This window comes from Gilliamella sp. X-60, from assembly GCF_057063585.1.
Genome location: NZ_JBXSQJ010000003.1, coordinates 115,343 through 173,013 on the forward strand (window position 1 = coordinate 115,343; position 57,671 = coordinate 173,013).

The 57,671-nt window shown below is 36.5% G+C and carries 45 protein-coding genes, 4 tRNA genes and 3 pseudogenes (2 of these 52 running past the window's edge); 25 read left to right on the forward strand and 27 right to left on the reverse strand.

All coding sequences use genetic code 11. The annotated features are described in order from the left end of the window. From ACYIAM_RS02710 to citG, 4 genes and pseudogenes are all read left to right on the forward strand, one after another. On the forward strand, nt 1-419 hold the 3' portion of the coding sequence (locus ACYIAM_RS02710) for a gamma carbonic anhydrase family protein (RefSeq protein WP_483747152.1). The gene continues 106 nt to the left of window position 1, outside the view; only the last 419 of its 525 coding nucleotides appear in the window; the start codon falls outside the window, past its left edge; its stop codon occupies nt 417-419. 102 nt (nt 420-521) lie between these two features. Further along, nucleotides 522-1,058, forward strand: a pseudogene (locus ACYIAM_RS02715) (DNA translocase FtsK 4TM domain-containing protein); the annotation flags it as partial. 909 nt (nt 1,059-1,967) lie between these two features. After that, a pseudogene (locus ACYIAM_RS02720) lies at nt 1,968-3,512 on the forward strand (DNA translocase FtsK); the annotation flags it as partial. Nucleotides 3,513-3,613: 101 nt separating this feature from the next. Further along, nucleotides 3,614-4,507, forward strand: a complete 894-nt coding sequence (gene citG / locus ACYIAM_RS02725; RefSeq protein ID WP_483747153.1) for a triphosphoribosyl-dephospho-CoA synthase CitG — start codon at nt 3,614-3,616, stop codon at nt 4,505-4,507. 141 nt (nt 4,508-4,648) lie between these two features. On the opposite strand, the gene ACYIAM_RS02730 is transcribed toward citG, so the two are convergent. The 8 genes from ACYIAM_RS02730 to ACYIAM_RS02765 form a co-directional block, all read right to left on the reverse strand. Next, on the reverse strand, nt 4,649-5,791 hold the full coding sequence (locus ACYIAM_RS02730) for an AAA family ATPase (RefSeq protein ID WP_483747154.1): 1,143 nt from the start codon (nt 5,789-5,791) through the stop codon (nt 4,649-4,651). After that, nucleotides 5,788-6,651: an RNA ligase family protein gene (locus tag ACYIAM_RS02735; protein WP_483747155.1), complete on the reverse strand. Its 864-nt coding sequence runs from the start codon at nt 6,649-6,651 to the stop codon at nt 5,788-5,790. Before ACYIAM_RS02735 ends, ACYIAM_RS02730 begins: the two co-directional genes overlap by 4 nt. Nucleotides 6,652-7,459: 808 nt before the next feature. Further along, nucleotides 7,460-8,386 (reverse strand): hypothetical protein, encoded by a 927-nt coding sequence (locus tag ACYIAM_RS02740; RefSeq protein WP_483747156.1) that lies wholly within the window; start codon nt 8,384-8,386, stop codon nt 7,460-7,462. A gap of 1,035 nt (nt 8,387-9,421) precedes the next feature. Continuing rightward, on the reverse strand, nt 9,422-10,924 hold the full coding sequence (locus ACYIAM_RS02745) for a hypothetical protein (protein ID WP_483747157.1): 1,503 nt from the start codon (nt 10,922-10,924) through the stop codon (nt 9,422-9,424). Nucleotides 10,925-11,265: 341 nt separating this feature from the next. After that, nucleotides 11,266-11,341, reverse strand: a tRNA-Gly gene (locus ACYIAM_RS02750). A gap of 71 nt (nt 11,342-11,412) precedes the next feature. Then, entirely contained in the window at nt 11,413-11,670 is a 258-nt protein-coding gene (locus tag ACYIAM_RS02755; protein WP_174795892.1) for a DUF1145 domain-containing protein, read from the reverse strand. Then, on the reverse strand, nt 11,670-12,233 hold the full coding sequence (gene rsmD, locus ACYIAM_RS02760; RefSeq protein WP_483747158.1) for a 16S rRNA (guanine(966)-N(2))-methyltransferase RsmD: 564 nt from the start codon (nt 12,231-12,233) through the stop codon (nt 11,670-11,672). Before rsmD ends, ACYIAM_RS02755 begins: the two co-directional genes overlap by 1 nt. Nucleotides 12,234-12,247: 14 nt before the next feature. Then, entirely contained in the window at nt 12,248-14,779 is a 2,532-nt protein-coding gene (locus ACYIAM_RS02765) for a PBP1A family penicillin-binding protein (RefSeq protein WP_446718867.1), read from the reverse strand. Nucleotides 14,780-15,034: 255 nt separating this feature from the next. Between ACYIAM_RS02765 and ACYIAM_RS02770 the strand changes: the two genes are divergently transcribed. Continuing rightward, nucleotides 15,035-15,439 carry a protein YgfX gene (locus ACYIAM_RS02770; protein ID WP_483747159.1) on the forward strand — a complete coding sequence of 135 codons (405 nt, stop codon included), beginning with the start codon at nt 15,035-15,037 and terminating at the stop codon, nt 15,437-15,439. 46 nt (nt 15,440-15,485) lie between these two features. Here ACYIAM_RS02770 and tusA read toward each other — a convergent pair whose 3' ends face one another. The 6 genes from tusA to ACYIAM_RS02800 all read right to left on the reverse strand — a co-directional run bounded on the left by tusA (nt 15,486) and on the right by ACYIAM_RS02800 (nt 19,777). After that, complete coding sequence (gene tusA, locus ACYIAM_RS02775; protein ID WP_174795889.1) at nt 15,486-15,722, reverse strand: sulfurtransferase TusA; 237 nt, start codon at nt 15,720-15,722, stop codon at nt 15,486-15,488. 19 nt (nt 15,723-15,741) lie between these two features. Then, a complete protein-coding gene (locus ACYIAM_RS02780; RefSeq protein WP_065638731.1) occupies nt 15,742-16,548 on the reverse strand; it encodes a Cof-type HAD-IIB family hydrolase in 807 nt (268 codons plus the stop codon). Between the two features lie 120 nt (nt 16,549-16,668). Continuing rightward, nucleotides 16,669-18,006, reverse strand: coding sequence for a secretin N-terminal domain-containing protein (locus tag ACYIAM_RS02785; RefSeq protein ID WP_483747160.1), 1,338 nt, complete (start codon nt 18,004-18,006; stop codon nt 16,669-16,671). After that, entirely contained in the window at nt 17,999-18,304 is a 306-nt protein-coding gene (locus ACYIAM_RS02790; RefSeq protein ID WP_174795887.1) for a hypothetical protein, read from the reverse strand. Before ACYIAM_RS02790 ends, ACYIAM_RS02785 begins: the two co-directional genes overlap by 8 nt. Nucleotides 18,305-18,366: 62 nt before the next feature. Next, nucleotides 18,367-18,840 carry a hypothetical protein gene (locus tag ACYIAM_RS02795; RefSeq protein WP_483747161.1) on the reverse strand — a complete coding sequence of 158 codons (474 nt, stop codon included), beginning with the start codon at nt 18,838-18,840 and terminating at the stop codon, nt 18,367-18,369. Beyond that, entirely contained in the window at nt 18,830-19,777 is a 948-nt protein-coding gene (locus ACYIAM_RS02800) for a PilN domain-containing protein (protein ID WP_483747162.1), read from the reverse strand. The genes ACYIAM_RS02795 and ACYIAM_RS02800 overlap by 11 nt, the downstream gene beginning before the upstream one ends. A 203-nt stretch (nt 19,778-19,980) precedes the next feature. Between ACYIAM_RS02800 and ACYIAM_RS02805 the strand changes: the two genes are divergently transcribed. The 5 genes from ACYIAM_RS02805 (at nt 19,981) to ACYIAM_RS02825 (ending at nt 22,450) form a co-directional block, all read left to right on the forward strand. Next, nucleotides 19,981-20,056: transfer RNA gene (locus ACYIAM_RS02805), tRNA-Val, on the forward strand. Between the two features lie 34 nt (nt 20,057-20,090). After that, nucleotides 20,091-20,166, forward strand: a tRNA-Val gene (locus ACYIAM_RS02810). A 9-nt stretch (nt 20,167-20,175) separates the two neighbouring features. Continuing rightward, nucleotides 20,176-20,251: transfer RNA gene (locus ACYIAM_RS02815), tRNA-Lys, on the forward strand. 279 nt (nt 20,252-20,530) lie between these two features. After that, nucleotides 20,531-21,139, forward strand: coding sequence for a tetratricopeptide repeat protein (locus tag ACYIAM_RS02820; protein WP_174795884.1), 609 nt, complete (start codon nt 20,531-20,533; stop codon nt 21,137-21,139). Nucleotides 21,140-21,490: 351 nt separating this feature from the next. Next, a complete protein-coding gene (locus ACYIAM_RS02825; RefSeq protein ID WP_483747163.1) occupies nt 21,491-22,450 on the forward strand; it encodes a tetratricopeptide repeat protein in 960 nt (319 codons plus the stop codon). A 474-nt stretch (nt 22,451-22,924) separates the two neighbouring features. Here ACYIAM_RS02825 and ACYIAM_RS02830 read toward each other — a convergent pair whose 3' ends face one another. The 4 genes from ACYIAM_RS02830 to ACYIAM_RS02845 all read right to left on the reverse strand — a co-directional run bounded on the left by ACYIAM_RS02830 (nt 22,925) and on the right by ACYIAM_RS02845 (nt 27,913). Next, nucleotides 22,925-24,880 carry a glycoside hydrolase family 3 protein gene (locus tag ACYIAM_RS02830; protein WP_174795882.1) on the reverse strand — a complete coding sequence of 652 codons (1,956 nt, stop codon included), beginning with the start codon at nt 24,878-24,880 and terminating at the stop codon, nt 22,925-22,927. A 452-nt stretch (nt 24,881-25,332) separates the two neighbouring features. After that, nucleotides 25,333-25,959, reverse strand: coding sequence for a LysE/ArgO family amino acid transporter (locus ACYIAM_RS02835; RefSeq protein WP_483747164.1), 627 nt, complete (start codon nt 25,957-25,959; stop codon nt 25,333-25,335). Between the two features lie 71 nt (nt 25,960-26,030). Continuing rightward, nucleotides 26,031-27,383 (reverse strand): APC family permease, encoded by a 1,353-nt coding sequence (locus ACYIAM_RS02840; RefSeq protein ID WP_483747165.1) that lies wholly within the window; start codon nt 27,381-27,383, stop codon nt 26,031-26,033. A gap of 110 nt (nt 27,384-27,493) precedes the next feature. Further along, complete coding sequence (locus ACYIAM_RS02845; protein ID WP_483747166.1) at nt 27,494-27,913, reverse strand: OsmC family protein; 420 nt, start codon at nt 27,911-27,913, stop codon at nt 27,494-27,496. A 299-nt stretch (nt 27,914-28,212) separates the two neighbouring features. Between ACYIAM_RS02845 and ACYIAM_RS02850 the strand changes: the two genes are divergently transcribed. Next, complete coding sequence (locus tag ACYIAM_RS02850) at nt 28,213-29,019, forward strand: sulfite exporter TauE/SafE family protein (protein WP_483747167.1); 807 nt, start codon at nt 28,213-28,215, stop codon at nt 29,017-29,019. A gap of 65 nt (nt 29,020-29,084) precedes the next feature. Here the strand turns inward: ACYIAM_RS02850 and mltB are convergent, their stop codons facing one another. Next, complete coding sequence (mltB, locus tag ACYIAM_RS02855; protein WP_174795877.1) at nt 29,085-30,158, reverse strand: lytic murein transglycosylase B; 1,074 nt, start codon at nt 30,156-30,158, stop codon at nt 29,085-29,087. 56 nt (nt 30,159-30,214) lie between these two features. Then, nucleotides 30,215-31,204, reverse strand: coding sequence for a 2-hydroxyacid dehydrogenase (locus ACYIAM_RS02860; RefSeq protein WP_174796141.1), 990 nt, complete (start codon nt 31,202-31,204; stop codon nt 30,215-30,217). A gap of 282 nt (nt 31,205-31,486) precedes the next feature. Here ACYIAM_RS02860 and ACYIAM_RS02865 point away from each other — a divergent pair, with 282 nt between their 5' ends. Then, nucleotides 31,487-32,749, forward strand: coding sequence for an AmpG family muropeptide MFS transporter (locus ACYIAM_RS02865; RefSeq protein WP_483747168.1), 1,263 nt, complete (start codon nt 31,487-31,489; stop codon nt 32,747-32,749). Between the two features lie 8 nt (nt 32,750-32,757). Beyond that, nucleotides 32,758-33,420 (forward strand): NAD(P)H-dependent oxidoreductase, encoded by a 663-nt coding sequence (locus tag ACYIAM_RS02870; protein ID WP_174795875.1) that lies wholly within the window; start codon nt 32,758-32,760, stop codon nt 33,418-33,420. A 71-nt stretch (nt 33,421-33,491) separates the two neighbouring features. On the opposite strand, the gene ACYIAM_RS02875 is transcribed toward ACYIAM_RS02870, so the two are convergent. Beyond that, nucleotides 33,492-33,677 (reverse strand): hypothetical protein, encoded by a 186-nt coding sequence (locus ACYIAM_RS02875; RefSeq protein WP_065585956.1) that lies wholly within the window; start codon nt 33,675-33,677, stop codon nt 33,492-33,494. A 342-nt stretch (nt 33,678-34,019) separates the two neighbouring features. On the opposite strand from ACYIAM_RS02875, the gene trxB reads away from it, so the two are divergent. The 3 genes from trxB to cydC are packed head-to-tail and all read left to right on the forward strand — an operon-like array spanning nt 34,020 to nt 38,329. Next, nucleotides 34,020-34,973 (forward strand): thioredoxin-disulfide reductase, encoded by a 954-nt coding sequence (gene trxB, locus ACYIAM_RS02880; RefSeq protein ID WP_483747169.1) that lies wholly within the window; start codon nt 34,020-34,022, stop codon nt 34,971-34,973. Nucleotides 34,974-34,988: 15 nt separating this feature from the next. Beyond that, entirely contained in the window at nt 34,989-36,704 is a 1,716-nt protein-coding gene (gene cydD, locus ACYIAM_RS02885; RefSeq protein ID WP_483747170.1) for a heme ABC transporter permease/ATP-binding protein CydD, read from the forward strand. Continuing rightward, complete coding sequence (cydC, locus tag ACYIAM_RS02890; RefSeq protein WP_483747171.1) at nt 36,698-38,329, forward strand: heme ABC transporter ATP-binding protein/permease CydC; 1,632 nt, start codon at nt 36,698-36,700, stop codon at nt 38,327-38,329. The genes cydD and cydC overlap by 7 nt, the downstream gene beginning before the upstream one ends. 377 nt (nt 38,330-38,706) lie before the next feature. Here cydC and ACYIAM_RS02895 read toward each other — a convergent pair whose 3' ends face one another. After that, the gene (locus tag ACYIAM_RS02895; RefSeq protein ID WP_483747172.1) at nt 38,707-39,957 is read right to left on the reverse strand and encodes a hypothetical protein; all 1,251 of its coding nucleotides are present in this window, start codon (nt 39,955-39,957) and stop codon (nt 38,707-38,709) included. Nucleotides 39,958-40,690: 733 nt separating this feature from the next. Next, on the reverse strand, nt 40,691-41,617 hold the full coding sequence (gene mnmL / locus ACYIAM_RS02900; protein WP_483747173.1) for a tRNA modification radical SAM protein MnmL/YtqA: 927 nt from the start codon (nt 41,615-41,617) through the stop codon (nt 40,691-40,693). A 372-nt stretch (nt 41,618-41,989) separates the two neighbouring features. On the opposite strand from mnmL, the gene ACYIAM_RS02905 reads away from it, so the two are divergent. From ACYIAM_RS02905 to ACYIAM_RS02915, 3 genes are read left to right on the forward strand one after another with little or no spacing between them, the layout of a single operon-like run. Continuing rightward, nucleotides 41,990-43,114: a glycosyltransferase family 4 protein gene (locus ACYIAM_RS02905; RefSeq protein WP_483747174.1), complete on the forward strand. Its 1,125-nt coding sequence runs from the start codon at nt 41,990-41,992 to the stop codon at nt 43,112-43,114. After that, nucleotides 43,107-43,910: a lipopolysaccharide core heptose(I) kinase RfaP gene (gene rfaP / locus ACYIAM_RS02910; protein ID WP_483747175.1), complete on the forward strand. Its 804-nt coding sequence runs from the start codon at nt 43,107-43,109 to the stop codon at nt 43,908-43,910. Before ACYIAM_RS02905 ends, rfaP begins: the two co-directional genes overlap by 8 nt. 18 nt (nt 43,911-43,928) lie before the next feature. Next, nucleotides 43,929-45,557 (forward strand): DUF2813 domain-containing protein, encoded by a 1,629-nt coding sequence (locus ACYIAM_RS02915; protein WP_483747176.1) that lies wholly within the window; start codon nt 43,929-43,931, stop codon nt 45,555-45,557. A 93-nt stretch (nt 45,558-45,650) separates the two neighbouring features. On the opposite strand, the gene ettA is transcribed toward ACYIAM_RS02915, so the two are convergent. Both ettA and ACYIAM_RS02925 read right to left on the reverse strand, forming a co-directional pair. Next, complete coding sequence (gene ettA / locus ACYIAM_RS02920; RefSeq protein ID WP_160432367.1) at nt 45,651-47,318, reverse strand: energy-dependent translational throttle protein EttA; 1,668 nt, start codon at nt 47,316-47,318, stop codon at nt 45,651-45,653. A 423-nt stretch (nt 47,319-47,741) separates the two neighbouring features. Beyond that, complete coding sequence (locus ACYIAM_RS02925; RefSeq protein WP_483747177.1) at nt 47,742-48,785, reverse strand: hypothetical protein; 1,044 nt, start codon at nt 48,783-48,785, stop codon at nt 47,742-47,744. A 441-nt stretch (nt 48,786-49,226) separates the two neighbouring features. Here ACYIAM_RS02925 and ACYIAM_RS02930 point away from each other — a divergent pair. Further along, nucleotides 49,227-49,395, forward strand: a pseudogene (locus tag ACYIAM_RS02930) (integrase core domain-containing protein); the annotation flags it as partial. A 285-nt stretch (nt 49,396-49,680) separates the two neighbouring features. Here ACYIAM_RS02930 and ACYIAM_RS02935 read toward each other — a convergent pair. Together ACYIAM_RS02935 and nfsB are read right to left on the reverse strand one after the other, a co-directional pair. Continuing rightward, nucleotides 49,681-51,219, reverse strand: a complete 1,539-nt coding sequence (locus ACYIAM_RS02935) for a hypothetical protein (RefSeq protein WP_483747178.1) — start codon at nt 51,217-51,219, stop codon at nt 49,681-49,683. A 502-nt stretch (nt 51,220-51,721) separates the two neighbouring features. After that, nucleotides 51,722-52,366 carry an oxygen-insensitive NAD(P)H nitroreductase gene (gene nfsB, locus ACYIAM_RS02940; RefSeq protein WP_160432054.1) on the reverse strand — a complete coding sequence of 215 codons (645 nt, stop codon included), beginning with the start codon at nt 52,364-52,366 and terminating at the stop codon, nt 51,722-51,724. A 439-nt stretch (nt 52,367-52,805) separates the two neighbouring features. Here nfsB and leuA point away from each other — a divergent pair, with 439 nt between their 5' ends. The 5 genes from leuA to ACYIAM_RS02965 all read left to right on the forward strand — a co-directional run. Further along, nucleotides 52,806-54,353, forward strand: a complete 1,548-nt coding sequence (gene leuA, locus ACYIAM_RS02945) for a 2-isopropylmalate synthase (protein WP_483747179.1) — start codon at nt 52,806-52,808, stop codon at nt 54,351-54,353. Nucleotides 54,354-54,421: 68 nt separating this feature from the next. Further along, the gene (gene leuB / locus ACYIAM_RS02950; protein WP_483747180.1) at nt 54,422-55,501 is read left to right on the forward strand and encodes a 3-isopropylmalate dehydrogenase; all 1,080 of its coding nucleotides are present in this window, start codon (nt 54,422-54,424) and stop codon (nt 55,499-55,501) included. Between the two features lie 86 nt (nt 55,502-55,587). Beyond that, nucleotides 55,588-56,988, forward strand: a complete 1,401-nt coding sequence (gene leuC / locus ACYIAM_RS02955) for a 3-isopropylmalate dehydratase large subunit (protein ID WP_483747181.1) — start codon at nt 55,588-55,590, stop codon at nt 56,986-56,988. Between the two features lie 11 nt (nt 56,989-56,999). Further along, nucleotides 57,000-57,602: a 3-isopropylmalate dehydratase small subunit gene (leuD, locus tag ACYIAM_RS02960; RefSeq protein ID WP_483747182.1), complete on the forward strand. Its 603-nt coding sequence runs from the start codon at nt 57,000-57,002 to the stop codon at nt 57,600-57,602. Between the two features lie 46 nt (nt 57,603-57,648). Beyond that, nucleotides 57,649-57,671, forward strand: partial view of a class I SAM-dependent methyltransferase gene (locus ACYIAM_RS02965; RefSeq protein ID WP_483747183.1) — the 5' end (the start) only. It continues 742 nt past the right edge of the window; 23 of the gene's 765 nt are visible here — the first part of the coding sequence; it begins with the start codon at nt 57,649-57,651; its stop codon lies beyond the right edge, outside the window.

Here is a 57,671-nt window from a genome sequence, read left to right on the forward strand (position 1 = left end):
TTTGGTTTAACGCTGTTTTACGGGGTGATATAGCCCCCATACGTATTGGCAAAAATAGTAACGTACAAGATAACACTACTATCCATATTGAAACTGATATTCCTTGCATTATCGGCAAAAATGTCACAATTGGACATAATGTAATCCTACATAGCTGCACAATTGCAGATAATGTATTAATTGGCATGGGTAGTACTATATTAAACAATGCCAAAATTGCAAAAAATTGTCTTGTTGGCGCCAACTCGCTAGTAACACACACTATACCTTATGAAGAAGGTTGTTTAATTATGGGATCGCCCGCTAAAATTATCCGTAAATTGACCGAGGCTGAAATTACTACCAATATTACTAATGCGCAACGATATGTACAAAATGGTATCAGATTTAATTCAACCCTATTTCCCATAACAGAATAACCCAACAATAAATTGTGTTTTCGATGCTATTGCCTCTGTGAGCAGGCACAATTTATGATAAAATGCCAGCAATTTTATTAGCAATAGTTTTTAGGTACTTGTTTGAAAAAGCCCAAAATTACAAGAAAACAGATTATTAATCAATTTATTCTATTCATAATAATCGGTTTATCTGTTTGTTTATTTTTATCACAGTTCAGTTACGATCCGTCTGATCCTGGTTGGTCTCGTACGGCTTGGCACTCTCCGATTAGTAATTTTGGTGGTTATATTGGTGCATATGCCAGCGATATTCTTTTTCAATTTTTAGGTTTTATTGCTTATAGCTTACCTTTCATTGCTGTTTTTATCTGTTTACAATTAAGCGTTTATTTTTATAAACATGCGAATGATCCTATTAACTACTTTAGTCTTTCATTTCGGATTATTGGGATTTTAGCATTCATATTTAGTGCGACTGGATTTTTTGCTTTAAATATCCGCGATTCTGAACAGTTTGAAGCGGGGGGGTATCTTGGTGCGATAGTCATTGAAAGCCTTTTACCTATTATAAATAGTTTTGCTTTATCATTGATTCTTCTTGCAACTTGTTTAGCCTGTGTCACATTATTAACTGGATTATCATGGCTCAATCTAATTGAAAAATTAGGTGCTTTTGTCATGATTTTACTGTTACCTATTAGGTGGTTAATGAAACCTCGCATCACAAATAAACTTGCACAACCTGATTCAAAGCAAGAAAAACCAATAGTACCGTCCAATGAGGATACAAAAGAGCCTCAATTTACCATACCTTTTGATACCAAAGATGATAATCCCCATATCGTTCAAACATCAACCACTATCCCAAGCAATGACGCATCACAAGAGCAGTCATCAAATACTACCGAATCGACTGACAATGAAGAAATTTCAATCAAAACTACCGCTGAATTAATCGGGTCATCGCGCGAAGACGTTCAATTACCATCGTCAACCATAACCTCGCAAACAATTGACAATCCGCCAAGAAATGAACTTAATCCAGAGGAAATTTTATCTCGCCTTGAATCGATTATTCAAAACATAAATGCGGACAAAGCCACACCAGATCAAGAACAAGCATTGTCTTCATCAATGGAGCAAATAAAACAGGTAATACAAACGCAAAAATCAGCAGAAAAATTATCATTTGGAGAGCCAGATAAATACACTATTTCTGATGCGCCAAGTAAACCCTTGTTTACTTTGGTACATAACGAGCCTGAAATTAAATTTACTCATGAACAAACATCCTTGGAACCAGCTATAGATGTTGCAAAAATTGAAATAATTGAATCTAAGCAGCCATTTATCCAAGAGCCTGAGATTATTACAGATACAGAAAACCTAGCTAACATTGCAAACATAGCTGATACAGAAACTGAAACCGAAGTAAAAGTAGCAGATGTAGAACAGCTAGAATATATTGATACCGAAGCGCTAAAAAAGGCCAATCCAATCATTGACGATATCTACCCAGAAGAAGATCGCGTTGAAGATATTCAAAATTATTCCAATGAAAGCGACGAAGAAAGCTTAATTCATCCATTATTACGACGTAATGATAAACCATTACCTAAACCAACTACACCTTTGCCGTCGCTAAACTTGCTAACCGCACCACCGACAGCGCGAATCGAAGTCGATCACGCCGCTTTAAATGCCATGTCTGAACTAATTGAAAAAAGTTTGTCGGATTACCGGGTTAAAGCTAAAGTGGTTGATTATTTGCCGGGGCCAGTAATTACTCGTTTTGAAATTGAACTGGCACCAGGTATCAAAGCGGCACGAATTTCAACGCTAGACCGTGATTTAGCGCGTTCACTATCCATGCCATCAGTACGTGTGGTCGAAGTCATTCCAGGTAAGCCTTATGTTGGCATTGAATTACCCAATAAAAATCGCCAAACGGTCTATTTTAGAGAAGTCTTAGATAGTCCACAGTTTAAAGAAGCTCAATCACCACTAACGATAGTATTAGGGAAAGATATCGCTGGACAATCGGTGGTTGCTGATTTGGCAAAGATGCCACATCTATTAGTTGCTGGTACGACAGGTTCAGGTAAATCTGTCGGCGTTAATGCAATGATTTTAAGTATTTTATATAAATCGCAACCTGAAGATGTCAGGTTTATTATGATTGACCCGAAAATGCTTGAGTTATCTATTTATGAAGGGATCCCACACTTATTAACCCAAGTAGTAACCGATATGAAAGATGCTGCCAATGCGCTTAATTGGTGTGTTAACGAAATGGAACGACGCTATCGACTCATGTCGGCGTTAGGGGTTCGTAATATTGCCGGTTATAACGAAAAAATCAAACTGGCAGAACAAATGGGCAGGCCTATTCCCGATCCACTTTGGAAACCAACAGACAGCATGGATCTTAACATGCCGACACTAGAAAAATTACCGTACATTGTGGTTATGGTTGATGAGTTTGCTGACCTTATTATGGCCGTTGGTAAAAAAGTAGAAGAGTTAATTGCACGGCTTGCGCAAAAAGCACGAGCGGCTGGTATTCACTTGGTATTAGCAACCCAACGCCCATCGGTTGATGTTATTACCGGCTTAATCAAAGCGAATATTCCAACACGCATTGCCTTTACAGTATCAAGTAAAATTGACTCGCGTACCATTTTAGATCAAATGGGCGCTGAATCACTACTTGGTATGGGGGATATGCTTTATTTAGCCCCTAATAGTTCCATTCCAATTCGCGTTCACGGTGCCTTTGTCCGTGATGAAGAAGTGCACGCCGTTGTACAAGATTGGAAAGCACGTGGCACACCAAAATATATCGAAAATGTCACTGTAGCAACCGACGAAAGTGAAAACGGTAACGCAGATATGTTAAGTGAAGAGCTCGATCCATTATTTGATCAAGTTGTAGCTTTTGTTGTTGAAACACGAAGAGCGTCAATTTCTAGCGTACAACGCAAATTTAGAATTGGTTATAACCGAGCTGCCCGCATTGTGGAACAGATGGAAACAGAAGGCATCATTAGCGCCCCAAGCCACAACGGTAATCGGGAAGTACTTGCGGTATCAACGCATAGTGATTATTAATCCTTATAATAAACCAAGCCATTTAAAACAATGGATTGGTTTATTACGCCATTACAGCGCACAACAGAATAACTATCATCCCCAATAGGTAACAAATAATAATGAACGATTATTATCAGCAAATAGCATTATTAGAGCTAAAACTCAATAACGACTCCAATCGATGCTTACCTGCACAATTAGCAACCCAAGCATTAATTAAAGAAATTTGCCTATCACCTAAGCCGGGATTAGTTGACATGAATAACAGTGGTGCCCACCGTGACATGGATTTTCAAACCTTTGTCCACAGCATCAGTGCCATTAGCAACTGGTTTGAACGTTTTTATCAATATGGCAAAGCATCCGCTTTACACGATAACAATCTATTTTTAGCAGGAATCAGACCGATTGGTATTGAGTGTGAACAAGCCATGTTCCAAGCCACCAATCAAGTTAATACCCATAAAGGAGGGATATTTGCCTTTGGTTTACTGCTTGGCGCGATTGGCAAATTAGAACAAATAGGCTTACCAATCAACGCACAAAGTATTTGCGATACAGTTTCATCCATTTGCCAAGGCATTGTTCAAAGTGAACTAAAACAAAATAATCAAACCAATTCTGTAGGCGAAAGGTTATTTAAACGCCACAACCTTACTGGTGCAAGAGGAGAAGCAGAATCTGGCTACGCAACAGTTCGAAATATTTCACTACCTATCTATCAAGAAATGCAAAACAGTGGCTATGATGAAGAAACTTGCTTATTACAGGCGATGTTATATTTACTTGCTTTTAATCAAGATACTAATCTGGTTTCACGAGGTGGCCTTGATGGCTTGGCTTTTGTGCAAGAACAAGCGAAAAAACTCATCAAACAAGGTGGCATAATCAATCCCAAAGTACGGGAAAATTTGTATCAACTTGATACCGAATTAATAAAACGCAATTTAAGCCCCGGTGGTTCGGCCGATTTAATTGCGATCACTTGGTTTTTGTCTCAATATAATAAATAAGATAAACCAATAAAAAAATCGCCTTTATGGATATCGAAAAGTCATAAACATAATTAGAATTGAATAGTTAATGTAGCTATTCGACAAATCAGGGGCTTTGATATCAAGCCCCAATTTAATATTAACAAAGATGACTAACAATTATTGATTGATTAAATAGATCACCTTATGGGCATCAGTCGGTAATGGAACTTCCCATTTACTTAATAACCGCTGAATCGTTTTATTTGGCAAGGTAGTATCGCGTGCTGAATTACGACGATACAACTCCTTTTCAGGTTGCTCAAGATAAACAATTTCCACATCCGCATGATAAGCATAAAGCAAATCGAGTGCTTTTTGACGCATCTCCTGCGATAAGTGGGTCGCATTCCAAATAAAAGATTGCTTAGTTCTTAACCACTGCTTTACCTTTGCTAAAACAAATTGTATGACTAAGCCTTCATTTTCACCATGCTTTAGCTTTAATTCAGCTCTAGCATCATCATAAGAAGCAATCGGCCATGTTGGATAATGCTTATTTACCCAACTATTTTTACCGGATGCAGGTAACCCAGCTAGCATAATCACCTTAGATCCTACTTGGGGATATAACGCATAATCGGGTAATACATTACTACCTCGAAAATATTGAACCCGAGTATAATCATCAACAAATTGGCGAGGGTGATATAAACACCCCTCTTCAAGCGCCAATTGCTTAAAGAGTTCAACTTCATCAAGCGCTCGGCGTTTATCAGCACAAATACGACCTTCCATATCGGCTTTAGCTTGCAGACATAACATCCAAATAGGCAGTTGCCACGATAAGCGGTGAATTAAATATTCGGGTGATTTATTTCTTCCGCCATCACTTAAAGCAAAAAAAGGCACTTGATGTACACTAATGATTCGGCAGATTTGTTCCCGCAAATCAAATGGCACCCCCATTCGCCATAATAATATACGACTACGAATTTCGCCTTTTTTGGAATGCCTTGGTTGTGTGATTTTACCTGTCAACTCATCTATGACGGTGGTTTCTGGCTTCGCAATATCATGCAATAAAGCAGTCATAAATAATACAAACTGCTCATCTTCTGTTGCATTGGTAAACTCTTCTTGCGTTAATAATGCACGCACAACCATTTGCGTATGCACCCAAACATTCCCCTCACCATGATGCAAAGGATCTTGTGGCGTTATTATCAAACTATTCAATTCAGGAATACAGGTTAACCATGGGCTAAAATCATCAGTTGCCAACGTACTTGCTATTTGTTGTTTTAGTACTTGGTAATTCATAATTTACCTCCGTTTAGGCATCCATTATTCCAATTCACTGTTAATTGAGGTGTATATAACTCAACATTTTGAGCTAATTGGTTTGGAATAAAAGGCTGTTCACTATGATGTTGCCCTGCATCTAAAATCGCCTGAACAAAATCATGTCTCACCCATTTTAAGCGATCAATGGTTTGTTCCTCCGATTCGATTTTAAGATATAACCCTTCCATCAAGTCAGAGTTATCGCATTGTTGCCAAGCTTTGCTTAAGTCAAGCTTTTCACGCATCACGATTTGTTCAAAGCAAGTACGCCAATTAGCGGTTTTAGCCAAAGATGGTCTGACTAACGCCAATAAATCGCTCAATTTAGAAGGTGCAATCCCTGCAAATAGCACAGGTACCGATAAAACAGGACCACCAGCTAATAATTGATGTCGCTTTAGGGTAGATAAAAAACAGTTTTGTTGTCTATCCCAAATATCAAACTCACAAAAATAGTGCGGTAAAGCATCATAAAAAATAGCATGTTTTTTGTGTAACCATTCACCATAAAGGATATAGCGATCTTCTAAACGCTCAAGTAACCAATATTCATGCACGCAAGCCCAGTGCTTTAAAAGGTTAAATTGGCGTTCTCGTGAACCACCTATTAAGTAATGTCCTCGAGATTGAAGCAACAGCTCACCACTAGCTGAAAAACTAATAGCACAGTTTGCTCCATCAAGTTTTTCTTCAATAACGATATATTGACCAGCTAATTGCTTATAAGGATGTTGTCCATGTTCACTATCACCAACCTGTAGGCGTGAGCTTTCTAGGTGCGGTGTTCGTGGATATTTAATTAATTCTAAATTTTGAATATAAGATTCCATTGTCATAATGTTTTCTCCAAAAAAATAAGGGAAAACCGACAAGGCAAAAATCTATAGATTGAATTGCAACGAAGGGGCTTAGATAATACTAAGCAAAAGACAATATGATAGAAGATACCAAGTCGGCATTAAGATAAAGTGTTAACTACAGGCATTTTGCCACCTCGCTATAACAAAAAATTCAGGTTAAAAAAACGGCGCTATTATCAACAGTTGCTCATGCTTTGTCAAGTTTAATTATAATAAATAATCATTTATGGAAATAACTAATTATAAATTATTTGTTTTTGCAAAAAATACAAATAAAATCAACACTCTAACTGACTATTTTTGGCTACAGCCCTTTATCAGCTCTGGGCTCATTCTAATGCCAGATTAATGACTATATCCACCTTTAGGTATTGTGAAAAATTAGAATGTTTTTCTATAAAACAGTTTAGATATTTAATTGATTTTATTAAATTTTTATTGATTGTTTTTAATATAATCAAATACTTATAGTCCGTTTTTTTGGGGATTTTGTATTTAAGTAAAGTCTATGTGGATGAGGTTAAGTTTCGGACGTTTTAACCTTTGGGAAAATAAATAACGCTAGAGTAAACATCAGAAACATTACCGAACAAAATACCTTTAAAACTTACCCTTTTAATGCCAACCATGCCTATGCGTAGTCGGTCGGGAGCGTTTTTTGACTTTCAGTCATTAACACAGTCATACCTGCTCAGCGTCCAACTGAGCGGGGGCTGGGTTCTTTGTTAGATTGCCTCTATTTGCACCAGAAGTGCCCCCGCGCCCTAAGGATTAACGCTAAAATCTAAGGTGTGGTGCAAACTGCAGAATAGCCGTTGGGGGTGATGGCAAGGCCAACGTTGCCGTAGCGCGGGAAAGCAGCAAACTGATAGCCACCTGACGCGTCACTCAGCCAGTAGCCATCGAGGTGAAATCCCGTATCAGCGTACTTGTACATAGGGCCCCACTCAGTGAAAAATCCAGCTCCTATTCGACGTTGGAAATGCCAAGCACCTGACGACGGCGTAGCGCCATCTATGCCATTTACGCAAGGGAATTCACCAAGTATATTCGTACCACACTTCGCATTGGTTAAATCACTTACCCTCGGCATACGATAACCCAAACTATTACACCATGTTAACTGATCACTATAAGATTCATATAGACGCTCCCGATTGACGAACCACTGCTTTAACACAAATCCATATTTTACTACCTCACCGCCATATATATCTCTACCCACTAACTCAAACTTCTGCGGTAACCATGGCTTAGCTATTCGGCTAGGATTAGAATTGTACCATTGATTACTTGCCTCTGGACCTGTTAGCTTAACACGAGCTACAACTTGTCCCTTATCCTCATCAGGAATCCACTTATCATTAGCTACAACATTTGTCACTGTCGCAGTGATTCCCTCATGCGTGACTGGTTCCCATGTCAATTCTTCTATATCTCCAGTTATGAGTAAATCAAAATATAAATTATGCGCACCCGTGGTCGGGAAATTTAGGTTGTATGATTCAGGATTGGTTGATTGAACTAAGAAGCCTTTACTAGGATTCCATATGTCAACTGGGCCTGCATATTTGCCGTTACCCAAATATACAGTCGGCCTTACATAATCAATAACTGCAACTACCGTTGAAGGTAAAATTATCGCATCACTACGATTATCCGCTCGAGCTATTTTACCATTCAATGCCTGTAAATTCGATGAAGATGACAATAATAACAGTGCTAATACTAGCAAAGGTGATTTAGGTGATTTAGGTGATTTAGGTGATTTAGGTGATTTAGGTGATTTGAGCGATAATTTCGAAGATATAAATAAGTTTTGTGTAAAAACTCGTCGAATAGGATTATTTGATAAATTTAAGACATAGGTTTGCCAGTGCTGGTGTCTGGTGTCTAAAATGATAATGCATTATGGTTTACCCGTCAAGTAATATTTTGTTTTATTTATGTTTTTTATGATTATTCGCTTGTTTAATAAGCTTGTTGTACTATAGCGATAAAAGTATAACCGCTTAAAAAATATCTGGCTAGTTTTTAAGCGCATTTTTTGTAAAGAAATGTGAAGATGGAAACGATTCAACTTTAAAGCGATGGTAATTTTTTAATTAAAATATAGTATTAAGTTTCGTGCCTTTTAACCTTTGGTGGAATTATTAATATCGGTGATAACGTTGAGCCAAACATCCCTGTTTGACACGCTAGCCTATCTCCGTTGCTGTCACATTCTGACGCCAGATTAATGACTGTATTGACTTTTGAATGTTGTGAAATATAGGTGTATTTTTATCTGCAAAATTGCCGAGATAGAAAATTGATTTTATTAAACTTTTTACTTAATGTTTTTTAATAAAATCAATTGTTTGTGGGGTAATTTTGGAGTTGTATGTTTTGATTAAAGGCTTTTTGATGCGGTTAGGTCTTTATACTCCTACTTTGGTTTGTTCCGGACAAACATAACCACACCAAATATTCATGTTTGACTTGCTCACTTGCCTAAGTTGTCAGCACTTGGTAAGGTATGGAAAAATATCATCGCAAAGCTACCCTATAACTACCTTATTTTACTAAAAAACAAAAAAATAAAATCAATGTTATACCCAATCTGTTTTTATAGAAAAAATATCAATCTCCATAACACCCAAAGGTTAATATAGCTTACTTTTTACGCGGAAAATCGACATCTCCCGCTAGGACTACATCCTTTAATTGTGCCCTTTCGCCAAGGATTAAAAACTAAAAATAAAAACTAAGGCGTGGTGCAAAACCCTGAGTAATGGTAACTTGGATTATAGCTGCCCACACCACCGCCCATTAACCCCACATAGAACTGAAGGTTTCCCGTTGTATCACTTGTCCAGTACCAGAGGGTGAAATCTATATCCGCGTAATCTAATATTTCACCCCACTCCGTTAAAAATCCAGCACCCATTTGACGCTGATAAAAATTATCACTAGCTGATGGTGTAGCCCCGACAGCATCTTGACAATAGTTGCCAACGTTCACATCAGAACAAACTGCGTTAGTCAGGTCCTTGACTTGTGCGAGACGATAACCTAAACTACGACACCATGCTACTTGATTAGATGCTGTATCGCTTTTATCCCCTCGGTTGATGAACCACTTCCGTAATACAAATCCATATTTTACAACTGCATTACCATCACTATCTCTACCTACTAATTCAAATGTCTGTGGTAAATTGGGCTTGCTAATTCGACTAGGATTGACATTATCCTTTTGTGCTCTTGCTTCTGGACCAGTTAAAGTGACTCGTGTTACTACTTCTGGATAGTTAGGAATCCAATTATCGTTAGCTGTTGTCCTTGTTACTGTGGCGGTTATTCCCTCATGCGTGACGGGTTCCCAAGTCAATTGATTTGTATCAACGCCCCTTATGTCTAAATCAAAATATAAGCCATCAGCTCCCGTGGTCGGGAAGTTACTGCCGTATAATGTGGGATTGGTTGATTGCGGGATAAAACCTTTATCTGAATCCCATATGGAGTCAGGCCCTTTAAAGCCGCCTGTGCCATATCGTAGATTCGGCCTAGCATAGCAGACTGTAGGCGGTAAATTTGGATTGATGTAATACGTTACCGTGCCATAGTCAAAAATACTGTGACTTGGTACACCGTATTGCGTGCTTAAACGGCCCGGTATGTTGTTTAACTCCATTTTATAAGGCGCTTTGCAAATATCTAAAGCATCACTGCGGTTAATTTCTCGGTTATTTTTATCAGTAATCCTAATTGATAAACTACCTGTTGCGATTACCCCTTTTGTGCCCAATCCATCACCATCATCATCACCCCAATAGTGATAATGTGTTACTAAGTCACTTAACAATATGAAATTTGTTGATACTGGTATCATCATATCAATATCAGCAAGAGTATCTCCTGCATTGGGTAAGTTGATTGGGTTCGTGGGGGTTGAGGGATTGTTTGATGGTGTGATTTGAGTACCATCCGATAACCAGATACTAAGTAAATCTTCTGTTGTTGTCACTTTGGTTTTACCACTATCAAACGTAAAATACGGTGCTGTACCTTGAATTGTATCGGTGGTTTTGGCGGACAATGCCTGTAAGTCCAATGAATATGGCAATAACAATAACGGTGCCAACTGCGCTATGAATTTTAATAATAATTTCGATGATAAAAATGAGGTGAGTACGCCCCTCCGGCTAACTTGTTTATTTGGTAAATTTTGGACATAGGGCAGTTGGTGTTTAACCTGTCTCTCCATAACATTTCACCTATCAATTATTTCTCTGTTTTATTTATCTTTTTTACAATTACTCGCTTTTAAAATAAGCTGAATCAATTTTTCCTTTTTGTGAGTATAGCGTTTTAAAAAAAATTGACCATCATTTTGATTAAAAAAATTTACTAAGATTGCTTATGAACAACTTTGAAGAATGCTATTTTTTAGCAAACAGCCGGAAATTATTGTTAAAAAATTTCAGGGAACTATGCGTTTTAGGATAAAAATTAATTTGGATTCGTCTATTTTTAATTATTTGAGAAAATAATATTGGGATTCTATTTCACTTTTTTGAAAGTTCTAGTAATTTACAGAGACTATATTGGAGCGGGAAACGAGGTTCGAACTCGCGACCCCGACCTTGGCAAGGTCGTGCTCTACCAACTGAGCTATTCCCGCTTATTGAGGCACTTCGAAAGAAGTGGTGAGCATTATACAAAAATTTTTGTATCTAGCAACCATTTTTATTGTTATTTTTTATCTTTCCAACTAAGTGATTCAAAAACACCAAATAAGAACAAACGTAAGACTTTAAATTTGTCTTGTTGTTTTTCTTGATTTGTCATGGTTGAGTGTAACATCCACGCTTGTAAACCATGGATAACCGTAAACGCAATTAAACCGATATTAGCCACTACATTGGCAGGGTGTGGATAAGGATAGATAAGGTTAAATACTAAAAATAACCATACCAATGAATACAAGACTTTTCCTATAAATATGAACATTAATTGCCTTCTCGTATAAATAGATAACTGTGAACTTGTCCGGCTGTTTTTTCGCGATGTAAATGCCAGTGAGTTGGAATATAAGTTGTTAGATTATGACCTATTTCTGTTTCAATATAAATATAAGCTGACGGTTTTAGCCAGTTATTATTCTCAAGCTCGCTAACCGTTTTTGCCACCAATGCATGATGGAATGGTGGGTCGATAAATACAATATCAAATTGTTTTATAGCAGGCTTGTTTAGCCATTGTAGAGTATCGGTATGATAAATGTCGATTGTATCGCTAGCAATAAGCTGTTTGTTTTTGTTGAGTAGTTGCACAACTTGTTTATCTTTTTCAAGTAAGGTAACACTTTGGGCTCCTCTTGATGCTGCTTCAAAACCTAACGAACCACTTCCTGAAAAACAGTCTAAACAATTGCTATCGTGTATAACTGGCATTAACCAGTTATACAGAGTTTCTTTGATACGATCTGTGGTTGGGCGCAACCCTTGTTTGTCAAGTACCGACAATTTACGCCCACGCCATTTTCCACCAATAATTCTTATTGAACCATTCATCTCAAATCCTTATATCAGAATAGCTCAGAAGTATTACCTTCTGAATCTGTTACCTTTGTGCCCACTTCTTGGGTTGCATAAGTCGTTGGCTCGGTACCTTTTATAAAGTACTCTGACATAGTTCTAGAGCCAGATTGAGGTAATAACCCCGTTTTTTGATCGATAGTCACAGAAATCACATTTTCAGGTTTGACATCTTCTATTACCGGTACATCTTTTAGGGCAACTTTCATATAATCAACCCACACTGGATTTGCAGTTACCGCCCCTGCTTCGGCTCGGAAAGTTCGACCTAAATCACGACGGTGATCGTCAAATCCCATCCACACAGTTGTGACAATATTGCCACCAAATCCAGAAAACCAAACGTCTTTAGATGAGTTAGTAGTCCCTGTTTTTCCACCGACATCTTTTCTACCCAACGCTTTTACGCGCCATGCCGTACCCTGCCAATCTGAACCACCAAAAACAATTGAACGAAGACCATCTTTCATAATAAATGCAATGCCACTATTTACCGTATGCGGTGCATATTTTGGTGTGACATCAATTGTTTTATTATCAATATTTATATCAGGTAACACGATATCATCATCAGATTTAAGGTTGGCTTGTTCAGGTTCTTCATTATCTGATTCATTTGATTCATTTTCAACATTATCAAGTGATACCGGTGTTGAGCCAACAATGACATCATCGTCAACACAATTGTGACAAGCAATCATCGGTTGATGTTGATAAATGGTACCAGTACCACTATTGTATTCTATCTTTTCAATTAAGTATGGTGTAATTAAATAACCTCCGTTAGTGATAACAGAATACGCTCTTGCCACTTGCAGGGGAGTAAACGAAGCCGAACCTAACGCTAACGATTCGTTATGTGAAATATTCTCTTTTGGGAATCCAAAACGTTCTAAATAATCTGCCGCATAATCTATACCAACGGCACGCAAAGCCCTTACCATCATTACATTTTTAGACATTCCTAACCCGATTCTTAAGCGTAGTGGTCCTGCATAGGTTGGTGGTGAGTTTTTAGGGCGCCATGTTGCACTCCCTGTAGAACGGACAATGGGTGCATCATTGAGCAGTGTTGCCATCGTTAAACCGTGTTCTAAGGTTGAAGTATAAATAAATGGTTTAATATTTGAACCTAATTGCCGCAGTGCTTGCGTTGCTCGGTTAAATTTACTCAAATTAAAATCATAACCGCCTACAATTGCTTTGATTGCCCCATTGTCTGAATCAAGTGATACCAGTGCGGCATTGACAGCTGGAATTTGTGCTAATTCCCAATTATCGCCCGTTTTTTTAACCCAAATAAGTTGTCCTGATTTAAGAGTATCAGATACTTTTTTAGGAAACGCACCTTGTCTTGTATCACTAATAAATGGACGAGCCCATTTCATGTTTGGGTATGTAATAGTAATACTGCTTTTATCAGATAATACCGCTGTTGCTTCTTTATCTGCTGAGGTCATAACAACAGCTGGACACATGCCGTTATAACACATATATTTATCAATGGTTTGCTTGATTTGCTCAAGATCCCATGGGGTTTCATTCGGTTGCCATAATACTTTTTCAGCGCCACGATAACCATGTCTGATATCATAATCAATAATATGTTTTTGCACCGTTTCTGTTGCAGCTATTTGATCTGTTTTCGAAATAGTTGTATAAACTTTATAGCCATCTGTATAGGCATTTTCGCCAAATTTATCGTACATAAATTGACGTGCCATTTCCGCTACATAAGGCGCTGAAAACTCGATTTGTGGTGAATGATAGCTGGCGCTAAGCGGCTTTTTAATCGCTTCATTATATTCAGCTTGAGTGATATAGGATTGATCTAACATACGTCCTAATACCCAATTACGTCTAGTTAATGCACGATCTGGATGAGAAATTGGATTGTAAGCTGATGGTGCATTTGGTAAACCGGCTAATAAAGCGGCTTCATCAATGGTTAACTGATCGGGAGTTTTACCAAAAAAAGTATAAGATGCAGCGGCAACGCCGTATGCTCTAGAACCGAAGTTAATCATGTTAAGATACAATGCCATGATTTCTTCTTTCGATAGTTCTTTTTCCATACGAATAGCCAAAATAATTTCTTTGGCTTTACGCGATATGCTTTTTTCAGGTGTTAAGAAAAAGTTCTTAGCGACTTGTTGAGTGATGGTACTACCACCTTGAGAAAATCCTTTATGTTTTAAACCGATATACATTGCCCGAACAATACCAATAGGGTCAATGCCAAAATGTTCATGAAAACGAGCATCTTCTGTTGCAATGACGGCATTAACAACCATTGGTGGAATTTCGTCATATTTCAATGGGGTTCGACGCCGTTCACCAAAAATAGCAATTAACTCACCATCTTTACTTAATACTTGCATTGGCGTCTGTAATCGAACATCTTTTAATGTAGTAACATCTGGTAGATCTTTAGAATAATGAGCATAACCAGCAATGCCAATAATTAAGCCACAAAGAAATAAACCAATGAGTAATTTTAGAAGAATTTTTAACACTCTAATTAATATCACAAATTTTTCCTATCTAAATTTTAAGGCAAAAATAATGGCTTCAGAGTTCTCTCTGCGCCAAATTTAGTTAACCTATCTTTTGGTAAGGACTTCACATAAACATTAAAGGAAAATGCTAATGATTGATCTCTTATCCATTAAATCACACCCAAATTGTGTGTATTATCTCCCATATTTAACTTTATTTTAAGCAATTTTTAACAAAATCATAAAATAATTATATTTTCACTAATTAGAGTAAGCATTATGTGGAGCATAAAACTCAGCATATCAAAGCTACAATTACTGATTTCAACCCTTTTTTATTCCGTGCTCATGATGCTTTGTTTAGTCATGTTTGCTAACACATCTTTAAATTCTTATACCTTTATTATTATAATATTATTAATAATAGAATGGTGGCGTAGTATCTGTTATTTCAAAACCATTAAAAACGAATTTGCGCTATTTCACTATATCAATCAAATATATTGGTACAAAAAACGCTGGTACTTAATGTATAAACCGCTGATATTTCGTTATGTTATTATCTTGAATTTAAAATCTCGACATGACGGTAAACGCTGTACGCTTTTGTTAATGGTTGATAATCTGCAACCTAATGACTGGCGAACATTACGTTTTTACTTAAAACAAATTGAATTCACTTAACGCAAACACCTACTTTCTTGAAAATTTTGCCAAAAAAGTGGTTAAACTAATGCGATTTTTTAATCCAATACTGATAGGGTTGGGATTCTATTTGCGATGACAGTAATTCGTGATCCATATGGCGGCAAAAGCTAGGGACATCGCGAGTTGTAGCAAAATCATCAGCAATGACATAAAGAACTTGCCCTATGGCAAGTTCTCGAATGGCTTTTCTTATTAGCATAATCGGTTCAGGGCAACGCAATCCAAGCGTATTGAGTTCTTTGTCGATAATTATATTCATTTTTAGATATATTTGATAATTATAAAAATAGTTTACTTAAGTAATGAGGCACGGCGTCTTGTGCATTTGAGCCGATTACCTCTAATTCGGGTAACAATTCCTTTAACTCTGAGCTACCGTTTTGCATTATACAGCCTTTACCAGCCACTTTTAGCATTTCGTAGTCATTCATGCCATCACCAAAAGCAATACTCTCTTTTAAACTGTAACCTAATTTTTCAACCACTTTTTTTAATGCACTTCCTTTAGACACATTTTCGGCCATCACTTCTAGGCAATTTAAAGTAGAAAAAGCAACGCTAATTTTATTGCCAAATTTTGCATCAAGTCGATTTTTTAGCTGAACCAAATGTGGATAAAGTGCATTATCCGTGGTAGTAAAATAAATTTTAGCAATATCGTTAGTATCGAAATCAAGTGGATTAAATAATTGATAAGTAAACTGCGTGTCTCGATAAAATTCTAATGAATATGTATCTTCTTTATTAATTAACCACTCATCACCACGATATAAATGAGTATAAACTAAAGGATCTTCCATACTCATTTTAGCTATTTCGCTCGCAAGTGATGGTTCAATACTTTGGCTAAAAACTAAATGGCCTTGGCTATCATGTACTCTTGCGCCATTTGACGTTATCATAAAAGCATCAATTTCCATATTTTCTCGCATTTGAGCGACATCAATGTGGTGTCTACCAGTTGCAAAAACAAAATGGATGCCCTTGTTACGAAGCGCTTGAAGAACTTGTTTCGTGTAAGGCGATAAGCTATGTTCAGGAGTTAATAAAGTACCGTCTAAATCAGAAGCAACAACATGCATAATATTCTCTACTTTTATAATAAATGGTAATAATGACGACTAAAATAATATACTTTAAAACAAGCATTACTTATCAAAGCAAAGGCTAAAACAAGCTAAGATATGATACAACTCTGTTGACATTTACTCAACCAATTGTGGCGTAATAAAAATAACTAACTCACGTTTTTGTTGTTTTTTGCTGTTGTGTTTAAATAAATTTCCAATAATTGGCACGTCGCCTGCACTAGGAACTTTTCGTTGACCGTTGGTGGTAACTTGTTGAAATATGCCCCCTAATACTACTGTCTCGCCATTTTTTATTTGGACTTGTGTTTTGATTTCTTGCGTATCAATTGCTAGCGCTTCACCGCCATCGCTACGTTTTATTGAACGGCCAGCCGTATTTTGCGTAATGTGTAAATCTAAAATCATCTGATTATCAGATAATATTTTAGGTGTAACTTCTAATCCCAACACGGCGGGTTTAAATTCAATAGATGTGGCGCCATTACCACCACTCGCAACCTCGTAAGGGATTTCAGTACCTTGTTTTATCGAAGCCATATTTTGATTAGCTGTGAGTAAATTCGGGCTAGCAATAATTTCGAGCTGATTTTCAGATTCAAGCGCAGATAACTCTAAATTGAGTAAACTACCTGATAGTTTAGCCAAATTAAAACCAACAGTTGTAGTCGGATGACTAGTACCAAGCCCTATATCAAATTTATCTAATAATTGCGATGATTTTCCTGAATATCCCCATTTAATCCCCAACTCAGACATACTTTCATCACTCATGGTAACAATGTGCGCTGAAATATGCACTTGAGGCATAGGTTTATCAAGTGTTTTAACTAATCTTTCGATATGAGTAAATTGTTTAGGTAAATCGGTAATGATCAGTGAATTTGTCCGTTTATCAAGCGCAACTTTACCTCGTTCTGATAATAATCCTTGTTGTTGAATTGTTTCGATTAAGGTCGTGGGATCGGCATGATTAACAGCTATAGATACCGAATTAAGCGGTTGCTTTAGCTCTTTTTCTTTTTGTTCTAATTGTTGTTTATATAATAAAACTTCAGGATCTATCGCTTTAGAAACGAACAAAATATTATCGTCAATTTCCGCTTGTAAATTTGCTGAGTCTAATATGATCTTTAGCGCTTTGTGCCAATCAACATTGTTAAGCTTGATAGTTTGTTTTATTGACAAATCGTCTGACATAACTAAATTCATCTGCTGACTATCGGCTAATGCTTGTAAGATAATTGCAATATCCGTTTGATAAAATGTCATTGAGATATTTTTTTGCTGTTCGACATTTGAAGATTGATTTATATTGGCATAAGCAGCATTTATACCAATTGTTATGAATACAAAAACTATCGGGACAAACAAACTTATTTTGGCACTAATTAATCTGCCAATATTTTGATTGAGCCATTGATACGCTTGATTTGTGGAATTTTTATTATTCATTTAACGACATTGTCCATGACACAGTATTATGGCAATAATCAGGTAAATCGGCTTGCCACATAATTTTATCATTTAGTAAAGATTGCACAGACCAAGGAAACAAAACATTTGGCACTGTATTATCGGTTATTGCTAGCCACTGATTATCTGATGCTAACCAAATTTGCTGATACTGTTGATCAATTTGTTTCATAAGCCCCTTAAAATGCCAAACTTGAATTTGTTCAAGCAGTAACGCTGTCTGCTCACTACAAGAAACTGAATAATTTTGTTGAAAAGGATCTCGATCTAAAAGCATACTAGCCTTTAGCTCAAAACAGATAACACACAATAACCCGAGGTACTTATATATACAGCGTATCACTCTATGCCCTTTTTAAACAATAAAGTAAACATAATCTGTAACTGCTGTTCTTGTTTGCTGATTTTTAGATTTTGAAAATCAAGAAAATAAAAATCATTTGTCAATGATGAAATTAAATTAATAAAATCGCCAAATTGCCCCTCTAACTCGATATCCAAATTAACCATATTATCCGTTTGATAATGTTTAAAGGAACGTAATGCAAGATGATTTTTCTCGAAAACCTGTGCCAGCTCTTTTTCTGATATCACGCTGTATAAAGTATTTTTACTTGCCTGATAACGATTTACTTTTGCCTGTAGCAGTTTAGTTTCAGTAATTTTTTGCTGATATAATTTAGCCTTTAGCATAGCTTGTTGCTGGATATCTTTAATAAAAAGGAGATAAACGATAGCAAAAAACGCCAAGCAACATAAAATACAAACCCCATATTGTTGCCAAATTGGACGATAAAAAAAATCACTGTTCATTAAGTTTTATTTCCATTTCAAAAAATAGATGATTTTTATTGGTTGAGATAGTTTTTACTTGGCTATGACTTATATTTTTTAGCATTGACAAACTTTGATTAAAATTAGTCAGCTCAACATAACTAAAACTTTGCCCCTCGATCCTTACTTTTTGTGGTTCATAATAAAAAGATTCAAGCCAAATTACGGAAGGCAACTGCTTTGAAAGCAGTATTAAAGATTGCTGAATTTGTTTTTGGCTTAACGATGGATTTGGCAAATAATTAGATAATTCTTCGGTTAGCGCTTGTGCTATCTCTTGCTGGTGTAACAATTTTTTATCATAATTTTGTCGATCATTTCGTGCTTGTATCCACAAATAACAAAGTACACAACTGATTATGCCAATAAAACCGACAATCGCACCGATCATTTGTCGTTGATGCTTAGTGTGTTTTTCTTGCCGCCAAGGTAAAAAGTTAACTTTAGTATTTTCAAATAGACAACCTGCAAATGTTAACAGTAGTGCATACTTTTTAAAAAGATTAATCCAATTTTCAATATAATGGCGTTCAACTATTATTACCGTAACTTGTTTTGTTTGCTCATTTAAAACAAAATCAAAAAACACACTTTTAGCTGGCAATTGAAATAATTTATAAACGTTTGCTTCAATATACAAAATCAATTCACTGACATTTAGCTTTACATCGGGCAAGGTTAGTTGTTGCACTTGAATCAAATTGCTATCCAAATTAAGCTCAAACTCAGCACGCCCAGAAATTTTTTTTCTTAACTCATCAATAAAAACATCAACATCACTGACATTTTGGTAATTGAATGTTATTAAAGCTTTGCTAGCTGTTAATGTGTGTTCTTGCTTAGCTGTACTTACTATCTTATAACGTAAAATTGCTGGTTCCACATACATAATGACGCGTTCTTTATTAAAGATCATGATGGAATATCTTCTTGTTTCTGATAACAACATCATGTCATCATAATCACCCTATTCTAAATAAAAATAGACAAAAGTTATTTTTGAGAACTAACATCCAAAAAATGTTTAAAATTAAATCGAACGAGGTGATTTTTAGAGAAATTTAAAAAAAAAGGTTGACTGAAATAAGACGTGCCTTATAATGCACATCCACACGGTAAGGGTGATTAGCTCAGTTGGGAGAGCACCTCCCTTACAAGGAGGGGGTCACTGGTTCGAACCCGGTATCACCCACCAATCTTTACCGTGACGTTTCAGCAATGAAACAGTGGGGTGATTAGCTCAGTTGGGAGAGCACCTCCCTTACAAGGAGGGGGTCACTGGTTCGAACCCGGTATCACCCACCATCTCTAAATGGGTCGTTAGCTCAGTCGGTAGAGCAGCGGACTTTTAATCCGTTGGTCGAGCGTTCGAATCGCTCACGACCCACCATTTTAATAGTATCTACACTCAATCAATAAACATTACCTAATCTAAACAAAGAAAAGCAACGAGAATGCCAGCATTCGATAAATTTGTCTGGAACTAATTTGAACAACGCGTAGTGTTGGCCCTGAAAGGATGAGGTATGCGATGTGCCGGATAATCAAGCTCACAACAGTCTATTTCAGAACATAAATATTGAATCACAAAACAACGCAATTAATTACGCTATACTAAACAAATAAATGCGATAAAATGATTAAGTTATTTATTTTTTAAGGAAGTCGTATGCTAAAGTTTCTTACAAAACTATCACTAGTTTTATGTTTTAGTATTGCTGCTAATGCTGATCAACAAACATTGTTTGATTTTAATCAGGAATATCAAAAAGCAACCGAACAAAATGATGCTGAAGCACAATATCATTTGGGTCTTATGTATACTGATGGTTCATATACTAAAAAACGTCAATTTAAAGGCATTGAAGATGGCTTTGAACAACAATCAAAAGCACAACCTGATTATATTAAGGCAAAAGAGTGGTTTGAAAAAGCAGCCAATCAAGGCCATATGGCTGCTCAACACAGTTTAGCTTTATTGTACTATAACGGGCAAGGAACAAAGCAAAACTATTTAAAAGGCATTGAGTGGGATACAAAAGCGGCTAAAAAAGGAGATGCCGTTGCGCAATATACATTAGCAACGCTCTATTACAATGGAACTGGCGTAAAACAGAACTATTTTAAAGCCAAACAATGGTTTGCTAAGGCTGCTGAACAAAACTATTCTGATGCAAAAGATCATTTAACTGTTGTAACAAAAAAGGTTAATGCTATCGTAGCCAAACAGCAAGCCAAGAAAAAGCAAGCTAGTAATAATGATTGCGGTTGTGATTAATATTAAATAAATGACGGAATGCTATTTTATTCATTATCATCATTAAAATAACGATAATTGGATAATTCAATCCATCAAAGAGTTAAAGCATAACCCCATAGATGTAATGATTTCTTATTCTATGGCAAAACAAAAGCCTGTTATTTAACGCTTTCCATCCATATTGGGTAAGACAATTGGTTGAATACCAAATAATCTTTTCAATCAAAAACAAAGATAAAAAAAGATGTCCACACAACTAAGCTTTGCTTTCAGTAAACTTGCCAAAATAACTGCAAAGAGGCTTGCAAACATGTCAAAAACATTCTTTAATTAAAATATAATGTGTTCATCTCTAACAAAGGCAATGACATGAAAAGATTACTATTGTTAATATGCTTATTTATATCGATAAATACGCCTATTTTTGCAACACAAAATACAAAATATAACTTTGATGCTGAATATAAAAAAGCGACTGAACAAAATAGTGCCGAAGCGCAAAACCACTTAGGTTATATGTACCAGTATGGTCAAAACGTTAAACAAGATTATGCTAAAGCTATTGAATGGTACAAAAAGTCGGCTAATCAAAATTATGCCGATGCACAAGTGAATTTAGGCTACATGTATAATTATGGTATCGGTGTGAAGAAAGATCTGCTTAAAGCAAAGCAACTCTATGAAAAAGCGGCTTCAAGTGGTTATGCTTTAGGTCTATTCAGTCTAGGGGCACTTTACGAATTTGCAGAAAAAAAACATTATCGCAAAGGAATTGAACAAAATTCAGATAATAATACTATTAGTCAAAACTATGTTAAGGCGAAAGATTTTTACGAAAAAGCGGTGCAACTAGGTAACAAAGAAGCTCAAAATAATCTGGGGGGATTTTATTATAGTGGAATTGTTGTTAAAAAGAACTATACCAAAGCTAGACAACTATATGAACAAGCTGCCAAGCAAGGAAACATATATGCACTGCATAATTTAGCAAATATGTATTACAATGGATTGGGTGGATTAAAAAAAGATTTTGCCAAAGGTGTAGAATTAGATACTCAATCTGCACAAAGCGGAAATCCTGAAGCACAATATAGCTTAGGTTGGTTATATTATAATGGTTCGTGGTTTGAAAAAGATTATACCAAAGCTAGGGTATGGTTTCAGCTTGCCGCTGAGCAAAACCATGCCAATTCCCAATACAATCTAGGTATTATCTATCAACAAGGATTAGGGGTCGCAAAAGACATTTATACCGCAAAACATTATTTTCAACAAGCTTGCCAAAATAACTACCAAGAGGCTTGCAAACATGTCAAAAACATTCTTTAGTAAAACAATTAAAGCTAGGAAGTGTTCAAGATGGGGGATCGATGATGGGCTATAAACCGTAATAGCCATTACCTCTGTAAAAAACACTATGAGTAAAATGGTGAACTTACGCTTCAGGAAATAAATCATAAAAAACAATCAAGCAAGATGAGTAGAACCCATTTCAAACAAGTAGTTTTAAAAAATAAAACGTTGCACAAGCCTCATGATGAAATAGAAAGTCAATACTCAAGTTCCTGATGCGCATAATATTCCTATCCAAGGCAACTTTAACGAAAGTATACGCCTAAAAAATAGATTAATTGGCCAGATATACACCATAAAAACACTTGGTAAACTGTGTTCGCCGCAAAATCACCAGTCATGGAAAAGCAACTAGAGACTTTATTTTACTCATCGGACACACGTTTTGCTAACATGAAATCCGATGAATAATGAGTAATTGTCAAGTTAAGTTTGAGCTAAAATATATAATTAATGCGTTAAACCATAACCAAGTGGATAGAGTGCTTTCATGTCGTTTGGTAAATCTGACGCTTGCTGTTGCACGCTATCCATTGAATCGGGTAATGAAAATGGCATTTTAGCTAAATAAGGCTTGTTATCAAGTAATCGATCAAATAGCACCTCATCATTGACCCCAAAATTAGCAATAATCGCACTAGCATATTGTTTTAAAACCGTAAGAACAGCCGGTCTATCTAAATAAACGGTAACAACGACGGGATGCTTTTTACTTGCTTGTGCGATAAATTCAATATTTTTATCATTAGATGGAAATGCTAATGATCCTTCATGATGTTCTAAACCAAAAAAGTAACCTTTATGGTTTTGTTCATAAGGCGCATTTATTCGAACGACAACGACATCAGCTTGATCTAAATCATCAACAATATTAACTTTATTCTTTAAAAGACTTTTAGTACCTGGCAAAAAACCATGTAGATAGATTTTATTAGTAGGATTTAATGGTAACGTTTTTTGTGTATTTTCAAGTAATACCAGCGAATTATATTGAGCTTGATTCGCCACTTTTTGAAAATCTTTATTGCCAACAAAACTTGTTTTGCTTAGATCAACATACGGTGTTTCAAATTGTCCTAAAGAAAACTTTTGCACCAAAATAGCCAATACTGCGTTATCGATGTCTTTTTCCGCAATTTTTTTGTTTTTAACAGCGGTTACAATAATTGAGCTATCACTAACACCACCAAATTGTTGAACTCCTGCTTGAATAGCTTTAATAAAACGTTGCTCTTTGGTCAGATCTTCAACCCCCCATGGCATTCCTTCTACTTTGGGTTTAACACCTAAAGGTGTGCCATTGACACAAACTTCATTACAATCACTCGTAATATTCCAATCACTCATGATTACACCTTTAAATTTATAGGTGTCACGTAATAAATCTTTTAATAAAAACGAATTAAATCCACCACCAACAGCATCAAGTTTATGATTATTTATTTGAGCATTTTTCAATATTGAATAAGTCGGCATGACACCAGCAACATCTGCTTCAAAAGCGCCAGTAAATGGAATAATATGCTCTTTCAAACTATCTTTTTGTGTAAAAAGTGCATATTTACCATAAGCACTATGACTATCAAAACCATTTTCGGCAGCGCCATATCCCACCCAATGTTTAACAACGGCGGCGACACTTTGTGAATTTAAACCATCTTTACCTTGCATTCCTGAGATATAACCTCTAACCATCTTTTTACTTAGTTCAGGATTTTCACCAAATGTACCTTCAAAGCGAGCCCAACGAGGTTCAGTACCCAAATCTGCCATTGGTGATAATGCTTGTGTTATCCCTAATGATCTATACTCTTGTCGAATTATATTACCATATTCATTAATATCTTTTTCGTGACCAATAGCCGCCATTCCTAACGTGCCAGGCCACTGGCTAAAACCACTATTTATGCCTAATTCATTGCCATAATAAAACGTATTTCTAGGATCAACGCTGATCGTTAATGGGATCGATAAACGAGAGGATTCAGCTATTTGTTGTAATTGATTATTTTGCTCTGCAAAATCCTTAGGATTAACCTCTAATCGGGTAATAAAGCTATTAACCTTATCATTCAAAATTAAAGCGGTCAGTTTTTCAAAATCGTACTTATCACCACGTCCAATATCATTATTTAAACTCGGCGCATTACCATGCATCATTATCCCAGCTTTTTCTTCTAATGACATTCTTGAAAGCAGATCCTGCGCACGTTGTTGTGGTGATAAACGCCAATCCTCATAAGGAGTTAGTTTTCCATCTTTATCCATATCCTTAAATTCAAGGTTATCAACAATAATTTTTTTTAATTGATGACTTTCAAGTTTGATTTGGTCAATAGCAAATAACGGGCTTGTTGTTAGAACAGCACTAATTAATAGTGCTGGTTTTAAAATCTTACTTTTCATCTTTTTATCCTTAAGTGACCTATGACACATTTATTATTAATATTAAATTCTTAAAATAGTTGATTTGAATACATAGCAACAAATCATCTTATGATTTCTGCTATAACCAATTAACGCCTCGCCTTTTTTGCCTTTATACAAAACAAAAAAAAACCTAAACACTTTGTTAACCAAAATGTTTAGGTTTTGCCTGTATCGTCAATTGACGATACAGTAACAATCCAAATTTATTCCATGTAAACTAACATTAATAAGATAAAGAAGATATCCTATCTTTTAATTTGTTGATGTAATTGTGATAAAAGTCACATTCTTAATTCATATGTTATTTAATAACTGATGATGAATTAATGACTTTTTATCGCAATACTCTTTAGCGCGGATTAAAAATCAGCCGAAACATAAAATATCTTTTTGTCAGTAATATACATGGCTAACTTACAACTATCTGTTTAATTTTTATATACCACATAAATAACCAATCGGTAAGCGATATAGAACATTACAGTGCCAACAATACAATCCAATATTATCCACATTCTTTTTTGTCTAAATAGCGGTGTGAGTAATCTTGCCCCATAACCAATACTAAAAAACCAGATGAATGAAACACAAACCGCGCCAATCAAAAAAGCGAGTTTTTGTTCACAGGTTAACGTGCCAGCAATCCCCCCCACAATAACAACAGTATCTAAATAGACATGAGGATTGAGCAGTGTGATTGCCAAAGTTGCTAGTACAACTTTTAATAAGCTGTTATTGTTAGGAACTTGGGATTCGATTGGCATACTACTTGTGCCTTTAATTGCACTTTTAAACGCACAAAAGCCATACCAAACTAAAAAAACCGCCCCTAATATCGCGAGTATATTAGTAATTAAAGGATTGTTACCAATAAAGACACCTACCCCAAAAATACCGACGGACATCAAAGCAAAATCACAGATAAAACAAATTGCCGACACATAAAAGATATGATTCTTTAATAACCCTTGCTTGAGCACAAATAAATTTTGAGCACCAATAGCAATAATTAGACTGGCTGAAATTAAAGCGCCACGTAATATTTCTGATAGCATTTGGTTATAACACCAGAATAAAATAGTAAAACATTAGCAATTAATCAATGATATCATAAGCTTTCAATAAATTAATCGAATTTATTTTTTTCTAACCATTGTAATTGCGTTCGATCTTTGTTTAAATAGAGGATGATCACACCTATCGCTAACCAAATAATGCCGACAATTTTTGCATCATTATCAATATGAAATAATACGGGTAATAGCACAACAGTACCAATAATAGGCATAAAGATATCTAAAATCCATGAAAGCCAGCCTTTGGAGCCTTTTTTGAGCTTAAAATAACCAATTACAGATAAATGTAACATAATAAATGCCGTTAATGCGCCAATATCAACAAATGACACTAACGTTGGTAACCCTTTTGCATTATTCGCAGCAATAACTACTAAACATAAATTAAATAAAGCAGCAAATAAAATAGCCATTGTTGGCACACCGCTTTTTTCACCCACTTTAGCAAAAACTGGAGGTAAACGCTTATCACGCCCCATGCTAAATAAAAGGCGACTTGCTGCGGCTTGTCCAACCATTGCAGCAAATGATGCACCAATAGCTTTCATTAAACTTAGTGCCCATCCTAACCATAAATTAATTTCTTGATTAACAATATTATAGTAAGCTTTACCTTGTAGTTCGGGATGACTACGCAAATAGTCTGAGCTATAAGGATTAAGTAAAGCTCCAACATAAATTTGTACCACAAATAAACAACCGGCTAAAATTAAACAGCTTATAATCGCTTTACTGACTAAATTATGATGGCCACTATTTTCTTCAGAAAAAGTCGCAATAGCATCAAATCCCAAATAAGATAGTACAGCAATAGACACCGCATTAAATAGTTTACCCCAACTGAATAAATTCCCTCCAACAAAAGGTTGCAACCAATCTTTGCTACTCTCACTGGTTATTATTATCCACATACCAGTAGCTAACACAGCAAGCAGGACAATAATTTCAAATATTAGTATGATCAACGTGATTTTGGCCGATTTTTTGGCACCCATTAAATTCAGCGTGCTAGTTAACATAACAGCCACACAAGTCCATACCCATATTGGCACTTCGGGGATCAATGCATTGAACGATATGCCACTAAATAAATAAGCAACAGCAGGAATAAACATATAATCAAGTAGTAACAACCAGCCTACTAAAAATCCAGCATTAGGATGGATACCAATAGAGCAATAAGCGTAAACGGCGCCCGCATGCGGTAAAGCATTTGCCATTCTAGCATAAGAAAATGCAGTAAATGCCATTACCAAAGTGGCAACTATATAAACTAAAGCAACTGCACCATCACTTATCGCATCTAAAACGCCAAATAATCCTATAGGTGCTGCTGGACCAATAAAAAGCAATCCCAGAATAACCAAATCCCGGAACCGCATATTTTTACTTAACTGTTGCATAATTGTTTTCGTATCATAATCATCAATAAAGTAGAATGTTAAATGATTACTAAAAAACGCACTAAGATCAGCTTGTTATTAAGTTATAATTATTTGTTATAAGAAGATATTTAATGATGCTCTCTCACCTCATAGGTATACGACATTTTTGCGGTCTTACCTAACATGATAGAGGCACTACAATATTTTTCTGAAGCAAGTTTCACCGCTCTTTCAACTGCCTCGCTATCGACATTAATACCAGTAATCACTATATGAAAATTAATTGATGTATAAACTTTAGGAGAAGATTCGGCTTGAGTTTTATCAATCTCTATCCAAAGATCGCGAACATCTTTTTTATTATTTTTTAAAATAGCGATAATATCATAAGCCATACAGCCTGCTGCACCATGTAACAAAAGTTCCATAGGACGAGCGCCACGATTACGACCGCCATGTTCAATACCACCATCCATCACTAATGAATGCCCACTTGCTGTTTCGCCCAAAAAACCAAAATCATCAACCCACTTTAAACGATCTTTCATTATTCGCTCCTTTCAATTTATCTTTAAACTTTTCATTCGTTACAATTTACGCAATAACATAAGCTTTTTTAAACATTCTGTCATCTTTTGACCTATTACTTTGTGATTAAACTTGATAATAATTTTGATTTATTTGCAAATAGATTCATTGGCTTATTGCAAATAGCTCAGGTAGAATAACCAAATTATTTGCAACAACATTTTTGTAAATATAATTAGAATCAATTATCTAGCCTTAACTTTCACTTAACAAACAAATAGCCAAGTGGTTCGCTTTACCACTACCTTAAGGATTGAATATGATTTTTGAGTTTGTCATTTTTCTTAGTATTGGCGCTGCTGCAGGATTATTAGCCGGTATGTTTGGTGTTGGTGGTGGCGCATTAATTGTACCGTCTTTAATTTTTACCTTAAATTACTTTAACCTTGGTGATCCTTGGGTTAATCATATTGCCATTGCAACATCATTAGCCACCATCATTGGCACTAGTTTGTCATCTAGCTATATTCACAACAAAAACCACAATATTCAGTGGCCAATTCTAAAAAAAATGGTTTTAGGTTGTATGATTGGCACGTTAGGTGGTTCGTATATGACCCCCTATATCCCGGGAAGTTGGTTAAAATGGGTATTTATCCTCTTTCTTATTTATGTAAGTTTTAAATTTATTTTACAGATAGACAAAAAAACCAAAAATCCAGTTAGTCAAACCGTTCCCTTTAACAATCAGATTTTTATCTTTGCCGGTACCTTAATTGGCATTTTTGCCGCCGTTGTAGGCGTTGGTGGTGGCGTTTTAGTTATGCCATTTTTGCAACGATGTGGTGTTGATATGCGTAAAGCCATTGGAACATCGGCCGCTTTCACTGTACCAGTTGCCATTGGTGGTACCATTGGCTATATCATCGCAGGTTGGAATAATCCACAATTACCAAACTACTGTTTAGGTTTTATTTATTTACCTGCAGCCTTAGTGATTATGCTAGCAAGCATCCCCATGGCCAAAGTAGGCGTGCAAATTGCGCAAAAATTATCAATTAAAAAATTAATCAGATTTTTTGGTCTATTTTTATTATTGCTCGCAATCAAGTTAATCATATATTAAACATTATTGGATATAAAAAAGGCCACAAAAGTGACCTTATAAATTTTGATACCAAATATCAATGACTATCTTGCCTCTTTGACGGCCAATCCTAATTGCCAAACAGCCATTGCATAATGCGAACTATGGTTATAACGGGTGATAGTATAAAAGTTCGGTAATCCATACCAGAATTGGTAACGATCGCCCATATCCAAACGCAATAAACTCACCTGAGTATGCCCATCTAATGAGCTTTGTGGTTTTAACCCAGCTTTTGCTAATGTTTCAATTGAGTATTTAGTGCTAAAACCAGTATCAAGTGATAGAGCCTGACCATCAGCCATTACTGCCACTTTTTTACCACGTTGCCAACCATATGATTTAAAGTAGTTAGCCACACTACCAATTGCATCAACCGGATCCCATAAATCAATATGCCCATCGCGATTAAAATCAACAGCATGACGTCTAAATGCAGACGGCATAAATTGACCGTATCCCATTGCACCAGCAAACGATCCATTTAAATCAAATGGATCTACGCCTTCATCACGACACATAACTAAAAAATCTTCTAATTCATTAGAAAAATAATGCGCCCGTCTTGGATAGTCAAAGGCAAGTGTTGATAGAGCATCAATCACTTTAGTTTTACCCATTACCCTACCCCAGCCTGTTTCGACACCAATAATGCCTACAATAATTTCTGGCGGTACACCATATTCATTATACGCACGTTGTAATTCTTTTTCGTATTGATTCCAAAAATCGACTCCACGAGGAAGATTGCTCGGTGTAATAAATTTATTTTTATATCGAATCCAAGCGCCATTCGGCAGCGTTGTTGAGCCAGCTTTTGGAGCTTGTTTATCCATTAAATTAATAACCCAATCAAGTTTATTGGTTTGTGCAAGCACATTGCGAAGCTGTTGACGATTAAAACCATGCTTACTTACCATTCTATCGATAAATTTTTCTTTATCTACAGCTAACGGAGGACTGGCGATTTTAGATTGATTGTGATCTTTTTCAAGATAAACACCGCCTTTAACATTAGTATGTCCGCGGTGTTCTTTCATAGGTGATGTTGAAGATCTACGACTACTACAAGCTGCAAGCAATAAAATTATGCTAATAAAAATGATAATACGCTGCATAAAAAATCCATATCTTAAGTAATTAAAAAATCGACAACATCATAAGATATTTCTTATTATTTAACAATATTTGGACATGATTTACCTTCAGCAACTTGTTTAATATTGTTTAAAGTGGTATCAGAAATATTTAGCAATGCTTCTTGTGTCAAAAAGGCCTGATGACCAGTAAAAATAACATTATGACAAGAAGACAAGCGACGGAATACATCATCTAAAATAACATCGTTAGATTTGTCTTCAAAGAATAGATCACGCTCATTTTCATAAACATCCATCCCCAAAGCGCCAATTTTTGTTTGTTTTAATGCATCAATAGCCGCTGTGGCGTCAAGTAATGCCCCTCGGCTGGTATTGATAATCATCACACCGTCTTTCATCTTTTGAAAAGACTCTTTATTCAGTAAGTGATAATTTTCAGGCGTCATTGGGCAATGTAACGTAATAACATCTGATTTTGCATATAACTCATCTAGCTCAACATATTGAGCTCCTAACTCAACAGCAATATCAGTAGGATAAGGATCGTAAGCAAGGATATGCATACCAAAACCTTTCAAGATACGGATAACTGCTTGACCAATTTTGCCAGTACCAATAACGCCAGCGGTACGATTATGCATATTAAATCCAGTTAATCCCTCTAACGAAAAATTAGCATCACGAGTGCGCTGATAGGCCTTATGTGTCCTTCTATTTAGCGTCATCATCAAAGCCACTGCATGTTCTGCAACAGCTTCTGGCGAATAAGCGGGCACGCGAACCACCGTAATACCCAATTTTTCAGCCTCTGCTAAATCAACATTGTCAAACCCAGCGCAACGAAGGGCTAAAATTTTAATGCCATAACTGGCTAATTTTTGTAGTACTTTTTTATCTACTTCGTCATTAACAAATGCACAAACCGCATGATAACCTTGGGCAGTAACAACTGTTTTATGGCTCAGTTTATGTTCATAATATTCAATATCGAAACCAAACTTTTTGTTCGCCATTTCTAAATGTTCTTTGTCGTAATGCTTACTGCTAAAAACAGCAACTTTAATTGAACTTTTCATCTTACTGAACCCCTCTTAATGGTAATTAGTTAACTTTTTAACTGGTTATTGGCATTAATTTTATACTGAAACACATAGTTTCCTGAAACTTTTTAACAAAACCTAAATAAAATAATGAATTTTTCGCTTTCAACATATTTGCAATATAACTTTTTTTATGTTGAAAATATGACTGTAGATAAACAGTTTATCTAAGCTTGCAGAATTATTTTTTAAATGTTGTGTGGTATGATAGCACTTTGCAAAAAAACTAACCAATAAAGTTAAATAATGAATAATGCGCAAAATTCACTTTTAAAAACAATTTTTACCACTAAAATGCTGATCTGCATTTTTACCGGCTTAGCTTCTGGGTTGCCCTTTTATTTATTGTTACAACTATTACCAGCTTGGTTAGAAAGTGAAAGTATAAATATCAAAACAATTGGTGCGTTTTCATTAACACAAACTCCCTATATTTTGAAATTTATTTGGTCCCCCTTTATGGATAATATTTCATTATTTCATTTAGGACGGCGACGTGGTTGGATGCTTGGTTCGCAAATTGTACTTATCTTTTCAATCGCAATATTGGGGTTTCTTTCACCTTCATTAAATATTTGGTTAATCGCTGCTATTTGCTTCATTATTGCACTTTTTTCAGCTACGCAAGATGTCGCTCTTGATGCCTTTAGACGGGAATTATTACTTGATAAAGAATTAGGACTTGGTAATAGCATTCACACTAACGCCTATCGAGTTGCAGGTTTAGTGCCTGGATCATTATCACTGATATTATCAAACTCTCTACCATGGAATAGTGTTTTCATCATTACTGCACTATTTATGCTACCGGCTATCGTCATGACACTACTTGTTAAAGAACCAACTAATCAAACACCCAAAAATCATAATTTTGAAGATATCATTATTAGACCATTTAGTGAATTTATTACTCGAAATGGACTTAAAACAGCCATATTAATTTTAGCATTTATCTTTTTATATAAATTAGGCGATAGTATGGCAACCTCTTTAGCCACCCCTTTTTACTTACAAATGGGTTATAGCCGACCAGACATTGGTTGGATTGCTAAAAACGCCTCTTTATGGCCAAGCGTATTTGGTGCATTAATAGGTGGGATTTTGATGATTAAAATAGGCATAAACCGCGCACTATGGTCTTTTGGTATTGTACAGGTCATTTCAATTTTAGGTTTTGCTTGGCTTTCAATAGAAGGCCCTTTTATTGTCATAGGGACATCCCAAAAAACATTATTAGCCATAGTAATTGGTTTTGAATCACTTGGCGTTGGTCTTGGTTCGGCCGCTTTTGTTGCGTTTATTGCTAAAACAACCAATCCCCTTTATACCGCAACCCAATTTGCTTTATTTACCAGTATTGCATCTATCCCAAGAACATTAATTAATGCTACAACAGGTATTATGGTTGAACATTTGGGATGGACAACATTTTTTGGTTTATGTACGATTCTTGCCATTCCAGGTATGCTATTATTATTAAAAGTGGCCCCGTGGAATATCAAATCTTAGGAGAAAATATGGATAAATTAACCCAAGCATTCGACTTTAGACATGCATGTAAAAAATTTGATGACACAAAAAAAATTACGGATGATGATATTCAATACATTTTGGAAGCAGGTCGGCAATCTCCTTCATCATTTGGCATGGAGCCATGGCATTTTGTGGTTGTTGACAGTAGCAAAATAAAAGCAGAATTACGTAATGTTTGCTACAATCAAGAACAAGTCACCAGTTGTTCACATTTTGTGATTGTGCTTTATCGAAAAGCGAATAATTTTACATTACAGAGCGATTATTTACGACGTGCAATTGCGCGCACTTTACCCGATCCAAATAATCAAACATCTATTGATATTGCCTGCCAAGCATTTATCAATTTTTGCGAGCAAGGGCTTGCTGATGGCTTAACGATCAACCATTGGTCAGAAATGCAAGATTACATCGCTTGTGCCAATATGATGACTGCTGCGGCATTTCGCGGTATTGATTCATGTGCTATTGGTGGGTTCGACCATGATAAAGTGATAAAAATGCTAGAAAAACATATTCCACAAATTGGTGAAGAATCATTTGGGGTAGGGCTTTGTTTAGCTTTTGGTTATCGAATCAATGAACCAGCAGCGCATGTTCGTTGGCCACTTGCTGATTTAACGACGTATCTTACTGATAATCACTAAACAGATATAGCAACTTGCTACCTTCAATCGCTACATAGCGAATGAAGGTAGATAAAAAACAGACAAAATCATTATTCAATTGATTGATAGAGCGCTTCGGCGTCAGCTGAAGCTGAGTCCATAATAAAAGCAATTCCAGATAAAATATTACCAATCTGAGGATCGCTGACATTTTGTTGTACCGAATTTAAAATCTCTTGTGCCCAATTAATTTTTGTAAGTACAGCTTCTACACTTTCTTTTGAAGGATTATTCATAGCATCTCCCCCGTTTTGTTAGGATGTCAAATAAATCGATAATCAAAACTACATTATCAGACAATAGAAAAAGGAATTTAAGAATAAGAAAGGGACGTATTTTAAACGCTACAAATCAAAAACAAAAACCAATATCGTTTTAAAAATCACAACTAATTTTAAAAGAACCGAAAAGGAACAGATAACCCAATTATTTAACGTTAATAAAGCCTATTGTCATTACCTATTGCTACAATAACCAATTTTTTTGCACGATAAAGATTGATAATGTTAGACTTACTGCCATAAATTGCTCGATTTTTGTCTAAAGTAGCCAAAATTGAAAATAAATAAGGATTTAAAATGAAAACCAAACATGCACGTTTATTAATACTCGGTTCTGGTCCAGCAGGTTATACTGCAGCGGTTTATGCCGCACGCGCTAACCTGTCTCCTGTGTTAATTACTGGAATGCAACAAGGCGGACAACTGACAACAACCACAGAGCTTGAAAACTGGCCAGCTGGCGCACCTGATTTAACGGGACCAGAATTAATGGTCAAAATGAAAGAACATGCCGAAAGATTTAATACTGAAATTATTTTAGATCAGATCGATCGTGTTGATTTTAGTTCTAAGCCGTATAAACTTTTTGGTAGTGAGACTGAATATAGTTGTGATGCCCTTATTATTGCAACTGGCGCATCAGCACAATACCTTGGTTTACCGTCAGAAGAAGCATTCAAAAGCAAAGGCGTATCTGCTTGTGCAACCTGTGATGGTTTTTTTTATCGCAACCAAAAAGTTGCCGTAGTGGGTGGCGGCAATACTGCGGTTGAAGAAACGCTGTATTTAGCCAATATAGCTAGCGAAGTCCATTTAATTCACCGCCGAGATAGCTTTAGAGCTGAGAAAATATTGATGGACCGTTTGGATAAAAAAATTAAGGAAGGCAAAGTTATCCTACATACACATCGCATTATCGACGAAGTACTAGGCGATAATATGGGCGTGACTGGTGTTAGGATCCGTAGCACACAAGATCCCAATATAACCGAACAACTATCAGTTTTAGGCGTATTTATCGCAATTGGCCACAAGCCAAACACCACCATATTTGAAGGTCAGCTTGAACTCAACGGTGGTTATATCAAAGTACAATCAGGTACGCAAGGCAACGCCACTCAAACTAGTGTCGAGGGAATTTTTGCTGCTGGTGATGTAATGGATCATATCTATCGTCAAGCAATCACGTCAGCCGGCACGGGCTGTATGGCGGCTTTAGATGCTGAACACTATTTGGATAACTTAAAATAAGCAGTAAAAATCTTTATGTCATTAGATAAAAAACGCCAGACCTATCTACTTGGCTGGTTAAAACAGCATGCAAAAAGGCATAAAGCTAATTTGCGAGCTTCAATTTTAACTGGCTTTATTTTAACGGTATTAATCATTATCCAAGCGGGATTGCTTGCAATAATTTTGCAAAGAATCATTATTGAACAACAACATTTTGTAGATATTCTACCCTTTTTTGGCGCATTAATTGCGGTACTACTTGCTCGAGCGGGTTTAATCTATCTACGCGAAAAAATCAACTTTGCTATAGGCAAAAAAGTTCGGCAGCAAATTCGACAGCAAGTAATTGATCAACTTGAGCTACATGGGCCTGCTTATCTAAATCAAAGTACTATTGGCGCATGGAGCACGTTGCTCATTGAACAAATTGATAAATTGCATGACTTTTTTGCCCGTTATCTACCCCAAATGCGCTTGGCAAGCATGGCACCGATTTTAATCTGTATTGCTATCTTCCCATTTAACTGGGCTGCTGCTGCAATTTTGCTTTGCACGGCACCTCTGATTCCTATCTTTATGATTTTAGTGGGAATGGGAGCTGCTGATATTAACCGCCGTCATTTTAAAGCTCTCGCTTATTTAAGTGGTCACTTTTTAGATCGTTTAAAGGGGCTTAATACCATTCGACTATTCGACCAAGGCGAAAAACAGACCAACGAAATCGCCCGCGCGTCTGAACATTTTCGAATCAAAACCATGCAAGTCCTAAAAGTCGCGTTTTTATCTTCCGCAGTGTTAGAGTTTTTTACTTCTATTTCGATCGCCATTGTCGCGGTTTATTTTGGCTTTTCGTATTTAGGCGAATTTAATTTTGGCACATACAATGGCACCGTTACCTTATTTGCAGGTTTTTTTGCACTAATCTTAGCCCCTGAGTACTTTCAACCTTTACGCGATTTAGGCACTTACTATCATGCCAAAGCCGAAGCAATCGCCTCGGCTGATAATATCGAAACGTTTTTAAGTAAAAAATTACCACAAGAACAAACCAAGGCTAATACCGTAAACAACAAATTGATTGAACCACTACAAACCATTGAAGCCAATAACTTAATTGTTTTATCTAGCGAACAACAACCGATTGTCGGTCCGCTATCGTTTAGCCTGCAAGCACCATTTAAATTGGCTTTAATAGGTACAAGTGGCGAAGGTAAAACCTCGTTAATACAAGTACTACTCGGCTTTTTATCTTATCAAGGCTCACTAAAAATTAATGGTATAGAATTTAATCAATTAGATATTAATAACTGGCAACAACACATTAGCTGGATTGGACAAAATCCTTACCTGTTAAATAGTTCTATTCGCGATAATATTTTACTTGGCAAGCAAAATGCCACTGAAAAAGAACTTGATGAAGTGATAACCAAAACCCAATTAACCGATGTCATTGCAAAATTACCACAGGGTATTGAAACCCAAGTTGGTGAAGATGCGGTACGTTTGTCGGTTGGGCAAGCACAGCGGATCGCTTTAGCAAGAGCAATGCTTAAACCTTGCCAATTACTGATTCTTGATGAACCAACTGCCAGCTTAGATAAACAAACCATACAAAATTTGGATAAGCAACATATAGCACCCAATAGCATCACCATCACTCATCAAACAGATGATATGCAAGATTTTGCACAGATCTGGCAATTAGCTAATGGCAAGCTACATTGTGATATCAAGGAGAATTTATGCTAGCCATATTGCGCCCCTATATAGCCCTTTATAAACACTATTTTTGGCAAATTTTATTTGGCTTATCGCTAGCGATTCTCACACTGCTTGCTAGCGTATTTTTATTATCCCTATCGGGTTGGTTTTTAGCCTCTACCGCTTTTGTTGGCGTGGCTGGTTTATATACATTTAATTATATGTTGCCTGCGGCAGGTGTGCGAGCGGCCGCCATTACTCGAACCGTTTCACGTTATATGGAGCGTTTGGTTGATCACAATACCACATTTAAGATTTTGGCTTATTTAAGAACACTTGCTTTTCGTAAAATTTTACCACTAAGTACCCATCAATTAGCTCATTACCAACGAGCAGACTTGCTTAATCGCTTTATTGTCGATATTGATGCACTTGATCACTTATACCTAAAACTCTTTTCGCCCATTGTAACCGCATTAGTTACCATTGGCGTTTTGTTTGTAGGGTTAGCAAGCATAAACTTACCCATTGCGTTAATCATTACCATTATCCTTACAACTACTTTACTTGTGGTACCTGTTATCTTTTATCAAGCTGGAAAACAGCTAGGTAAAACACTAGCTAAACAACAAAGTGAATACCGATTATTATTAATTAATTACCTACAAGGACAAGCTGAACTTATCCTATTTAATGCACAACCACGCTATCGCGCGAAACTTGATGAACTTGAATCAAACTGGCTCTATAATCAACAACGGCAATCAACATTAATGGCGCTATCAAGTGCATTGGTCTTGCTTATTGCTGGCTTTTTAACGTTACTGGTTCTGTGGCTAATTACTCAATACACTCTATCCCCTTTAGTGGCTTTATTTGTATTTGTTAGTCTTGCAAGTGCCGAAATACTCATGCCAATTCCTGGTGCATTTATCTTTTTAGGGCAAGTACTCACTTCTGCCACACGTACAACGGCTATTTTTAACCAAATACCCGATATCCAATTTGTTGACAAAGGTAAAGCGATAGATTTAAGTTCGGCAAAATTGCAATTTGAACAAATTAATTTCAGCTATCCCAATCAACCCTTTGCGGTATTAACGGATTTTTCGTTGACAATAGAACAAGGTGAACATATTGGTGTGGTTGGTAAAACAGGTTGCGGTAAATCAACCTTATTAAGTCTGGTTAATCGCACATGGGAACCTCAATTAGGCCATATCTATATCAACGGTATTGAACTTAATCAACTTGACGAAAAAACACTACGACAAGCTATCGCCATGGTGCCTCAAGTGATCACTATTTTTAGTGACACCTTAAGGCAAAACTTGCTAATAGGCAATCAACAAGCTACCGAGCAACAGTTAATCGACGTATTACACCAAGTTGAACTCGACAAATTACTCACAACCGAGCAAGGTTTAGATTTACTAGTTGGACAAGGTGGTCGCGCTTTATCGGGCGGTGAAATTCGCCGAATTGGCATAGCAAGGGCATTACTGCATAATTCACCATTAATTTTAATGGATGAACCCACAGAAAGCCTTGATCAACAAACAGAACAACAAATTATTCGATTGATCAAACAAACATGCAAAAATAAAACACTAATCATGGTTACGCATCGTTTGACTGATAATCCGTTGTTCGATCGGATTATTTCACTTTGACAAGTGGCTTAATTTAGGCAGGATTCTATTGCGGTTAAAAGGCAATATTGACCTTTGAGAGTCGTAAAAAATCCGAGTGTTTTTCTTATAAAAAACGTTCAGGAAGGGAATTAATATTTTTGATTAAAATAAAATGGTTATATGTTTATTTTTGTTGCAATGGTTGGCTTTGGGTGTTGTGAAAGATTGGTATGTATTTTATAAAAACATTCTGATATCGATTTTTTATTGATTTTTTTTAAAAACACTTTTGCAGTTTAACCACAAAAGCGCAAACTTGTCATCATCAGCTCAGTCACCTATGCTGAGCTGCTTTCTCTGATTGCTTGTCCTTAATTAATATCATCCCCTCCTACCTAAGACTAAGAACTAAAAAACTATGGAGTGACGCAAAGCCCCTCATAATCGATATACGCAGGGTTACGCAACACTTGACCGTCAAATGTGGTCACAGCAAAGTACGTATTGTCACCCGTTGGATCACTTACTGGGTGGCCGTCGTTACCAAAATCTGAACCCTCGGTATAATGGTACATGGCGCCCCACTCCGTGAAAAATCCAGCCCCTATTTGGCGCTGGTAATAATTACCTTTTGATGACGGCGTGGCACCAACAGCACCTTGACATTCGTGTCTGTCGAAACCTCGACAGAACGCATTGGTAAGGTCTTTTACTTTTGGAAGTCGATAGCCTAAACCATCACACCACTCGGCGTGGGTTGGAGCATTATAATTCCATACGTCATTGCGCAGGAGGAACCACTTCTGTAATACAAATCCATATGTTACAACCACATTACCCTCTTTATCTTTACCCACTAACTCGAATGTCTGCGGTAAATTTGGCTTGCCAACTAGACCTAGGTAAGTTGGATGTTGACTGATTTCAAGGTAATTACCGTTTTCATCAACATCATCATCATTTACTCTAGGACCTGTTAAGATAACACGCGTCACATCTTCTGGACCATCAAGCCAATCATCCTCATAATGGCTTGTTGCTTTCTGTGTCACCGTAGCGGTTATTCCCTCATGTGTAACGGGCTCCCATGTCAATTCACTTGCATCAACACCTTCTATGTCTAAATCAAAATATAATCCATTAGCACCCGTGGTCGGAAAATTAAGCGCATATGATGAGGGGTTGATTGATTGCGTAAAGAATCCTTTCTTTGGATGCCATATGCCAGCAGGACCAGCGTTTTCACGTGTGCCGTAAACCAAATTCGGCCGAGCGAAGTTGATGAATGGTGATGGCGATAATACGATTGCATCACTACGATTATTAACGACTCGACCATTTTTGCTGGCCAATGCCTGCGAATGCCATAAAGACGACAATAACAACAATGCCAACGGGAGTTTTAGGGATAATTTTGATAATAGTCTGAGGAGATAAATTCGAGGTGAGAGTAAAAACTTGTTTAATGTGTTATGTGATAAATTTAAGGCAACTGTTCGCTGTTCGCTGTTCGCTGTTCGCTGTTCGCTGTTCGCTGTTCGCTGTTCGCTGTTCGCTGTTCGCTGTTCGCTGTTCGCTGTTCGCTGTTCGCTGTTCGCTGTTCGCTGTTCGCTGTTCGCTGTTCGCTGTTCGCTGTTCGCTGTTCGCTGTTCAAAATGATAATACATTATAGTTCACCCGTCAATTAAATTGTTGTTTTATTTATCTTTTATATGTTTAATTGCTTGTTAAATAAACTGATTTTTAGTTGATCGAAGTATAACTGTTTAAAAAAATCTTGGCTAGTATTTTTTAATTTTAGTAAAGTTTTGTTAATGTGTTAGATTCAGCTTTGGGATGCCGTGAGTTTCGGACATTTTATCCTTTGATCAAAAAATAACTTTAGTGGCAATCTCTGAAACCTATTTAAATCCCAAACAATCTTTTGCTCAAAAATCTTTCAGGTAACAACGATAACATCGTTAAGCCTAAAAGAGGATCTTTTAACTGAAAACGTAAAATCGCTGCTTAACAAAGAGTAAATCATCGGTTTTAGCCGTTAACACCAACTGTAACGCCCTAAAAACGACCATAAAAGATAGATGAGTGCTATTAATAAATATGCATATCTTATTTTTTTATTTTTTATTAAAAATAACAGACAAATAAATGGAATTAAAAAAATTATAGGCTCAGTAGTATATCATCTACCCGATGGAAGTTGGCTGAGGTTGTCGATATCACCTGATTCCAACATCCACTTGTAATGAGAAGTTGAAAATAAATTAATTAAACCTAATAGCAAAAACAAATAGATAAACGAAACAAGTTTCATAATCGACCTAAAATCCTTTTAATTTTAATTTAAATTATGATGTTATGATTATTTTATCTGCTTTGTAGTACCATTCAAAAAAACTACTACAACTTAAAACAATAACCATCGCCAATAGCGCTACCTTGGGCGCCAAATTGGCGTAAATTATGATCGACTGCGTTCATTGATTGCCAGTGGTTTTCGCACCAATCTGGCGCTAGCAAGGTTGGCTTTCTAGCGTTAGCTGAAATGCGATGATATAAAATATTGGCGGGCGTTTGCCTAATGATATCGCCAGCGATATCGACATATTCATCCAATGATAAAATATTGATACGACCAGCTCGCCATGCTTTTGCCATAATACTGCCATCAACAATATGCAAAGGGTGCAATTTTAAGCCGTCAACGCCACTATTTAATACACGTTCAAGCGTAATTAAATTAGCTTGTTTGGTTTCTTTGGGTAAGCCAATAATTAAGTGAGTGCACACTTTAATACCAAGATGACGAGCTTTTTGTAAGGTTTGATGATAATCGTTAAAAGTATGTCCACGATTTATGTCGTGCAAGGTTTTATCATGAGCCGTTTGTAAACCCAGTTCTAACCATACTTCGAAACCTTGAGATTGATAATCTGCCAGTAAATTAAGCGCTTCATTCGGAACGCAATCAGGGCGAGTCCCCACACAAAGTCCGACAATATCGGCACTATTTAGCGCCTGTTCATACATATTTTTTAGAATTGCAACTTCAGCATAAGTACTGGTATAGGCTTGAAAATATGCAAGATAGCGTTTGGATTTTTTCATTTGATGAGCTTGCGATACCAGTTGATCGGCAATTGATTTAACTTGTATTGATTCATCAATAATCGATGCCACATTACAAAAAGTGCATCCCCCCAAGCCGATAGTGCCATCGCGGTTAGGACAGCTAAACCCCCCGTGTAAGGTCAGTTTATAGATTTTTTCGCCATATCGACGCTGAAGATCGGAGCCAAAGGTATTAACGACAAGATGAAGTTGCATAATAGACCAAAAATAAAATTTTGTTTATTTTACGGAGTTAGGGTATTTAGTTCAAGCAACGATACATGAAACTTGTTTCTTACTCGTTAAATAATAAAATCAATTCCATTACTCCTATTTTTGCACTATTAAATAGCCATTTTTAATTAAGAGTAAGGGTTTACTTATCGTTGATCAATAAGATTTATAGAACATCCTCTTTTTTTAAACTTAAGTAATTGATTGATTTCAATAAAAATAAAAAATAAAAACCTAAATAAAATCAATTTAATACCTAATTATTTTTTAAGAAAACCCTCACAAAACCAGCTATTTTTGCACCTTGCTTATCAATAAGTATATAATATCCCTTTCCAATTTGAGGCAACCTGCATGCAACTGGCGTTTTGTATCTATAAATATTTTCCTTTTGGTGGTTTGCAACGTGATTTTTTGCAAATTGCTAAGGCTTGTCAAGCTCGTAGTCATCGTGTGCGAATTTATGTGATGGCGTGGCAAGGCGATAAGCCTGCTGGGTTTGATATTATTTTAGTGCCTAGAAAGGGCTGGTCGAATCATAGCCGTAACCAATCTTATTACCATTGGGTGAAGGCACACTTACAAACAAATCCTGTTGATTGTGTGGTTGGCTTTAATAAAATGCCTGATTTAGATGTCTATTTTGCTGGGGATACCTGCTTTGCTGAAAAAGTATCGCATAAGGGCTTTTTTTATAAATTGTCTAAACGCTGTAAGCATTATTTGGCTTTTGAAAATGCGGTATTTAATCAACATAGCCAAACCAAAGTCATGGTTTTGACTAAACAGCAAATTAGTGATTTTGAGCACTATTACCATACTGATCCGTCTCGATTTTACCTTTTGCCACCCGGTATTGCGCAAGATCGCCAATACAATTATGAGTCGCTAGCTAAAGGTAAGCAATTTAGGCAAGCCAATCAAATTGATGAAGATCATTTTGTAGTTGTGCAAATTGGATCGGATTTTAAACGAAAAGGGGTTGATCGTTCGTTAACGGCCATTGCCGCTTTACCTGATGAATTAAAGCAAAAAGTCACTTTTTTAGTGGTAGGGCAAGACAAACCCGATGCTTACCAAAAACTAGCTGCAAAACTGGGCATTGGGCATCAAGTTCGTTTTTTTGCAGGACGTAATGATATCCCTGACTTTTTATTTGCGGCAAATTTGCTATTGCACCCTGCAAGGCAAGAAGCTGCCGGTATGGTTTTGGTTGAAGGATTGGCCGCTGGTGTGCCGATTATTGTATCGGGCATTTCAGGGTATGCTTATCATATACACGATGCAAATGCTGGAGTGATCCTTGCCGATCCTTTTGTCCAAGCAGATCTCAATGAAGCGGTGCAAAATGCCATCACCGATCACGATCAATTACTAGCTTGGCACAACAATGCGATAAATTATGGTAAAACGGCAGATTTATATCATTTAGCCCAGCGCGCCGCAGATATTATTTTAGGTTGTGATAATCATGAATGAAATTAAGCTAAAATTACCTTTTGATCAATTGTGGACAAACAAAGATCCATTTGCTGAGGTTGAGTTAATCTCGGGTAAAGTCTATCGTGCTGTTAAACAACGCAAAACGTTGAATTTTGAGCTCACTGGGCAATCTTATTTTATTAAAATTCATCGCGGTACAACAGTTAAAGAAATTGTTAAAAATCTAATTTCATTGCGTTTACCTGTTTTAGATGCTAAGCAGGAATGGGATGCTATTCATCGCCTAGCGCAAGCTGACGTAAATACCATGGATGGGCGTGCTTTTGGACGCAAAGGATTAAATCCGTTGACTCGTCATTCATTTATTATCACTCAAGATCTTAATCCGACAATCAGTTTAGAAGATTTTACAAACTCGTGGCAAACTAAACCGCCAAGCTATCACTTAAAGCGTTCTTTAATTGTTTATTTGGCTAAAATGGTAGCAAAAATGCACGCCGCTGGCGTTAATCATCGTGATTGTTATTTGTGTCATTTTTTGCTGGATTTACCGTTATTTGAAAATCAGCAAAAAATCAAATTATCGGTTATCGATTTACACCGAGCACAAACTCGCAATAAAGTGCCTACCCGCTGGCGAGATAAAGATTTAATTGGGCTTTATTTTTCATCCACTAAAATTGGCTTAACTGATCGTGATATTTTGCTGTTTTTAAAAATCTATTTTAATAAGTCTTTGAAAACTATTTTGCATGATGAAACGAAATTAATTAATAGTACGCACAAAAAAGCAGAACGAATTCGTAAACGGACCGAAAAGTATCACCTTTAGCAATAATAAGGATACATTATGTTTATTGAACAAATTGATATTTCAGGATTTAAGGGTATCAGTCAGCTATCTTTAAAATTAAATGCAGGCTCTAGTGTACTCATGGGGGAAAATCGTTGGGGGCGCTCGAGTTTAATTAGTGCGTTGCAACTGTTATCGCTCGATAATAAGTTTTACCAATTTGTTGAATCCGATTTTTACCATAATCAATATCAACATTATGGTGATAATATCATCATTAAAGCCACTTATTGCCAATCGCATTTACATGAATTGAATCATGAAGATTACCAGCCATTACGCTCTGTTTCGTATCTATCAGAGCAAGATAATTTGCATCGAATTACTTATCAAATTTCGGCCAATAAACAAAATAACCAAATTATAACCCAACATAAATTGCTCAATGGACAGGATAAACCTGTTAATATTGAAAATGAAAAATTATTAATTGCGATTTTAATCAGTCTAAACCCAGTGATGATACTTAAAAATGCGATTAACCCTACGCAATTACCTGTAACTAACGAACCGTTTTCAGAAAACTATATTGCACAGCTTTCTAACCAACTAAAAGCCCATTCAGCCGAATTAACCCAAAAGGAACTAGCTCGAGGTCTACAAGCCGCACGCTCATTATTAGCATATTACTTTGTCGATCAAGCACACCGCTATCATTACAAACAAAAAAATACAACAAGTACGCCAAGAACTGAAGATTGGACGGTTTTAGAACAAATTAATGACATATTAGATAACCTTGATAATGATTATTTACGAACTGTATTTTTAGGTATTTTCGGATCTATTATTGAAGCGAAAGGGAATTATTCATTTTCACCAAGCGCCATGCCGATTTTAATTTTAGAAGAGCCTGAAAGTTCACTTCATCCTATTATTTTATCTGTCGCATTTCGTTTACTTAAAAACTTTCCTACTCAAAAAATTATCACCTCGAACTCAAGTGATCTGGTTTCATTATTTCCATTAGAAAGCCTTTATCGCTTAATTCGCCAGCCTGATCATATTGTCGTCAAATACATCCAACCCCATTCATTAAGCATAAGCGATAGCCGTCGTATTGCCTTTCACATTCTTTACCGGCGATCAAATGCCTTATTTGCTCGATGTTGGTTATTAGTCGAGGGCGAAACCGAAGTTTGGCTACTGCGTGAATTGGCTGAACAGAGCGGTTATCATTTAAGTTCTGAAGGCGTTCAGTTGATTGAATTTGCGCAATGCGGTTTGAAACCACTCATAAAGTATGCTAATAAAATGGGCATTCATTGGTATGTGATAACCGATGGAGATATGGCTGGTAAAAAATATGCCGATACCATAAAATCACTATGTGGCAACGATAAAAACCCCAATGATTACTTAACTGTTTTACCTGCCCGAGATATTGAAAACTTCTTATTTAAACATGGATTTAGTCACGTTTATAAACTCGCTGCTTATAATACAACACAGCATATTGATCTGCCTGTACATCAAATTATTCAAAAAGCGATTCATAAAAGTTCAAAACCTGATCTTGCTATTGCCATTTGTGATGATGCAAAATCACGTGGTATAAACGCTATACCGCGTTTGCTAACCGATACCTTTGCCAACATTATTAAAGTTTCTAAGGCGTTAGTTTAAGTCATCCCGTGTAAAAAATAGTTTCAGATAGATATCAAGAAGATAAAACCATTCCGCTGACATAATTTCAGCGGAATGCAATGAAGGTTAAATCTATTTGGTGATTCGTTTATATTTAGCGCGTTTTGGCTCTAATGCCTCAGCACCTAGTGTGCGTTTTTTCCACTCTTCGTACTCGGTAAAGTTACCTTCAAAAAATTCAACATGGCCTTCATCTTGATAATCCAAAATATGGGTCGCAATGCGATCTAAGAACCAACGGTCATGCGAAATCACTAAGGCACAGCCCGGGAACTCTAATAATGCATTTTCCAGCGCACGTAGCGTTTCGACATCTAAGTCATTGGTCGGTTCGTCAAGTAACAGAACATTACCGCCCACTTGCAATAATTTAGCTAAATGCACGCGTCCTCGTTCACCACCTGAAAGTTCACCCACACGTTTTTGCTGATCAACACCTTTAAAGTTAAAACGACCAACATAAGCACGGCTTGGAATTTCAAAATTGCCGATACGCATAATATCTTGACCATTTGAGATCTCATCCCAAACGGTTTTTTTATCATCCATGTTATCGCGGAACTGATCAACCGAGGCTAACTGCACAGTTTCACCTAAAGTAATGGTACCTGAATCGGGTTGCTCTTTGCCCGACAGCATTCTAAATAGCGTGGATTTACCTGCCCCATTTGGACCAATAATGCCAACAATTGCCCCTTTTGGAATGCTAAAAGACAGATTATCAATCAACACACGATCGCCATACGATTTAGTTAGGTTATTGACCTCAATCACTTTATCACCCAAACGTTGCCCAGGTGGAATAAATAGTTCATTAGTTTCGTTACGTTTTTGGTAATCGTTGCTGTTGAGCTCTTCAAAACGGGCTAAACGGGCTTTGCTTTTTGCTTGGCGTCCTTTTGGATTTTGCCGTACCCACTCAAGTTCTTTTTCAATCGATTTACGACGTGCCGATTCGGTCGAGGCTTCTTGCGCTAAACGCTGATCTTTTTGTTCAAGCCAAGATGAGTAGTTCCCTTCCCAAGGAATGCCTTCACCACGGTCAAGTTCTAAAATCCAACCAGCTACGTTATCTAAAAAGTAGCGATCGTGGGTTACCGCAACAACAGTGCCTTCATAGTCATGTAAAAATCGTTCTAACCATGCAACCGATTCGGCATCTAAGTGGTTGGTTGGTTCGTCAATGAGTAACATATCAGGTTTTTCCAGCAATAACTGACAAATAGCTACACGGCGGCGTTCACCACCTGATAAGTTTTCAATTTTCGCATCCCAATCAGGTAAACGCAGTGCATCAGCAGCTCGTTCTAATTGGTTATCTAAATTATGCGCATCTTGTGCTTGAATAATGGCTTCTAGTTCAGCTTGTTCTTTGGCTAATTTGTCAAAATCGGCATCAGGATCAGCATAAGCGGCATATACTTCATCTAACCGAGCCAGTGCTTGTTTAGCATCACAAACTGCTTGTTCTACAGCTTCGCGCACGGTTTGTTTAGGATCTAATTTCGGCTCTTGTGGTAAATAACCAATTTTAATGCCCGGCTGTGGACGTGCTTCACCTTCAATTTCGGTATCAACCCCTGCCATAATGCGCAGTAAGGTAGATTTACCCGCCCCATTTAAACCGAGCACACCGATTTTTGCACCCGGAAAGAAGCTTAAAGAGATATCTTTTAAAATATAGCGTTTAGGAGGAACAATCTTCCCTACGCGATTCATGGTATAAACATATTGCGCCATAAAACATTATCCGTTTAATTGATTAAAAATAGCAAAAAGTATTTGCTATATGACTAATGGCGTATATTGTAGCGATTCTTAGGATTGGGTCTAGGGTTATTTACAAGAATGCTCTAATTGCTTATACAATAATGTATCTTAAATACTGATAGAATTAAAAAATGGGAGATTATATTTGTTTAAGTCTAGTAAAAACATTTTATTTTTAAATTTATTATCAATAAATTGCTAATTAAGAATATATACTAGAAATACAGTGATAAGGTGTTAATTTTGCTTTTTTATGTCTATTTATTACAGTTTTTTTGCAAATTACTGTAAACAATGCGAGTAAGTTCTATAATTAACTTATTCGAAATAACCTCTGTAACTTCAAAAAGTTACAAAGTCAAACTATTTGCTGAACAGATAAAGCAAATTTAACTATGGCTTAACACAAGCAGCTCTGTATAGTTCATAAGTTACTCCATAACCTAAATCCCCATCCCCTAGATCGACTCGAATTGATTCTCCCTTGTATGGATCGATTGTCCAATACCAATCATAAGGATGCCTAGTTTCCCAGTCGTCAAGACCTAAATAGTGATCAGGATTGTTAAATAGGGTTCCCCATTCATTAAATAACCCACCAATCCACTTACCATTACCGCTACGATAACTCAATTGGCGTCGATAACCATTGATATTTCTTCCGGGAATACCTCCAGTCCACACATCATCATTATTTGCATTAGTATAATCTGCAACACTCGGCATCCGATAACCAATTTGATTGCAATAATCTTTTGCCTTACTCACTGAAGCATTTATACCAACCCCTTGGGCTATATACCATCTTTCAATTTTAAAGCTATACAATACGTTAGTTTTGGCTCTATCAGAATAAAGCTTAAATGTAGACGGACTAAAATTTTTATTAGCGCTACTATTTGTAGGACCTTTCAATACTATCTTTAAAGCAACATCTTGTGAGCCTTTTCCCCAACCCGGTGTACGTGCAGATGATAAAGCTAAACTAATACCATTCCCTAACTCTGGAGATACACTAGCGCCATTAGCTAAAATAATAGCTTCTGGTGTTATGTTTGCTAACAATAAATAAAAATAAACATTATTTGTTCCTGTCGACGGGAAATTACGTTGTGGATTGTTTACATCTTGTGGAACAAATCCTTTTCCTTTTGCCCAATCCGGACCATCTAAATCTTGATATACAGTATTATTACTGGAATCATTTGATAAATTAGGTTGAGCATAACAAACTAATGGCGCACTTGGATCAAAATAATCAGGATTCCATATCCATATGTCAGCTGAACTTGCATCCCCGCCTGTATCATATTTTAGACATGGGTTTTCGGACGATGGTAATATTATAGCATCACTACGATGATTATTTGCTCGACCACTTTTACTTGTTAATGCCTCTAAACTCCATGAATACGGCAATAATAACAGACCCAACACCAACAAGATTTTTCGGAACAATTTCGATAATAATTTAAGCGATAACTTTGAGGATATAAATGAGAAAAGTGTGAAAAATTGCCTAAGTGCGTTATTGGATAAATTTAAGACGCAGGTTTGCCAGTGCTGGTGTCTGGTGTCTGGTGTCTAAAATGATAATGCATCACGTCTCACCTGTCAAGTAATATTTTGTTTTATTTATATTTTTATAACTGTTCGCTTATTTAATAAGCTTAAACTTCTAAAGCGATCAAATTATAGCCGCTAAAAAAATGGTTGGCTAGTTTTTGTCGGATTTTTTTTGTAAAGAAATGTGAAGATGAAAACAATTCAACTTTAAGGTGATAGTAATTTTTTAATTAAAATGTGGTGTTATATTTCTAACATTTTAACTTTTGTGGAAATATTTAATATTGGTAATAACTTCAATTTAACAATTTTGAACGATTTAACTGGACTTATCGAACAGAAGTGTTAGATTTTTATCTTTTTAACAACCTAAAGCAAGCTGACCGAACAATCGCTTACCATATATAATACTGAAAGACCGCATGAGGCATTAAATAATATGACGCCCATTGAATTTAAAACACTAAAACAAGTAGCGTAATTTTTTACATTAGTTTTTTACTAAAAATTGGGATATTTACAATACAAGACTCATTATAATCTGACGTTAAAGTAAAAAATAATTTTTATGTTAAGTTTTGTAAGACCCTCGCTAATTGATCTTATTATGAAAAAAATACAGGAATAGACTCAATATCTATATGAAAAGGACTTTATGAAAAGAGTTATCATTTTTAAACATCCGTAATGGACAACAATATTAGTTACCCATCACGGCTTTTAATGATTATTTTATAGCACTATACTACTCATTGCTCACTATCTTTTAAGGTGCGACACACACTACCCTGTGGGTTGTCGTTGATTCGTAATTGCTTCCTATATAGCCATCGCTGTTAACATCGTAGTATTCTCCGATGCCGGAAAATTGGAATGCCCAATATATGTCGTATCCCCATGGACCTCCACTATTTTTCCAGTCTATCGCAGCGGGATAATCCTTTTTATCAGCCGAATCTAATTTTCCCCATTCATTCAATAAACCTCCTACCCATTTGTTACCATTTTTATAACTCATTTGCCGACGATAATAAGAACCTACTCCAGGGGCGCCATCTCTCCAACGATACCCATTCGCATTAGTATAGTCTTCAACCCCTGGAATTCGATAACCATTACCAAGACTATTACAAAATACTCTAGCACTATCATAACCACCAGCGAAACCAGGCTTAATAACATACCAGCGTTCGATTTTAAAGTGATAAAGTAACTGGTTATGCTCACTATCAGCATACAGCTTAAATTCTGAGGGGGTAAACTTTGTATTGCTTGAATCTTTGTTTGGTCCATTTAATAAAATCTTTAATGCCACTTGAGAGCGAGCAAGAAAAGTAGATTTTTGTTCTGCTGTGAGGGATAAGTTTACCGTGTTTCCGCCACTTTCTGCAAAAACGGTTGTGCCATTTGCTGCGATGACTTGCTCTGGAGTAATGCCTGCTAATAACAAATAAAAATGCAACCCATTTGACCCCGTTGAGGGAAAATTGTCAGCAAGGTTACTAATACTGGCCACCTTAAATCCCTTGTTATCAACCCAACTTGGATCCTTTGTCTCTCCCCTGCTATTAAGTATATTCGGCTGTGCATAACAAACATAAGGCCTATCTATTTTAGAACTGATATAATATGATGTTGCTTCTTTACTAAAGCGAGTTATATTGGGTATACCGTACAAAGTAGATAGTTGACCACTCGTTGCCTTGATTTCTAGCTTATAAGGGGCGTCACACGGATCTAATGTTTGTATTTGATTACTTTTGATTTGGCTTGTAATGTCTATTCCATTTTTATCCTGCCATACCACGGTTAAATTACCTGTAGCACGCACATTTTCATCGCCATCATCATCCGCCCAATAGCCATATGAATTAGCTAGATTGTTTAAAGCAATATTTGGATAACTGTTATTACCATCACTGACTAAGGGAACTGACGTTTTAATGCTAGCAAAGGTTGTGATTCCATCAGGTAATACTATTGGATTTTCCACACTTGAGGTGTTTTCTATCCCATTAGGATATAGCCCTGATGGACTGCCTGGTGCAACATACTGGCGACCATCTGATAGTGTTATGCCTAATAGTCCTTGACTATTTGTCACTTTAGTTCTACCGCCATCAAAAGTGAAATAAGGCGCACTGCCTTGAATCACTGCTGTTGTGTTAGCGGATAAAGCAATCGCATGGTTTACTATCATCAACTCTAACAATAACACACAAATTAATTGCAATGTATAATGTTCCACAATTTTTAACGTTAAATGATTTAGTTGACCAAGATGAGGGATTGTTGGTTTTGTCATAGCATATTTACTCATTATTCGTTAATTTTTGCTTAGTTAGGTGTTTTCCATATTAAAAACACCTAACTGCCTGTTTTTCAAATCACTAACAATGTTTTGGCTATCAATAAAAAAATGACTTTAAAAATTTATAGCACTTAACCTACAACTACTGACAAAATTACAAGACTAATTATAATCAAAATATAATGCGACTTTAAAGTAAAAAATGACTGCCTTATTAAGGCTTGTAAAACCCTTTTTACGTTGGTTATCGAAACAAGTTTGGATAAGAAGAACAACATATTAAATGCTAATAACCAAACTTAATTTTCAAAAATTAGTAAAAAAATCCAGTATCAAAAATTGACATTTATTAACACTGATAATTAACTATGAAATATGAACATAAATATAGTTATAACCCAATGATCTACAAGCTGGATAGAATAGTTAACTGAAATCAATCAAAAAATATCCTCTGCATATAGCTCAATTCAGATGGAGGATATTTCAAGTTATATTATAAAAATGTGAAAATTTGTTCTTTTGGTAAGCGTGATTTTGGTCGATACGCATTGCCGTCATTTTCGGCTCGATAGCCTAATGTGGCAACAATAATACTTTTAAGTCCTTTGCTTTTCAGATCTAAGATCTCGTCCATTTTTTGGGCGTCATATCCTTCAATAGCCGTTGAATCAATACCAATTGCCGCTGCTGCAAAAAGCAGTTGCCCTAATGCCAGATAAACTTGCTTACTTTCCCAACATTGTTGCGATTCAATGGTTGTGCTATTGAGCTTTACAAAGTGTCGACGACCTTGATCTTGCGCTTGTTTAAGATCGGCTGAAGGGTATCGACCGTCTTTCTCTTCTTGATTAAGCAGATTGACTAAATGAGCTTCATCTATTGGCGTTTTAATACAAAAGACAATAGTGTGCGAAGCGCCAGTCACTCTTGGTTGATTAAATTCAAGTATAGCGGGTAAAATTTTATTTTTTGACGCATCACTATCAATAACATAAAAATGCCATGGCTGTGAATTAACCGATGATGGACTGTTTTTTAAAACTGTCAATAATTGTTCAATCTGATCGGCTGGGATTTTTTTGGTTGGATCATAATGTTTGGTAGTATAGCGTTTTTGAGAAATATCAACTATGTTCATTGTTAGACCCTCGTGAGTTATTCTTTTCATTATTATAATTCGGTTTCATTATGTCTCAACTTATTATTTTAATAGATTTGTCAAATAGTGAAGTAATACTTAATTTAGTATTAGGTACTTTGTTTTAATAAAAATAGAATATATTAAGATTGGCTGCAAATAATCATTGACACCACTAATATCATTTGGTAAAAATATCATCAGTTTTAGTCTGTATTAATTACAATCAAAATAGAGATTTTTATGTTTGTTAACTATTTATCACTCGACCTCAGCCTCCTCCTCGCATCAACTTGCGCGGATAGCTTGTGTGTGGAGTAAAAGAAGTAGTTAAATAAACAACTCAACAAATTACAAGAACCCGCGCTACAGTGCGGGTTTTTTGTTTTCTTAACTTGAAATACCGTGATAGCGCTAAAATATATAAAAAGGAAAAACAATGAGCGATCAAGTCATTATTTTTGATACAACGTTACGTGATGGCGAACAGGCATTGCAAGCAAGTTTAAGTGTTAAAGAAAAGTTACAAATAGCGCTTGCACTTGAGCGAATGCGAGTGGATGTGATGGAAGTTGGCTTTCCTGTATCATCACCCGGTGATTTTGAATCAGTCCAAACGATTGCTAAAACCATTAAAGATAGCCGTGTTTGTGCCTTATCTCGTTGTGTTGATAAAGATATTGATGTTGCTGCCGAGGCATTAAAAGTTGCCGATCAATTTCGAATTCATACTTTTATGGCAACATCAACCTTACATGTTAAAGATAAATTAAAAATGACATTTGATGATGTCATTGAACGGGCGGTGCACTGTATTAAACGTGCACGTAATTATACTAATGATGTGGAGTTTTCTTGTGAAGATGCAGGTCGTACCCCAATTGATAACTTATGTCGGATCGTTGAGGCAGCAATTAAAGCCGGGGCAAGAACGATCAATATTCCGGATACTGTCGGTTATACTTTCCCTTATCAATTTGGTGGCATTATTCATACCTTATTTGAACGTGTCCCGAACATTGATCAAGCGATTATCTCTGTTCATTGCCATGATGACTTGGGCATGTCGGTGGCTAACTCGATTAGCGCGGTTCAAGAAGGCGCTCGGCAAATTGAAGGAGCGATGAATGGTTTAGGCGAACGTGCGGGTAATACCGCACTTGAAGAAGTGATTATGGCAATCAAAGTTCGCCAAAATATTTTAAATGTTCATACCAATATCAATCATCAAGAGATTTATCGTACAAGCCAAATTGTCAGTCAAATTACTAACATGCCAATTCCGGGCAATAAAGCAATTATTGGTAGTAACGCTTTTGCGCACTCGTCGGGGATTCATCAAGATGGAGTTTTAAAAAATCGTGAAACTTACGAGATTATGCCCCCAGAATCAATCGGCTTAAATCAAATTCAATTAAACTTAACCTCTCGCTCAGGACGCGCCGCGGTTAAACATCGTTTAGAAGAACTGGGTTATCACGATAAAGATTATAACTTAGATCAAGTCTATGAGGCGTTTTTAGAGCTGGCTGATAAAAAAGGTCAAGTGTTTGATTATGATTTAGAAGCATTAATCTTCATCAACCAATTGAAAGATGAAAAAGAACATTATGTTTTGAATTATTTTAATGTTCAGTCAGGTTCAACAGTGGTTTCAACTGCTTCAGTCAGTTTATTAATTGGCGATAAAAAGTATTCTGATGCAGCAACGGGTAATGGCCCTGTCGATGCGGTTTACCAAGCCATAAATCGGATTACTGGCGAGCCTATTTCGATTGTCAAATACCAATTAGCTTCTAAAGGACAAGGTGAAAACGCGTTAGGGCAAGTGGATATTGTTGCAGAATATAAGGGACGTAAGTTCCATGGTGTTGGACTTGCAACCGATATTGTTCACTCATCCGCTTTGGCTTTAATTAATGTATTAAATAATGTGTATAGAGCAAATCAAGTTGCCCAAGAAAAACAAAAATTACACAAAGATTAAAAAATAATTTGTTTTGCTCATGCAACAGCAAAATAAGAAAATTAAATAAGATTGAAAAGGAATAAAAAATGTCACAAAACTACCATATTGCAGTTCTGCCCGGCGACGGCATTGGCCCAGAAGTGATGAAACAAGCCTATAAAGTATTAGACGTTATCCGCAAAAAATATCAACTTTCTATTACTACTAGTGAATATGATATCGGTGGTGCAGCGATTGATATTCATGGTTGCCCATTACCTAATGAAACCCTTGAAGGATGCGAAAAAGCCGATGCTATTTTATTTGGCTCAGTGGGTGGGCCAAAATGGACTAACTTACCCCCCGACCAACAACCTGAACGTGGTGCGTTATTGCCACTACGCAAACATTTCAAATTATTTGCTAATATGCGCCCTGCTCGCTTATATAAAGGGTTAGAAGATCTTTGCCCATTACGGGCTGATATTGCCCAGCGTGGTTTTGATATTTTATGCATGCGCGAATTAACTGGTGGTATCTATTTTGGTTTACCAAAAGGACGAGAAGGAAGTGGTGCTCAAGAAAAGGCTTTTGATACTGAGGTGTATCACCGTTTTGAAATCGAACGTATCGCTAAAATGGGCTTTGAAGCCGCACGTTTACGCCGCCAAAAAGTGACATCAATTGATAAAGCTAATGTATTGCAAACCTCAATTTTATGGCGCGAAGTAGTGAATGAAGTTGCTAAAAACTATCCAGATGTTGCTCTTGAACATATGTATATCGATAATGCTACTATGCAATTAGTTAAAGATCCTTCACAGTTTGACGTAATTTTATGTTCAAATTTATTTGGTGATATCTTGTCTGATGAATGCGCTATGATAACTGGCTCTATGGGTATGTTACCTTCTGCCAGCCTTAACGAACAAGGATTTGGATTATACGAACCTGCAGGCGGTAGTGCACCAGATATTGCTGGTAAAAACATTGCCAATCCAGCAGCACAAATTCTATCTTTAGCATTGCTAGTACGTTATAGTTTAAAAAGAAATGATATTGCGTCAACTATCGAAACAGCTGTAAATAAAGCATTAGAGCAAGGTTATCGTACTATTGATCTAGCCCAAAAAGAGCAGCCAGTATCGACCGATGAAATGGGCGATATTATTTGTAAGCTGCTTTAACCGCATGGTTTGATTATAACCGTAAATAAAATAATGCGATAAACCAAGTTTTTAGTACTTGTTGTAAAAATAATAAGGAATATGCAATGTCAAAAACACTGTATCAAAAATTGTATGATGCGCATGTCGTTTATGAAGCACCAAACGAAACGCCTATTTTATATATCGATCGCCATTTAGTGCATGAAGTCACCTCTCCACAAGCATTTGATGGTTTGCGTGCAATGAATCGTAAGGTTCGTCAGCCTCATAAAACTTTTGCGACCATGGATCATAATACTTCAACCAAAAGTAATGATTTAAATGCTTGCAGCGAAATGGCTCGCATTCAATTAACTGAACTGGCAAAAAATGCCAAAGAGTTTGGTGTTTCGTTATATGATTTACAAAGCCCATTACGTGGTATTGTCCATGTGGTCGGTCCTGAACAAGGTATAACTTTACCCGGTATGACTATTGTGTGTGGTGATTCACATACCGCAACACATGGCGCATTTGGTGCATTAGCATTTGGAATTGGCACCTCTGAAGTTGAGCATGTCTTAGCCACCCAAACCTTAAAACAAGGTCGAGCTAAAACCATGAAAATCGAGGTCAAAGGTCAAGTAGCTGAAGGAATCACTGCCAAAGATATTATATTAGCGATTATTGGTAAAACCACTAGTGCTGGTGGTACTGGACACGTGGTTGAATTTTGTGGTGATGCCATTAAATCATTATCAATGGAAGGACGTATGACATTATGTAATATGGCAATCGAGATGGGGGCTAAAGCTGGCCTTATTGCGCCAGATGAAGTGACTTTTGAGTACTTAAAAGGTCGTCAATTTTCACCAAAAGGGAAAGATTTTGAAAAAGCTGTTGCCTATTGGAAAACCCTAAAAACCGACGACGGCGCGCAGTTTGATACTGTGGTCACACTTGAAGGTAAAGATATTGCACCTCAAGTCACTTGGGGAACAAATCCGGGTCAAGTCACGTCCATTGATGCAACAGTACCCAACCCCGATGCTTTTTCTGATCCTATCGAGAAACATTCCGCAGAGCGCGCATTAACTTATATGGGATTAACCGCTGGCACCAAAATGACAGATATTAAGATCAATAAAGTGTTTATTGGCTCATGTACAAATTCGCGAATTGAAGATTTACGCGCAGCAGCGCTAATTGCTAAAGGTCGTAAAGTGGCAGAAGGTGTACAAGCATTAGTCGTGCCAGGCTCAGGTCCTGTCAAAGAACAAGCCGAAGCCGAAGGATTAGATAAAATTTTTATCGACGCTGGTTTTGAATGGCGTTTGCCGGGCTGTTCAATGTGCCTTGCAATGAATGACGATAAATTAGCACCTGGGGATCGCTGCGCATCAACTAGTAATCGCAATTTTGAAGGCCGCCAAGGGCGGGATGCCAGAACACATTTAGTCAGTCCTGCTATGGCTGCTGCAGCGGCTATTACTGGTCATTTTACTGATATTCGCAAACCATTTTAAGGAGACTTGTCATGGCTAAATTTACAAAACATACCGGATTAGTTGTTCCTTTGGACGCGGCTAATGTTGATACAGATGCAATCATTCCAAAACAGTTTTTACAGAAAGTAACACGTACTGGATTTGGTAAACATGCCTTTCATGAATGGCGCTTTTTAGATGATGCTGGCACGCAGCCTAATCCTGAATTTGTCTTGAATAAATCCCGCTATAAAGGTGCCAGCATTTTATTAGCACGTGAAAATTTTGGATGTGGTTCTTCTCGTGAACATGCCCCTTGGGCATTAGCTGATTATGGCTTTAAAACTATTATTGGTTCAAGCTTTGCCGATATCTTTTACAATAACTCATTTAACAATCAGTTATTATTAGTTAATTTATCCGAAGAAGATGTCGATGAGCTGTTTAAAATTGTCGAAGCCAATGAAGGCATTGAGTTTACCATTGATTTAGTCCATGAAGTTGTTATTGCCGGCGACAAGCAATATACATTTAAAATCGATGCTTTTAAACGTCATTGCTTGTTAAATGGGTTAGATAATATTGGCTTAACCTTACAACATGAAGAAGCGATTAGCGACTTTGAACAGAAAATCCCTTCATTTTTAGCTTAACCTTAACTTTTGGGCGCTTATTTGCGCCCAATAATGAGAATCAACAATGGCAACACATCATGACAATGT

Coding starts and splice junctions, on each gene's coding strand:
- citG (WP_483747153.1), top strand. CDS start 3,614: ATGAACGATTATTATCAGCAAATAGCATTATTAGAGCTAAAACTCAAT.
- ACYIAM_RS02730 (WP_483747154.1), bottom strand. CDS start 5,791: ATGAATTACCAAGTACTAAAACAACAAATAGCAAGTACGTTGGCAACT.
- ACYIAM_RS02735 (WP_483747155.1), bottom strand. CDS start 6,651: ATGACAATGGAATCTTATATTCAAAATTTAGAATTAATTAAATATCCA.
- ACYIAM_RS02745 (WP_483747157.1), bottom strand. CDS start 10,924: ATGGAGAGACAGGTTAAACACCAACTGCCCTATGTCCAAAATTTACCA.
- ACYIAM_RS02755 (WP_174795892.1), bottom strand. CDS start 11,670: ATGTTCATATTTATAGGAAAAGTCTTGTATTCATTGGTATGGTTATTT.
- rsmD (WP_483747158.1), bottom strand. CDS start 12,233: ATGAATGGTTCAATAAGAATTATTGGTGGAAAATGGCGTGGGCGTAAA.
- ACYIAM_RS02770 (WP_483747159.1), top strand. CDS start 15,035: ATGTGGAGCATAAAACTCAGCATATCAAAGCTACAATTACTGATTTCA.
- tusA (WP_174795889.1), bottom strand. CDS start 15,722: ATGAATATAATTATCGACAAAGAACTCAATACGCTTGGATTGCGTTGC.
- ACYIAM_RS02785 (WP_483747160.1), bottom strand. CDS start 18,006: ATGAATAATAAAAATTCCACAAATCAAGCGTATCAATGGCTCAATCAA.
- ACYIAM_RS02790 (WP_174795887.1), bottom strand. CDS start 18,304: ATGCTTTTAGATCGAGATCCTTTTCAACAAAATTATTCAGTTTCTTGT.
- ACYIAM_RS02795 (WP_483747161.1), bottom strand. CDS start 18,840: ATGAACAGTGATTTTTTTTATCGTCCAATTTGGCAACAATATGGGGTT.
- ACYIAM_RS02800 (WP_483747162.1), bottom strand. CDS start 19,777: ATGATCTTTAATAAAGAACGCGTCATTATGTATGTGGAACCAGCAATT.
- ACYIAM_RS02820 (WP_174795884.1), top strand. CDS start 20,531: ATGCTAAAGTTTCTTACAAAACTATCACTAGTTTTATGTTTTAGTATT.
- ACYIAM_RS02825 (WP_483747163.1), top strand. CDS start 21,491: ATGAAAAGATTACTATTGTTAATATGCTTATTTATATCGATAAATACG.
- ACYIAM_RS02830 (WP_174795882.1), bottom strand. CDS start 24,880: ATGAAAAGTAAGATTTTAAAACCAGCACTATTAATTAGTGCTGTTCTA.
- ACYIAM_RS02835 (WP_483747164.1), bottom strand. CDS start 25,959: ATGCTATCAGAAATATTACGTGGCGCTTTAATTTCAGCCAGTCTAATT.
- ACYIAM_RS02840 (WP_483747165.1), bottom strand. CDS start 27,383: ATGCAACAGTTAAGTAAAAATATGCGGTTCCGGGATTTGGTTATTCTG.
- ACYIAM_RS02845 (WP_483747166.1), bottom strand. CDS start 27,913: ATGAAAGATCGTTTAAAGTGGGTTGATGATTTTGGTTTTTTGGGCGAA.
- ACYIAM_RS02850 (WP_483747167.1), top strand. CDS start 28,213: ATGATTTTTGAGTTTGTCATTTTTCTTAGTATTGGCGCTGCTGCAGGA.
- mltB (WP_174795877.1), bottom strand. CDS start 30,158: ATGCAGCGTATTATCATTTTTATTAGCATAATTTTATTGCTTGCAGCT.
- ACYIAM_RS02865 (WP_483747168.1), top strand. CDS start 31,487: ATGAATAATGCGCAAAATTCACTTTTAAAAACAATTTTTACCACTAAA.
- ACYIAM_RS02870 (WP_174795875.1), top strand. CDS start 32,758: ATGGATAAATTAACCCAAGCATTCGACTTTAGACATGCATGTAAAAAA.
- ACYIAM_RS02875 (WP_065585956.1), bottom strand. CDS start 33,677: ATGAATAATCCTTCAAAAGAAAGTGTAGAAGCTGTACTTACAAAAATT.
- trxB (WP_483747169.1), top strand. CDS start 34,020: ATGAAAACCAAACATGCACGTTTATTAATACTCGGTTCTGGTCCAGCA.
- cydD (WP_483747170.1), top strand. CDS start 34,989: ATGTCATTAGATAAAAAACGCCAGACCTATCTACTTGGCTGGTTAAAA.
- cydC (WP_483747171.1), top strand. CDS start 36,698: ATGCTAGCCATATTGCGCCCCTATATAGCCCTTTATAAACACTATTTT.
- ACYIAM_RS02895 (WP_483747172.1), bottom strand. CDS start 39,957: ATGTATTATCATTTTGAACAGCGAACAGCGAACAGCGAACAGCGAACA.
- mnmL (WP_483747173.1), bottom strand. CDS start 41,617: ATGCAACTTCATCTTGTCGTTAATACCTTTGGCTCCGATCTTCAGCGT.
- ACYIAM_RS02905 (WP_483747174.1), top strand. CDS start 41,990: ATGCAACTGGCGTTTTGTATCTATAAATATTTTCCTTTTGGTGGTTTG.
- rfaP (WP_483747175.1), top strand. CDS start 43,107: ATGAATGAAATTAAGCTAAAATTACCTTTTGATCAATTGTGGACAAAC.
- ACYIAM_RS02915 (WP_483747176.1), top strand. CDS start 43,929: ATGTTTATTGAACAAATTGATATTTCAGGATTTAAGGGTATCAGTCAG.
- ettA (WP_160432367.1), bottom strand. CDS start 47,318: ATGGCGCAATATGTTTATACCATGAATCGCGTAGGGAAGATTGTTCCT.
- ACYIAM_RS02935 (WP_483747178.1), bottom strand. CDS start 51,219: ATGACAAAACCAACAATCCCTCATCTTGGTCAACTAAATCATTTAACG.
- nfsB (WP_160432054.1), bottom strand. CDS start 52,366: ATGAACATAGTTGATATTTCTCAAAAACGCTATACTACCAAACATTAT.
- leuA (WP_483747179.1), top strand. CDS start 52,806: ATGAGCGATCAAGTCATTATTTTTGATACAACGTTACGTGATGGCGAA.
- leuB (WP_483747180.1), top strand. CDS start 54,422: ATGTCACAAAACTACCATATTGCAGTTCTGCCCGGCGACGGCATTGGC.
- leuC (WP_483747181.1), top strand. CDS start 55,588: ATGTCAAAAACACTGTATCAAAAATTGTATGATGCGCATGTCGTTTAT.
- leuD (WP_483747182.1), top strand. CDS start 57,000: ATGGCTAAATTTACAAAACATACCGGATTAGTTGTTCCTTTGGACGCG.